The 57,671-nt window shown below is 31.3% G+C and carries 58 protein-coding genes and 1 riboswitch (1 of these 59 only partly in view); of the genes, 25 read left to right on the forward strand and 33 right to left on the reverse strand.

The features are described from left to right. Positions 1 to 52: 52 nt before the first annotated feature. The 4 genes from D1817_00200 to D1817_00215 form a co-directional block, all read right to left on the reverse strand. On the reverse strand, positions 53 to 982 hold the full coding sequence (locus D1817_00200; protein ID AXT18338.1) for a DUF58 domain-containing protein: 930 nt from the start codon (positions 980 to 982) through the stop codon (positions 53 to 55). Continuing rightward, positions 982 to 3,570 (reverse strand): peptidase M1, encoded by a 2,589-nt coding sequence (locus tag D1817_00205; protein ID AXT18339.1) that lies wholly within the window; start codon positions 3,568 to 3,570, stop codon positions 982 to 984. Before D1817_00205 ends, D1817_00200 begins: the two co-directional genes overlap by 1 nt. An 89-nt stretch (positions 3,571 to 3,659) precedes the next feature. Continuing rightward, on the reverse strand, positions 3,660 to 3,980 hold the full coding sequence (trxA, locus tag D1817_00210; GenBank protein AXT18340.1) for a thioredoxin: 321 nt from the start codon (positions 3,978 to 3,980) through the stop codon (positions 3,660 to 3,662). A gap of 174 nt (positions 3,981 to 4,154) precedes the next feature. Then, positions 4,155 to 8,543: a DNA polymerase III subunit alpha gene (locus D1817_00215; protein ID AXT18341.1), complete on the reverse strand. Its 4,389-nt coding sequence runs from the start codon at positions 8,541 to 8,543 to the stop codon at positions 4,155 to 4,157. A 219-nt stretch (positions 8,544 to 8,762) separates the two neighbouring features. On the opposite strand from D1817_00215, the gene D1817_00220 reads away from it, so the two are divergent. The 6 genes from D1817_00220 (at position 8,763) to D1817_00245 (ending at position 13,608) form a co-directional block, all read left to right on the forward strand. After that, positions 8,763 to 9,278: a 30S ribosomal protein S16 gene (locus tag D1817_00220; GenBank protein AXT18342.1), complete on the forward strand. Its 516-nt coding sequence runs from the start codon at positions 8,763 to 8,765 to the stop codon at positions 9,276 to 9,278. Positions 9,279 to 9,422: 144 nt separating this feature from the next. Then, positions 9,423 to 9,947 (forward strand): 16S rRNA processing protein RimM, encoded by a 525-nt coding sequence (gene rimM / locus D1817_00225; protein ID AXT18343.1) that lies wholly within the window; start codon positions 9,423 to 9,425, stop codon positions 9,945 to 9,947. Positions 9,948 to 10,016: 69 nt separating this feature from the next. Continuing rightward, the gene (locus D1817_00230; GenBank protein ID AXT18344.1) at positions 10,017 to 10,676 is read left to right on the forward strand and encodes a methyltransferase domain-containing protein; all 660 of its coding nucleotides are present in this window, start codon (positions 10,017 to 10,019) and stop codon (positions 10,674 to 10,676) included. A 39-nt stretch (positions 10,677 to 10,715) separates the two neighbouring features. Beyond that, positions 10,716 to 11,894 carry an acyl-CoA dehydrogenase gene (locus tag D1817_00235; protein AXT18345.1) on the forward strand — a complete coding sequence of 393 codons (1,179 nt, stop codon included), beginning with the start codon at positions 10,716 to 10,718 and terminating at the stop codon, positions 11,892 to 11,894. Positions 11,895 to 12,155: 261 nt separating this feature from the next. Next, positions 12,156 to 12,512, forward strand: coding sequence for a hypothetical protein (locus tag D1817_00240; GenBank protein AXT18346.1), 357 nt, complete (start codon positions 12,156 to 12,158; stop codon positions 12,510 to 12,512). A 199-nt stretch (positions 12,513 to 12,711) separates the two neighbouring features. After that, positions 12,712 to 13,608, forward strand: coding sequence for a serine/threonine protein phosphatase (locus D1817_00245; GenBank protein AXT18347.1), 897 nt, complete (start codon positions 12,712 to 12,714; stop codon positions 13,606 to 13,608). A gap of 7 nt (positions 13,609 to 13,615) precedes the next feature. Here D1817_00245 and D1817_00250 read toward each other — a convergent pair whose 3' ends face one another. The 6 genes from D1817_00250 to trmB all read right to left on the reverse strand — a co-directional run bounded on the left by D1817_00250 (position 13,616) and on the right by trmB (position 19,222). Continuing rightward, the gene (locus D1817_00250; protein ID AXT18348.1) at positions 13,616 to 15,859 is read right to left on the reverse strand and encodes a response regulator; all 2,244 of its coding nucleotides are present in this window, start codon (positions 15,857 to 15,859) and stop codon (positions 13,616 to 13,618) included. A gap of 146 nt (positions 15,860 to 16,005) precedes the next feature. Then, positions 16,006 to 16,245, reverse strand: coding sequence for a NifU family protein (locus tag D1817_00255; GenBank protein AXT18349.1), 240 nt, complete (start codon positions 16,243 to 16,245; stop codon positions 16,006 to 16,008). Positions 16,246 to 16,251: 6 nt separating this feature from the next. Beyond that, a complete protein-coding gene (locus D1817_00260; GenBank protein AXT18350.1) occupies positions 16,252 to 17,388 on the reverse strand; it encodes an MRP family ATP-binding protein in 1,137 nt (378 codons plus the stop codon). Between the two features lie 194 nt (positions 17,389 to 17,582). Beyond that, the gene (locus D1817_00265; GenBank protein ID AXT18351.1) at positions 17,583 to 17,915 is read right to left on the reverse strand and encodes an MGMT family protein; all 333 of its coding nucleotides are present in this window, start codon (positions 17,913 to 17,915) and stop codon (positions 17,583 to 17,585) included. Then, the gene (locus tag D1817_00270; GenBank protein ID AXT18352.1) at positions 17,916 to 18,545 is read right to left on the reverse strand and encodes a lysine transporter LysE; all 630 of its coding nucleotides are present in this window, start codon (positions 18,543 to 18,545) and stop codon (positions 17,916 to 17,918) included. Next, a complete protein-coding gene (gene trmB, locus D1817_00275; GenBank protein ID AXT18353.1) occupies positions 18,542 to 19,222 on the reverse strand; it encodes a tRNA (guanosine(46)-N7)-methyltransferase TrmB in 681 nt (226 codons plus the stop codon). The genes D1817_00270 and trmB overlap by 4 nt, the downstream gene beginning before the upstream one ends. Before the next feature lie 63 nt (positions 19,223 to 19,285). Here trmB and D1817_00280 point away from each other — a divergent pair, with 63 nt between their 5' ends. Next, a complete protein-coding gene (locus tag D1817_00280) occupies positions 19,286 to 20,350 on the forward strand; it encodes a glycosyltransferase (GenBank protein ID AXT18354.1) in 1,065 nt (354 codons plus the stop codon). Here D1817_00280 and D1817_00285 read toward each other — a convergent pair. Then, a complete protein-coding gene (locus D1817_00285) occupies positions 20,324 to 21,376 on the reverse strand; it encodes a sensor histidine kinase (protein ID AXT18355.1) in 1,053 nt (350 codons plus the stop codon). The genes D1817_00280 and D1817_00285 overlap by 27 nt on opposite strands. Next, complete coding sequence (locus D1817_00290) at positions 21,376 to 22,059, reverse strand: DNA-binding response regulator (protein ID AXT18356.1); 684 nt, start codon at positions 22,057 to 22,059, stop codon at positions 21,376 to 21,378. The genes D1817_00285 and D1817_00290 overlap by 1 nt, the downstream gene beginning before the upstream one ends. A 214-nt stretch (positions 22,060 to 22,273) precedes the next feature. On the opposite strand from D1817_00290, the gene D1817_00295 reads away from it, so the two are divergent. The 3 genes from D1817_00295 (at position 22,274) to D1817_00305 (ending at position 24,156) form a co-directional block, all read left to right on the forward strand. Next, positions 22,274 to 22,615, forward strand: a complete 342-nt coding sequence (locus D1817_00295; GenBank protein AXT18357.1) for a T9SS C-terminal target domain-containing protein — start codon at positions 22,274 to 22,276, stop codon at positions 22,613 to 22,615. Positions 22,616 to 22,667: 52 nt separating this feature from the next. Then, complete coding sequence (locus tag D1817_00300) at positions 22,668 to 23,648, forward strand: acyl transferase (GenBank protein ID AXT18358.1); 981 nt, start codon at positions 22,668 to 22,670, stop codon at positions 23,646 to 23,648. 67 nt (positions 23,649 to 23,715) lie between these two features. After that, complete coding sequence (locus tag D1817_00305; GenBank protein ID AXT18359.1) at positions 23,716 to 24,156, forward strand: YHS domain-containing protein; 441 nt, start codon at positions 23,716 to 23,718, stop codon at positions 24,154 to 24,156. 101 nt (positions 24,157 to 24,257) lie between these two features. Here D1817_00305 and D1817_00310 read toward each other — a convergent pair whose 3' ends face one another. Continuing rightward, positions 24,258 to 25,553 carry a tyrosine--tRNA ligase gene (locus tag D1817_00310; GenBank protein ID AXT18360.1) on the reverse strand — a complete coding sequence of 432 codons (1,296 nt, stop codon included), beginning with the start codon at positions 25,551 to 25,553 and terminating at the stop codon, positions 24,258 to 24,260. Positions 25,554 to 25,624: 71 nt separating this feature from the next. Here D1817_00310 and D1817_00315 point away from each other — a divergent pair, with 71 nt between their 5' ends. Then, positions 25,625 to 26,638 carry an NAD-dependent epimerase/dehydratase family protein gene (locus D1817_00315; protein ID AXT18361.1) on the forward strand — a complete coding sequence of 338 codons (1,014 nt, stop codon included), beginning with the start codon at positions 25,625 to 25,627 and terminating at the stop codon, positions 26,636 to 26,638. Here D1817_00315 and D1817_00320 read toward each other — a convergent pair. The 3 genes from D1817_00320 to D1817_00330 are packed head-to-tail and all read right to left on the reverse strand — an operon-like array spanning position 26,633 to position 29,212. After that, positions 26,633 to 27,139, reverse strand: coding sequence for a DUF4296 domain-containing protein (locus D1817_00320; protein AXT18362.1), 507 nt, complete (start codon positions 27,137 to 27,139; stop codon positions 26,633 to 26,635). The two genes, D1817_00315 and D1817_00320, sit on opposite strands and share 6 nt — an antisense overlap. After that, positions 27,139 to 28,485, reverse strand: coding sequence for a dihydroorotase (locus tag D1817_00325; protein AXT18363.1), 1,347 nt, complete (start codon positions 28,483 to 28,485; stop codon positions 27,139 to 27,141). Before D1817_00325 ends, D1817_00320 begins: the two co-directional genes overlap by 1 nt. A 1-nt stretch (position 28,486) precedes the next feature. Then, positions 28,487 to 29,212, reverse strand: coding sequence for a polyprenol monophosphomannose synthase (locus tag D1817_00330; GenBank protein ID AXT18364.1), 726 nt, complete (start codon positions 29,210 to 29,212; stop codon positions 28,487 to 28,489). Between the two features lie 75 nt (positions 29,213 to 29,287). Here D1817_00330 and D1817_00335 point away from each other — a divergent pair, with 75 nt between their 5' ends. Both D1817_00335 and D1817_00340 read left to right on the forward strand, forming a co-directional pair. Next, a complete protein-coding gene (locus D1817_00335) occupies positions 29,288 to 29,932 on the forward strand; it encodes a DUF4271 domain-containing protein (GenBank protein ID AXT18365.1) in 645 nt (214 codons plus the stop codon). Between the two features lie 19 nt (positions 29,933 to 29,951). Continuing rightward, entirely contained in the window at positions 29,952 to 30,701 is a 750-nt protein-coding gene (locus tag D1817_00340; GenBank protein AXT21190.1) for a uroporphyrinogen-III synthase, read from the forward strand. Positions 30,702 to 30,792: 91 nt separating this feature from the next. Here D1817_00340 and pckA read toward each other — a convergent pair whose 3' ends face one another. Together pckA and D1817_00350 are read right to left on the reverse strand one after the other, a co-directional pair. Then, the gene (gene pckA, locus D1817_00345) at positions 30,793 to 32,403 is read right to left on the reverse strand and encodes a phosphoenolpyruvate carboxykinase (ATP) (GenBank protein ID AXT18366.1); all 1,611 of its coding nucleotides are present in this window, start codon (positions 32,401 to 32,403) and stop codon (positions 30,793 to 30,795) included. A gap of 67 nt (positions 32,404 to 32,470) precedes the next feature. Continuing rightward, entirely contained in the window at positions 32,471 to 32,860 is a 390-nt protein-coding gene (locus tag D1817_00350; protein AXT18367.1) for a DUF423 domain-containing protein, read from the reverse strand. Between the two features lie 89 nt (positions 32,861 to 32,949). Between D1817_00350 and D1817_00355 the strand changes: the two genes are divergently transcribed. Continuing rightward, on the forward strand, positions 32,950 to 34,314 hold the full coding sequence (locus D1817_00355) for a saccharopine dehydrogenase (protein AXT18368.1): 1,365 nt from the start codon (positions 32,950 to 32,952) through the stop codon (positions 34,312 to 34,314). Positions 34,315 to 34,404: 90 nt separating this feature from the next. After that, positions 34,405 to 34,875: an AsnC family transcriptional regulator gene (locus D1817_00360; protein ID AXT18369.1), complete on the forward strand. Its 471-nt coding sequence runs from the start codon at positions 34,405 to 34,407 to the stop codon at positions 34,873 to 34,875. Between the two features lie 58 nt (positions 34,876 to 34,933). On the opposite strand, the gene D1817_00365 is transcribed toward D1817_00360, so the two are convergent. After that, on the reverse strand, positions 34,934 to 35,632 hold the full coding sequence (locus D1817_00365; protein AXT18370.1) for a zinc metallopeptidase: 699 nt from the start codon (positions 35,630 to 35,632) through the stop codon (positions 34,934 to 34,936). 164 nt (positions 35,633 to 35,796) lie between these two features. Further along, the gene (locus D1817_00370; GenBank protein ID AXT18371.1) at positions 35,797 to 38,856 is read right to left on the reverse strand and encodes a leucine--tRNA ligase; all 3,060 of its coding nucleotides are present in this window, start codon (positions 38,854 to 38,856) and stop codon (positions 35,797 to 35,799) included. A 202-nt stretch (positions 38,857 to 39,058) separates the two neighbouring features. Between D1817_00370 and D1817_00375 the strand changes: the two genes are divergently transcribed. The 7 genes from D1817_00375 (at position 39,059) to D1817_00405 (ending at position 44,469) form a co-directional block, all read left to right on the forward strand. Next, entirely contained in the window at positions 39,059 to 40,024 is a 966-nt protein-coding gene (locus D1817_00375; protein AXT18372.1) for a DMT family transporter, read from the forward strand. Between the two features lie 166 nt (positions 40,025 to 40,190). Next, positions 40,191 to 41,069 carry an ABC transporter permease gene (locus D1817_00380; GenBank protein AXT18373.1) on the forward strand — a complete coding sequence of 293 codons (879 nt, stop codon included), beginning with the start codon at positions 40,191 to 40,193 and terminating at the stop codon, positions 41,067 to 41,069. A 160-nt stretch (positions 41,070 to 41,229) separates the two neighbouring features. Continuing rightward, a complete protein-coding gene (locus D1817_00385; GenBank protein ID AXT18374.1) occupies positions 41,230 to 41,496 on the forward strand; it encodes a DUF3098 domain-containing protein in 267 nt (88 codons plus the stop codon). 57 nt (positions 41,497 to 41,553) lie between these two features. Next, complete coding sequence (locus tag D1817_00390) at positions 41,554 to 42,348, forward strand: undecaprenyl-diphosphate phosphatase (protein ID AXT18375.1); 795 nt, start codon at positions 41,554 to 41,556, stop codon at positions 42,346 to 42,348. A gap of 45 nt (positions 42,349 to 42,393) precedes the next feature. After that, positions 42,394 to 43,098: a tRNA pseudouridine(55) synthase TruB gene (truB, locus tag D1817_00395; GenBank protein AXT21191.1), complete on the forward strand. Its 705-nt coding sequence runs from the start codon at positions 42,394 to 42,396 to the stop codon at positions 43,096 to 43,098. A 39-nt stretch (positions 43,099 to 43,137) separates the two neighbouring features. Next, complete coding sequence (locus tag D1817_00400; GenBank protein AXT18376.1) at positions 43,138 to 43,683, forward strand: hypothetical protein; 546 nt, start codon at positions 43,138 to 43,140, stop codon at positions 43,681 to 43,683. Between the two features lie 51 nt (positions 43,684 to 43,734). Continuing rightward, positions 43,735 to 44,469 carry a hypothetical protein gene (locus D1817_00405; GenBank protein ID AXT18377.1) on the forward strand — a complete coding sequence of 245 codons (735 nt, stop codon included), beginning with the start codon at positions 43,735 to 43,737 and terminating at the stop codon, positions 44,467 to 44,469. Here D1817_00405 and D1817_00410 read toward each other — a convergent pair. Next, complete coding sequence (locus D1817_00410; GenBank protein ID AXT18378.1) at positions 44,456 to 45,073, reverse strand: thioredoxin family protein; 618 nt, start codon at positions 45,071 to 45,073, stop codon at positions 44,456 to 44,458. The genes D1817_00405 and D1817_00410 overlap by 14 nt on opposite strands. Positions 45,074 to 45,175: 102 nt before the next feature. Here D1817_00410 and D1817_00415 point away from each other — a divergent pair, with 102 nt between their 5' ends. Continuing rightward, a complete protein-coding gene (locus tag D1817_00415; GenBank protein ID AXT18379.1) occupies positions 45,176 to 45,742 on the forward strand; it encodes a DNA-3-methyladenine glycosylase I in 567 nt (188 codons plus the stop codon). A gap of 13 nt (positions 45,743 to 45,755) precedes the next feature. Here D1817_00415 and D1817_00420 read toward each other — a convergent pair whose 3' ends face one another. The 4 genes from D1817_00420 to D1817_00435 all read right to left on the reverse strand — a co-directional run bounded on the left by D1817_00420 (position 45,756) and on the right by D1817_00435 (position 49,128). Continuing rightward, positions 45,756 to 46,379 (reverse strand): leucyl/phenylalanyl-tRNA--protein transferase, encoded by a 624-nt coding sequence (locus D1817_00420; protein ID AXT18380.1) that lies wholly within the window; start codon positions 46,377 to 46,379, stop codon positions 45,756 to 45,758. Further along, complete coding sequence (locus D1817_00425) at positions 46,380 to 47,756, reverse strand: short-chain fatty acid transporter (GenBank protein AXT18381.1); 1,377 nt, start codon at positions 47,754 to 47,756, stop codon at positions 46,380 to 46,382. A gap of 87 nt (positions 47,757 to 47,843) precedes the next feature. Continuing rightward, on the reverse strand, positions 47,844 to 48,221 hold the full coding sequence (locus tag D1817_00430; protein ID AXT18382.1) for a DUF3127 domain-containing protein: 378 nt from the start codon (positions 48,219 to 48,221) through the stop codon (positions 47,844 to 47,846). A 37-nt stretch (positions 48,222 to 48,258) separates the two neighbouring features. Further along, positions 48,259 to 49,128, reverse strand: coding sequence for a flavin reductase family protein (locus D1817_00435; protein AXT18383.1), 870 nt, complete (start codon positions 49,126 to 49,128; stop codon positions 48,259 to 48,261). Between the two features lie 118 nt (positions 49,129 to 49,246). Between D1817_00435 and D1817_00440 the strand changes: the two genes are divergently transcribed. Next, the gene (locus D1817_00440; protein AXT18384.1) at positions 49,247 to 50,398 is read left to right on the forward strand and encodes a sensor histidine kinase; all 1,152 of its coding nucleotides are present in this window, start codon (positions 49,247 to 49,249) and stop codon (positions 50,396 to 50,398) included. On the opposite strand, the gene D1817_00445 is transcribed toward D1817_00440, so the two are convergent. Both D1817_00445 and greA read right to left on the reverse strand, forming a co-directional pair. Beyond that, positions 50,393 to 50,782 carry an HIT family protein gene (locus tag D1817_00445; protein AXT18385.1) on the reverse strand — a complete coding sequence of 130 codons (390 nt, stop codon included), beginning with the start codon at positions 50,780 to 50,782 and terminating at the stop codon, positions 50,393 to 50,395. The genes D1817_00440 and D1817_00445 overlap by 6 nt on opposite strands. A 19-nt stretch (positions 50,783 to 50,801) precedes the next feature. Then, positions 50,802 to 51,275: a transcription elongation factor GreA gene (greA, locus tag D1817_00450; protein AXT18386.1), complete on the reverse strand. Its 474-nt coding sequence runs from the start codon at positions 51,273 to 51,275 to the stop codon at positions 50,802 to 50,804. A 234-nt stretch (positions 51,276 to 51,509) separates the two neighbouring features. Between greA and D1817_00455 the strand changes: the two genes are divergently transcribed. Continuing rightward, positions 51,510 to 51,938 carry a hypothetical protein gene (locus D1817_00455; protein AXT18387.1) on the forward strand — a complete coding sequence of 143 codons (429 nt, stop codon included), beginning with the start codon at positions 51,510 to 51,512 and terminating at the stop codon, positions 51,936 to 51,938. 42 nt (positions 51,939 to 51,980) lie between these two features. On the opposite strand, the gene D1817_00460 is transcribed toward D1817_00455, so the two are convergent. The 6 genes from D1817_00460 to D1817_00485 all read right to left on the reverse strand — a co-directional run. Beyond that, on the reverse strand, positions 51,981 to 54,161 hold the full coding sequence (locus D1817_00460) for a TonB-dependent receptor (GenBank protein AXT18388.1): 2,181 nt from the start codon (positions 54,159 to 54,161) through the stop codon (positions 51,981 to 51,983). A 53-nt stretch (positions 54,162 to 54,214) separates the two neighbouring features. Beyond that, positions 54,215 to 54,308, reverse strand: a riboswitch (TPP riboswitch). A gap of 58 nt (positions 54,309 to 54,366) precedes the next feature. Continuing rightward, positions 54,367 to 54,771, reverse strand: a complete 405-nt coding sequence (locus D1817_00465) for an aminoacyl-tRNA hydrolase (GenBank protein ID AXT18389.1) — start codon at positions 54,769 to 54,771, stop codon at positions 54,367 to 54,369. A 1-nt stretch (position 54,772) separates the two neighbouring features. Beyond that, on the reverse strand, positions 54,773 to 56,323 hold the full coding sequence (locus tag D1817_00470; GenBank protein AXT18390.1) for a DUF4301 family protein: 1,551 nt from the start codon (positions 56,321 to 56,323) through the stop codon (positions 54,773 to 54,775). Then, positions 56,320 to 56,889, reverse strand: a complete 570-nt coding sequence (locus D1817_00475) for a nicotinate-nucleotide adenylyltransferase (protein AXT18391.1) — start codon at positions 56,887 to 56,889, stop codon at positions 56,320 to 56,322. The genes D1817_00470 and D1817_00475 overlap by 4 nt, the downstream gene beginning before the upstream one ends. Further along, on the reverse strand, positions 56,850 to 57,482 hold the full coding sequence (locus tag D1817_00480) for a nicotinamide riboside transporter PnuC (protein ID AXT18392.1): 633 nt from the start codon (positions 57,480 to 57,482) through the stop codon (positions 56,850 to 56,852). Before D1817_00480 ends, D1817_00475 begins: the two co-directional genes overlap by 40 nt. Continuing rightward, positions 57,466 to 57,671, reverse strand: the 3' portion of a protein-coding gene (locus tag D1817_00485; GenBank protein AXT18393.1) for a hypothetical protein. Its footprint extends 55 nt past the window's final position; 206 of the gene's 261 nt are visible here — the last part of the coding sequence; its start codon lies off the right edge, out of view; it ends in the stop codon at positions 57,466 to 57,468. Before D1817_00485 ends, D1817_00480 begins: the two co-directional genes overlap by 17 nt.

A 57,671-nucleotide genomic window follows, 5' to 3' on the forward strand; every position in this document is an offset into this window, starting at 1 on the left:
TGCATTTTTTATAACACAAATCTTTTTTCGTGTTTTTTAATCTAAAAAAAAATTAAATAAATTTTTGACGCTCTACCATATAGGTAGTCAGTATTTTATTAAAATTTTCGTTAACATTTGCTTCCACGTATTTTATCTGATACTGTCCGCATTTTAAGCGAATATTATTAAAATAAGCATCTACCGCCGTTTTGTAATTGGCTTTAATATTTTCTGCATACAAATCGATATGTTCACCTGTCTCTACATCTACAAAACGCTTAGGTTTATTATCAAAATCGAAACTTAATTCTTTTTCTTTATCAAACACATGAAATAAAATCACATCGTGTTTATTGTATTTCAAATGACGTAGGGCTTCAAAAAGTTTATTCTCATTAACACCAGTTTGAAACATGTCTGTAAATAAGAAAATCATCGAGCGGCGATGTATCTTTTCTGCAATTTGATGTAGATATTCGTAAGTTTCTGTCTGCTTATTCTGAGGTTTAGAAATTGCCATTTCACTCAGTTGATTCAATAGCATTCTGTGATGTCTCTCACTTCCTTTCTCTGGAGCATAATAATCGTAGGCATTACTATATACACTTAGACCAACAGCATCACGTTGTTTTTTTAAAATATGCATTAGTGATGCTGATGCCAATGCCGAAAACCCTATTTTGTTTAGTGAATCTATCGACAAACTATCTACTAAAGGGTAATGCATCGAGCTACTATTATCTATAATAATATGACAACGTAAATTGGTTTCTTCGTCATAGCGTTTGGTATATAATTTATCTGTTTTAGCAAATAATTTCCAATCGATATGTCTTGTGCTTTCTCCTTGATTGTAAATTTTATGTTCAGCAAATTCGGCAGAAAATCCATGAAAAGGACTCTTATGCATTCCTGCTATAAACCCTTCTACTACTTGTTTGGCAAGTAACTCAAGGTTTTTAAAACCTGAAGCTTTATGTAATTCGTTTTGTAAATCCATTACTGAACTGGGGTTATATTTTGTGCACGATACAAGCCATCTGCAGATTGGAGTAATTTATTTTTAAGTACTGGATTAAAGTCTGGGTTTTCAGCCAAAAATGTTTCCAATACGTCATACGCATACTTAGAAGAATAATTACCAATGGTATTGTTTAACCAGCCTTTTGGAAAAAAGATATCTCCTGTTAATTGTATTTCTTCTAATAATTCTAAGCTTGTTTTTAAATGCTGCTGAGCTGACACTTGTCGTAATGGGTGATGAATATTTCCTAAAGCAGCTAATACCCAAGATTCTTTTTCTCTATTATTGGCATCAGATAAGCTTTGCATAAATGTATTACGTTCACTTTCGTCTGATGATAATGAAGGTAATAAAAACTCAAATCGTAGCTTGCGATCTGGGTTAGAAATAGCGTCTTTAGCCTTTGTTAAAATAGTTTCACTGTCTTTATGTTCATAAATAGCTAAAGTACTAGCTATACTTGTATAATCATCTTCGTTAAGAATTAATTCGGGGATTGTTATCTTTTTAGTCCACAACTGATATAAAAAATCTTTACCAGAATCAGAATAAGCCAATCCTCGATAAAAATTAAACACAGTTTTTTTCATTCCAAAAGAAATATCTGTATACAAACGATTTTTTAATCGAGATTCTAAAGTCGATAAATTTGCAAAACGCTCTTCATTAGTTAAAAACTTCCAGAATATATTTTGTGCATACCCAGAGATCATACGTGCAATAAGCTCTTCGTTTTCAACAACAAACCCTTCTGCTAATACCTTAAAAGCATCATTAGGTTTAATAGTACCTTTAAGTGTATTCTCGTATAAATTAATATAGCTATAGCCACGTGCAACCTCATCAGAAACAGTGTGTATCGCTTCAATTTTATGATCATCTATCGGGAATACCCCGTATCCAAATCCATTATAATTATAAATAACTGTTTCAGGTTTAGGTAAGCCTTCAGCAGTTTTTAATATTATATTTTTACTATCTAATTGCACTGGAATCACTTTTATTTCATTTGGATATACTAATCCGATATCAAAAGATTGTGTCCATAAGTTAGTGCTTCCGTCTTCGGCAGATTGACTAATTTTAAAACGACTTATCTTGTCATCAACATATTCGATTTTGCTATCGATAATTGGACGCCCAGATTGATTTACCCAAACATCACTCCATCGTTTCATGTCAACTTCCGTTTTACTGTCTAAAATAGCTACTAACTCATTCCAATCTGCATTACTATTTGCAAATGCTTTAATATAATCTCGAATACCAGCTTTAAAATTAGTCTCACCCATGACCGCTTCTAACTGGCGCATCATTATTGGAGCTTTATTATAGATTATACGTCCGTAAAGTGTACCTGCATTTTTTAAGTTATCTAATTTCTGGCGTATCGGGTTTGCGCCTTTTGTTCTATCTTCACTATAAGCACTTGGGTAGTGCGTCGTCATAAACTGTAGTGAATGATTAATTTCAGGAAACGCTGGATTAGCAATCTTATCGGCCATAAAATTAGCGAAGACCTCTTTCATCCATACATCGTTAAACCATTTCATCGTTACTAAATCTCCAAACCACATATGTGCTGTTTCGTGAGCAATAAGTTTGCAACGTCCTAATTTTCTGCTATCGGTAGCACTTTTATCTAAAAACAGTGAAGATGAGCGGTATTGTATTGCACCTACATGCTCCATTCCTCCATATTGAAATCCTGGAATGCATGCAAAATCTAACTTTTTAAAAGGAAACTCTTGCTGCGTATAATCTTCTAAAAAATTAACAGCTTGATCATGTAATTTAAAAATCTCATCGGTACTTGTTGCTATCTTTTCTTCGTTAGTTTCACGGTGAATCAGTTTCATATCTAACGCACCTAAACGCTGTGTCGTTTCTTGAAACTCACCCGCTACAAACGAAAATAGATAGGTACTCATTTTATCAGTCTCTTCATATTGATAGGTCGCTATTCCATCAGTTTCTGTTTTACTTTCTAAAGGCGCACCGCAAAGTACTTCCCAACCAATAGGTGCAGAGATATTTAACTTATAAACACCTTTTAAATCTGGTTGATCAAAACACGGAAACACTGTACTTGCACGATCTGGCACAAAAAGAGTATATAAAAAGTCATCGTTTCTGTTTAAGGATAACTCTCCTGCAGTAAACACTATTTCGACTGTGTTATTTCCTATCTTTAAATGATCTTGTGGTATAATAACATGTTCTTTATCATGCATTACTTCTGTAGATACTCCATTTACAGTAACGCTATGTATGTTTTCTTTACTTTCATTAAAATCTAAAAATAACGGATGTTCTAAATCGTTAATATCTACATTTAAATTTAAAATTGAAGCTATTGGCGTTTGTTTTTCTTTAGGGATTTTAAAATTTAAATTATAAACAATATTTTCAACCTGCTGTTTTCTATAAGTTGCTAATTCCAAAGAAATACCTTTCTCTAAAACCAACTCTGTCTTTTTCTCTGTAGTATCACAAGAAATCAAACAAGAAATTAAAAGAACAAAACTTATTTTTTGTGTAAAACGTGTTAATTTAAGATGCATTAACTTGAAGTATTTTTATGAGTTTTCTAAAATAAAAAAGGTTTGGCATTACGCCAAACCTTTATCTCTATTTGTATAAACTTTAGTATTTATACAAGTAACCCGTCTATTGCTTCTGTATAAACATTTTTTGGTGCAACACCAACTTGACGTCCTACAACTTCACCATTTTGAAATACTAAAACAGTAGGAATGTTACGCACACCATATTTTGCTGCGAATTCTTGATTAGCATCAACATCTACCTTACCAACAACAGCTTTTCCTTCGTATTCTTCACTTATTTGTTCGATTACCGGTCCAACCATTCTGCAAGGCCCACACCATGCAGCCCAAAAATCAACCAATACTGGTTTATCACTTTTCAATACCGTTTCTTCAAACGTTGCATCTGTTATTTCTAATGCCATAATATCTAATTTAATTTTCTATTTAATACTTTAATCTGCAATATTAGTCAAAAAATAAGTCAAAGCTTACAATACCTTTATTAATTTTAACTATTCGTATATTATTTTAATTTATAACCTATATTATTGTTTTATAATGCTTTGAATGCATTAATATAATGCTGTTACACAGCATTAGTTCAACTTATAATATACCTTCTGTGCTTCTAATTCTTCTAACAGTTCTTGAGAAATCTTTACTTTTTGTTTTCTGCTAGGCATTTGCAATTTAATACTTTCTTCATTATCGTAGATCAAAAAGTTTAACATATGATTTCCAGGGTGCATATTCATCAATTCTTTTAATTTCTTAATACGCTCACCTTGTATATCTTTTATATTTAATTGTATGGATAGTTTTTTAGCATACACATCCATCACATCATGTAATAATTGAAAGTTACTAAACTGAATTCGAGGATCACTCTTTTTACCTGTCTCTCTATTTACCCAACCTTCTTTTACATAGGAACGGACATACACAAAGCTGTTACGCAATAAAAAATGCCTGTATTTAAGATACTCTTCACCAAAAATCCTGAACTCAAATGTATCTGTATAATCTTCTACAGTAAATAATGCCCAGCCTTTTCCTTGTTTGCTTACACGATGCTGTACATCGGTTACGACGCCTCCAAAAGTAAGTTCACGATTTACATAAGGTTCTAAATTATTGAACATTGCTAAAGTTGCATTGCAAAAAGTTTTCATTTCAGTTTTAAAGTCATCTAACGGATGTCCAGAAATATAAATCCCTACTACTTCACGCTCGCGTGCTAATTTTTCCATCGTTCCCCATTCTTCACATGGCGGCACTTCAGGTTCGGGAATTTGTACATCGCTAGCTTCACCAAATAAACTTACTTGCGCAGAATTCTCATTCTCCTGATATTTATTTGCATAACGAATTGTTTTTTCTAAAAAGGTAATTCCATCACCTGTATCGTGAAAATACTGTGCACGATGGGCATCAAAACTATCAAATGCACCTGCATTGGCTAGATTTTCAAATGCTTTTTTATTAGCGGCACGTAAATCAATACGCTTTGCCATATCAAAAATAGATTTGTAAGGTCCAGCATCTGTTTTACGATGTTCTACTATAGTAGCTACAGCACCACTCCCTACTCCTTTTATTGCGCCCATTCCAAAGCGCACAGCATTATCTTGATTTACTGAGAATTTATAATAGGATTCATTTACATCTGGCCCAAGCACATTCAGTTTCATACGCTTGCACTCTTCCATAAAAAAGGTTACCGATTTAATATCATTCATATTATTAGACAGTACTGCTGCCATATACTCTGCTGGATAATGTGCTTTTAAATATGCGGTTTGGTAAGCAATCCAAGCATAACATGTAGAGTGCGATTTATTAAACGCATAGCTCGCAAAAGCTTCCCAGTCTTTCCATATTTTCTCAAGCTTTTTCTCATCCATTCCTTTGGCAGCTGCTTGAGAAATAAACTTAGGTTTCATTTTATCCAGAACAGCTTTTTGCTTTTTCCCCATGGCTTTTCGTAACACATCTGCCTCACCTCTTGTAAAATCAGCTAATTTCTGTGAAAGCAACATTACCTGCTCTTGATATACTGTAATTCCATAGGTTTGCTTTAGGTATTCTTCCATTTCTGGAAGATCATACTCAATCGTTTCGGTACCGTGTTTACGATTAATAAAACTAGGAATATACTCCATAGGCCCTGGTCTATAGAGTGCATTCATTGCAATTAAATCATCAAAAACTGTTGGCTTTAAATCTTTTAAATGCTTTTGCATTCCTGGAGATTCGTATTGAAATATCCCTACAGTTTCTCCACGTTGGAATAAGGCATAAGTTTCTTCATCATCCAAAGAAAAATTATCAGGATCTAAAAGGATATTGTGCTTTGCTTTTACAATTTTAACCGTGTCTTTAATTAAGGTTAGGGTTTTTAATCCTAAAAAATCCATTTTTAATAGACCTGCATCCTCTACAACAGAGTTATCAAATTGTGTAACATATAAGTCGGAATCTTTTGCAACAGCTACGGGTACGAAATTGGTAATGTCATCTGGAGTGATAATTACACCACAAGCATGAATCCCCGTATTACGCACTGAACCCTCTAAGATACGTGCTTGATTTACAGTTTCAGCTTCCAGATCATTTCCTTCAGAAATATTTAAAAGCTCATTTACTTTTTCTAGATCTTCAGCTCTAAACTTACTTCGTAATTCCTTTTCAGGAACTCCAAATATTTTTCCCAACTTAGACATTGTCGGAATTAGTTTCGAAATCCTATCAGCATCTCCCAATGGTAAATCTAATACTCGAGCCGTATCTCGAATAGATGATTTTGCCGCCATCGTACCATAAGTAATAATTTGTGCTACCTGATTAGATCCATACTTATCAATTACATAATCCATCACGCGACCACGACCTTCATCATCAAAATCAATATCAATATCTGGCATACTTATACGATCTGGATTTAAGAAACGCTCAAAAAGCAAATCGTATTTAAGAGGATCTATATTGGTAATCCAAAGGCAGTATGCTACTACAGATCCAGCTGCCGATCCACGTCCTGGACCTACAGACACATCCATGTTTCTCGCTTCACGAATAAAATCTTCAACAATTAAAAAGTATCCTGGATATCCTGTATTCTCTATTACGCTTAACTCAAAATCAAGACGTTCTTTTATCTCTTCTGTAATTTCGCCATATCTTATTTTTGCACCTTCAAAAGTTAAGTGTTTTAAGAATGCATTCTCACCACGTTTCCCACCATCTACTTCATCTTCTTCAGATTTAAATTTCTCTGGAATATCAAACTTAGGAAGCAAGACATCTCTCGCCAATTCAAAAGCTTCAATTTTATCTACAACTTCTTGAATATTTATAATTGCTTCAGGTGTATGTTTAAACAAGTCTTTCATTTCGTCTGAAGACTTGAAATAATATTCTTGATTTGGTAACCCATAACGATATCCTCGACCTCGACCTATAGGGGTTGCCTGCTTCTCACCATCTTTTACACATAATAAAATATCGTGTGCATTAGCATCTTCTTGCTCACAGTAATAAGTGTTATTAGTAGCTACTACTTTTACATCATGTTTTTTGGCAAGCTGTTTTAATACTTGGTTTGCACGCTTTTCGTCTTCTTGCCCATGCTCCATCAACTCTAAATACAAGTCTCCACCAAACTGTTCTTTCCACCAAACCAAGGCTTCTTCAGCCTGTTTTTCACCAACATTAAGCACTTTACTAGGTACTTCTCCATAGAGGTTTCCCGTAAGTACTAAAATATCTTCCTTGTATTGTTCAATAACTTTTTTATCTATTCGAGGGACATAATAAAATCCATCTGTATAAGCGATAGATGACATTTTTGCTAAGTTCTGATAGCCATTCTTATTTTTTGCGATCAGTACGATTTGGTATCCATAATCTTTTTGTGATTTATTGGTGTGATCGTCACAAACAAAAAACTCACATCCTAAAATAGGTTTTATCTCTTTTGCAACGGGTGCTTCCCCTTTTGCTTCAGCTTCTGCATTTTTCTCTTTTACAGCTCTGTTGTGATTTTTTACTTCTTTCACAAAGTGAAAAGCTCCCATCATATTAGCATGATCGGTTAACGCTACAGCAGGCATATGATGTTTTGCTGCCGAAGCCACTAAATCTTTAATACTAATAGTAGATTGTAATACTGAAAATTGTGAGTGGTTATGTAAATGCACAAAATCTAAAGCGTTTAGAGAAGCAATATCTACAGCGCTATCCTCTTGAAATTTATCTTGTTGTGCTTGTTCTTTAGCAATACGCTCATTAATCTTTGCCGAAGCTTGTTTAAGATTAATATGCTTTAATCCAATAAGTTGAATTTGTTTTGGATTTGCTTGAGAAAACCTCTCAAAATAATCTGGTGCTACATCTAACTGCTCTTTAGTGTATTTTTTTAACCGAATAAGTTCGAAAAAACAACGTGTTGTTGCTTCAACATCGGCAGTTGCATTATGTGCTTCCCCAAATGGAGTATCAAATAAAAATTGATGTAACTCTGTAAGTGTTGGTAATTTAAATTTTCCGCCGCGCCCTCCAGGAATCTTACATAATTCTGCTGTGTATTCTGTACAGGTATCTAAAACTGGTAATTCTTGTAATGGATTAGTGATATCTTCTCTAAAAAATTCACACCCCATGATATTAAGATCGAACTTTACATTCTGCCCAACTACAAATTTCGCTTTCCCTAAAGCTTCATTAAATTTCTCTAGCATTTCGACTAAAGGAATTCCCTGCTCTTGGGCTAATTCTGTAGAAATTCCGTGAATTTTCTCTGCATCATAAGGAATATTAAACCCATCTGGTTGCACCAAATAATCTTGACTTTCAATACAGTTTCCCATTTCATCATGCAATTGCCATGCAATTTGTATACAACGTGGCCAATTATCTGTATCAGTAATCGGAGCGTTAAATCGCTTTGGTAACCCTGTGGTTTCTGTATCAAAAATTAAGTACATAGATGCTGTTTTATCTCAATAAACAAGAGCATTAAAAATACATATAAATCCTTCTTATTACAGCTAAAAGTTATGAACATTTGTAAACAAAAATCATTTTGTTTTTAACTTAATTTCAGCACTTTAAAAAAAGTAATCTAATTAATTAACAATTAGAAAAATGTATTATATTTGCACCCTCATTAATAACAGAGGTCGAGAACCTCATAAATTAATTATATGCCAGTAAAAGTAAGATTACAAAGACACGGTAAAAAAGGAAAACCTTTTTACTGGATCGTAGCAGCAGATGCAAGATCAAAAAGAGATGGTAAATTTCTTGAAAAATTAGGAACTTACAATCCAAACGTTAACCCAGCAATTATAGATTTAGATGTTGATGGTGCAGTAAAATGGCTTCAAAATGGAGCACAACCTACTGATACCGCAAGAGCAATTTTATCTTATAAAGGTGCTTTATTAAAAAATCACTTAGCAGGAGGCGTTAGAAAAGGTGCTTTAACAGAAGAAGAAGCTGAGAAGAAATTCCAAGCTTGGTTAGATGAAAAAGCAGCTAAAGTTGAATCTAAAGAAGGTGATTTAGCAAAAGCACAAGCAGATGCTAAAGCAAAAGCTTTAGAAGCAGAAAAAGCAGTAAATGAAGCAAGAATTGCTGCCGCTGCTCCTGTTGTTGAAGAAGAAGTTGCAGAAGAAGCTCCGGCTGCTGAAGCAGATGCTTCTAACGAAGAAGAATAAAACAAAAAATGTTTTTATACTTTTAAACTCCGATAGACTCTATCGGAGTTTTTTATTTTCAATAGTGACTCTTAACAATAGAGTAAAATATACTCCCATAAAAAGATTCTCGCCTACGCGAGAATAACAAATAAATGATTTGCTATGACAATTGACGATTGTTTTTATTTAGGAAAAATTGTAAAAAAATACAGCTTTAAAGGAGAACTCCTTATAAAATTAGATACAGATCAACCAGAATTATACGAGAATTTAGGTGCTGTTTTTATTTCTGTACGCAATACGTTCTTACCCTTTTTTATTGAAAGTTCTCAGCTTCATAAATCCGATTTACTACGTGTACAGTTTGAAGATGTAGATACTGAAGCTGATGCAGATGCTTTATTAAAAAGTGATGTATACCTACCTTTAGAGCTACTTCCTAAATTAGAAGGTGACAAATTTTACTATCACGAAGTCATTGGTTTTACTATTAAAGACATTAATTTCGGAATTGTTGGTATTATTAAAGGAATTAATGATAGTACTGCTCAAGCTTTATTTGAAATTGATAGAGATGGAATTGAAATTTTAATTCCGATGAACGATGAGTTCATCTCAAAAGTAGATCGTAAAGCAAAAACTATAGTGGTCGAAACTCCAGAAGGACTTATTGATTTATATCTTTAAAAATTGGTACTTGTGAAAAATGAAATTTTTCGATTCAAAGAATTTGAAGTGACCCAAAATCGCTGCGCAATGAAAATTGGCACTGATGGTGTTTTACTGGGTGCTTGGGCTAATCTAGAGCATCAACCTTTTGCGATATTAGATATTGGAAGTGGCACTGGAGTGATTGCTTTAATGCTGGCACAACGTAGTAATGCAGAAGTCGTGGACGCTTTAGAAATTGATGAAGATGCCTATGAGCAATCTGTTGAAAATTTTGAAAACTCCCCTTGGGGAGATCGCTTGTTTTGCTATCACGCATCGCTTGAAGAATTTGCTGATGAGATTGATGACACCTACGATCTCATTGTTTCCAATCCACCATTTTATTCTGAAAATTATAAAACCGATAACTCTAAACGTGATCTCGCACGTTTTGAAGATGCCATGCCTTTTACTCATCTATTAGAAAGTGCTTCAAAATTGTTATCTGAAACAGGAAAATTTATAGTCATTATTCCGTTTAAAGAAGAAGAGAATTTTATTAAACTTGCATCAAATTTTAATTTATTCTCAAATCGTATCTTACATATTAAAGGAAATCCTAATTCTGAAATTAAACGCAGTCTTTTAGAATTCTCATTCAGTAACAGTGAAATCAATATTGATGAACTTATTATCGAAACCGAACGCCATCAATACACCCAAGACTATGTTAATCTTACTCAAGATTTTTATTTAAAAATGTAACAATTCGTTACATTTGCTTTCCAAACAATATTCTATACAATGAAGCCAGATTTATTTGAAGCTCCAGATTATTACAATCTTGACGAACTATTAACAGACGAACATAAATTAGTACGTGATGCAGCGCGTGAATGGGTAAAGCGTGATGTCTCTCCAATTATAGAAGATTATGCACAGCGTGCAGAGTTTCCAACACAAATTGTTAACGGATTAGCAGAAATTGGTGCTTTCGGACCTTATATTCCTGAGCAATATGGTGGCGCTGGACTAGATCAAATTTCTTATGGATTGATTATGCAAGAGATCGAACGTGGTGATTCTGGAGTTCGCTCAACCGCATCAGTACAATCATCATTAGTGATGTATCCTATTTGGAAGTACGGTAACGAAGAACAACGCAATAAATACTTGCCAAAATTAGCCAGTGGTGAATGGATGGGCTGTTTTGGATTAACAGAACCTGATCATGGCTCTAATCCTGGTGGTATGGTTACTAATTTTAAAGATATGGGTGATCATTATCTTTTAAATGGTGCTAAAATGTGGATCTCAAATGCCCCTTTTGCACAAGTGGCTGTAGTTTGGGCAAAAAATGAAGAAGGGCGTATACACGGACTTATTGTAGAACGTGGCATGGAGGGTTTCTCTACTCCAGAAACACATAACAAATGGTCATTACGTGCCAGTGCCACTGGTGAACTTATTTTTGATAATGTAAAAGTCCCTAAAGAAAATTTATTACCTAACAAATCAGGGTTAGGGGCACCATTAGGTTGCTTAGATTCTGCTCGTTTTGGTATTGCTTGGGGTGCAATAGGCGCAGCTATGGATTGTTACGATACCGCTCTAAGATATAGTAAAGAACGGTTACAATTTGGGAAACCAATCGGTGGATTTCAATTACAACAAAAAAAATTGGCCGAGATGATTACCGAAATTACCAAAGCGCAGTTATTAGCCTGGAAGCTTGGTGTGATGCGTAATAACGGTACAGCGACCTCTGCGCAGATCTCTATGGCAAAACGTAATAATGTAGATATGGCAATAAATATTGCACGTGAAGCACGTCAAATGTTAGGTGGTATGGGAATCTCTGGAGAATATTCGATCATGCGTCATTCTATGAATTTAGAAAGTGTAATTACTTACGAAGGAACACATGATATCCATTTATTGATTACAGGATTGGATGTTACTGGTTTAAATGCATTTAAATAACAGGCATCGTTGTTTCTACATCTTATTTATTCAGGTGTGAAGACTATATTAAATAAAAAAAGCATCAACGTTTAGTTGGTGCTTTTTTTATTCTCCTTTTCTAAAAAAGAAGTTAATTCGTATTAAGTTCTCTGTTAATTAAAGTTAATTCGTACAAATACCTGTAAGCGAAACTCAAAACTGCGACTTTACCTAGAGTCATATCATTAGAATTTGACTGTTTAACATTATTATTTTAATAACTTTTTAATACATAACACTATGGGTTTTGTCACAAAAAAAATACACGCTTTTTTAGATTATCCAGTTGCTATTGCTTTAATAGTTCTTCCATTTTTATTAGGATTAGGTAGCACCAATCCTTTAGCTTTACAAATCTCTGTTGCTACTGGAATTGCAGCATTTATTTTAACATTATTAACAGATCATCAATTAGGAGCAATTCGGGTTATTCCTTATCGATTTCATTTAATTGTTGACTTTTTAGTAGCTGTAGTCTTCATCTTAGTTCCTTTTGTTTTCTCTTTCAAAGGGTTAGATGCTTATTTTTATTGGATTAATGGCGCTGCAGTACTACTTGTAGTAAGTATGCATAAATCGGAACTAAAAGCAGCTTAACAATATAAATTATTCTATTAAAGAGAGAGTTGAGAATCTTAGTATCAAATAGCAACCTATAATGGGTTGCTATTTTTGTATATAATTGAAATTATACTAAATATTTTATTTATACAATATGCAAGATTACATATCATACAATCAAAACACTAATAGTCAATTGTTTAATCATTAAAAGAATTTTAGCTTATTTTTAGCTATGTTTTCTTCCAAACTTAAATTAGATCGAGCATATACTAATGCTAAAGTGGTGCCATTTAATGATACTGATAAGTTTATCTTGTTTAGTGATTGCCACCGTGGGGATAATAGTTTTGCAGACGATTTTGCGAATAACCGTAATATTTACTTGTATGCCTTAAAACATTATCTGGATGAAGGTTTTACTTATTGCGAACTGGGTGATGGTGATGAGCTTTGGGAAAACTTAAAATTCGAATCTATTTTTTATGCACATAAAGATGCATATATGCTTATTAAAGAATTTTACACACAGCAACGTCTGCATATGATCTGGGGAAACCACGATATGGTATATCGCAATCCCAATTACATTAAAAAACATCTGTCTACTTATTTTGATACACGTACCGGAAAAGACATCCCACTTTTTAAAGGAATTACATATCATGAAGCACTTATTTTAAAACATAGCGATACAGGGCAAAAACTCTTTTTAACACATGGCCATCAAGCAGATTGGTGGAATTATGATTTTTGGAAATGGAGCAGAGCAATGGTACGTATCCTTTGGAAACCTTTACAAATTATGGGTATTGCAGATCCTACGAGTCCTGCAAAAAATTATAAAGAAATGATTCGTATTGAACGACGTATAAAAAAATGGATCGTAAACAATAATAACCAACTTACCATTGTTGGACATACCCATCGCCCACGTTTTCCATCACCTGATGAATTACCTTTTTTTAATGACGGGAGTTGTGTACACCCGCGTAGTATTACGGGTATAGAAGTTGAAAACGGTGAAATTTCACTCATTAAATGGCATATCGCTACCGAAGAAGATGGTACGCTACAGATTGATAGAGTACTCCTTGAAGGTCCTCAAAAATTAGTAGATTATATACAATAACTTGACTTTAAACCGCAGCACTTTTAAACTCGTCGCTCATATGTTTAAAAATTGTTTCCTGTAATTTATTAAAAATAACAGGTTTTGCAATAAAATCATGCATCCCATGTGCTAGGGACTTTGCTTTATCTTCATCAAAAGCACTAGCCGTTACTGCAATAATAGGTATTGGATTTTCGCTGTATTTTGACAGTCTTTTTATTTCTGTAACCGAAGTATATCCATCCATCACTGGCATATGCAAATCCATAAATATCATATCGTATTCATGTCTTTTAAAAAAAGATAATGCTTCCAATCCGTTTTTAGCAACATCTGCCTCTATATTTAGTTTTTTAAGGAAATTAACAATCACTTTTTGATTGATAAGATTATCTTCAGCTATAAGTACCTTACTACGATTATAATCTGTAGGCACTTTTAAATAATTAAGTTCTTTTTCTGATAATAATACTTTGCTCTTATCGATACTTAATGGAATCTCAAAATAAAAACAAGAACCTTGTTTAGGGTTGTTCATTATATTTAAACGTCCATCCATTAATTTTATAATCTGATGTGCTATAGTTAACCCAAGACCTGTACCGCCATATTTACGTGTATTGGTAGGGTCTACTTGCTCAAAAGCACTTAGGATATTTTTTGCTTTATCTGTATCTATACCAATCCCCGAATCGGTTACTTTAAATCTAACATTTTGTATGTCGTCTTTTCTACTAACCAACTCTGCTTCTAACAGTATATTACCTTCATCTGTAAATTTAATAGCATTGTCTAAAAGATTAATTAATACTTGTTGAATACGTAAGTTATCTCCTAGTATATTATTCTCAATGGCTGGGTCAAAAGAAAACTTGAGTTGAACATTTTTATCGAGTGCTCGATACTCAAAAAGACGCACTAATTTATTAAGTTCTCTTTTTAAGTTTAGTGAGTATTTGTTTAGCTCAAACATTCCTGTTTGCAGTTTTGAATGATCCAAGATCATATCTACCAATTCCATAAGATGATCCGCACTATTCTCTGCAATCTCCATATATTCTAATTGCTGTGCACTTAAATCTTGAGATTTTACCAAATTAAGCATCCCAATAACACCATTAAGTGGCGAACGAATTTCATGGCTCATATTTGCCAGAAATTGTGTTTTGAGTTCTGAAGTTTTTTTAGCCTTTTCTGTAGTTTCTTCTAACTGTTTTATGTTTATTTCAAACTTTTCTTTTAACGAATTATAGTTATTATTTAAAGCTACTATCTCTTTAATATTCGATTTTTTACGAATAGTAGGAGTATGATTTTTAAAGTTTGATTTAATGTAGTGTGTTATATCTAAAGAGAGGTTTTTTAAGTCCTTTTTTGAATATCTAGACACCAAGAAACTTAGAGTGATCATTAGCAACGCTATTAAAAACGTTTGAATGAGTTGCCATAAAAACAATCTGTCTTGCAATAACAAAATTCTATTTTTAGACAATTCAATAATATTAAGAAATGTCTTTTCGATCTCGGCATGAGCGTTCTCAACATCAGCATAAAAACCTGTGGTTTTGGTTAAACCTAATTGCAAATTTAAATTGACTAGTTTATTGAAATTAAGGTTATAATTTTCGAGTAGTCCTTTTGTGTTTTTATCAACTTTATCATCCTTAATTAAAGTATTTATTAGCATTACAAATTGTTGCTTATAAATAGTTTCTCCACGCATTAGGTAATCTTTTTCGTGACGACGCAACTCCAACAACGTTGATTTATCTAACGTTGAGTGATTTTCTAATTGATGGGTTATAATATGCATTTCTCCTTCTACACCATAATCGTTAAATCCACGGATTAAGATAATATCTTTAAATTTTAAACTTAAGTTTTGTAAAGAATTTAATTTTAAAGACAAGGTATCTATAGGTTCACTTATATCCATGTTATATTGATTAGATGTATCTTGAATATCATCTATTCTTGTTTTTATAACATTTAGTCTTCTAAAATATTTTTCAATATGCTCTTCGGTTCCTTGCTCATACAACGCACGATTTTTATAACCCATATGGGCAAAAGCTTGGAAATTTTGAACATTCTTACTAAAGCTATTTGATACTTTTTGTAGCTGATAGTTAAGTGTATTCAAAGTTTGAGTTTTATCCCCCACGTATAGATAATGGCTTATCCATATACCAAATAGGAGGATTACTGCAAATGCAGTTAAGATGATTTGAACTCTAAAAGAGGCAAATCTTAAAAGTAGGTTTTTCATTTTTGGGCAATCTGGGTTATGTCAAAACTACTTTATTGAGGTTATGTATTTAGTTAACAATTCGTTAATATAAAAATTTTAACATTTCAGACCCTACTCAAAAATTAAGTATTTAGAAGATAAGTTTATAGGAGTATTCTTTAGATTTAAGCAATATTGATAACTTCTTCTATTTGAGGAGCATACTTTTTAATGGTCATTTCAACTCCAGATTTTAGGGTCATTTGGTTAACCGTACAACTGATACAAGCACCTTCTAGTTGCACTTTTACGAGTTTATCGTTTTCAATACTCACAAGAGAAATATCACCTCCATCACTTTGTAAAAAAGGTCTGATTTCCTCTAAAGCTTTCTCTACATTGGTTCTAATCTCTTTTGAAGTCATATTATATTATTTTACTGCTGAGCATCCAGCCATTGTTGTGATCTTTATAGCTTCTGTTGGTGGTAAATTATCGTTACGTTTTACTACTTCCTGCACAACATTTTGTGTAATTATCTCAAAAGCACTTTCTATAGGTCCAGATTCTTGTAATGCTGCAGGACGACCAACATCTCCTGCTTCACGAATACTTTGTATTAATGGCAACTCTCCTAAAAATGGAACATCTAAATCTTCAGATAAATGCTTAGCTCCTTCTTTACCAAATAAATAGTATTTATTATCTGGTAATTCTTCTGGTGTAAAATAGGCCATATTTTCGATAATACCTAATACTGGCACGTTAATACTATCTTGTTGGAACATTGCTACTCCTTTCTTAGCATCAGCTAAAGCTACATTTTGAGGTGTACTTACTACCACAGCACCAGTTATTGGAAGTGATTGCATAATACTTAAATGAATATCTCCTGTTCCTGGAGGTAAATCCAACAGCATAAAATCGAGCTCCCCCCAATGGGCATCAAAAATCATTTGATTTAATGCTTTAGCGGCCATAGGTCCTCTCCATACTACAGCTTGATCCGGTTTGGTAAAAAATCCAATAGATAATACTTTTACACCATAATTTTCAACAGGTTTCATTTTAGATTTTCCATCTACAGTTACTGCCAATGGGCGTTCTAATTCAACATCAAACATAATAGGAACTGATGGTCCGTAAATATCAGCATCTAAAATCCCAACTTTAAAGCCCATTTTAGCTAGAGTTACTGCTAAATTAGCTGTTACTGTAGATTTACCAACGCCTCCTTTACCTGATGCTACTGCTATTATATTTTGAATTCCAGGAATACTTTTTCCTTTAATAACATTTGGTGCCGGTGCTGCTGGAGGTGCTTCTACTTTTATATTTACTTTTACCTGCGCTTTCTCAAACACATTTTCCTGAATAACCTTTACAATATCTGCTTCAGTACGTCTTTTGGCTTGTAAGCTTGCATTTGTAATAGTAATATCTACAATTACTTCATCTCCAAAAGTAATTACATTTTTTATAGCTCCGCTTTCTATCATATTCTGTCCTTCACCAGGTACAGTAATCGCTTCAAGAGCTTTTAATATATCTTCTTTATTAAGTTTCATGTTCTATTCCCTATAAAAAACATCTGTTTTTTGTTATTAAATAAATCTGAAATCCATTAATTTAGATTCATTCTAATATGCAAAGATACAGCGAAATGTTTAAACCGTGAAGCGTCAAATACAAATGATTTGTTAAGAATTAGCTATTAATTATTTTGTGTTTTGAAGCTAAATAGTGATATGGAATTTAAAAACTAAAGCAGTTCTTTAGAAGGGTCCCAATAATGTTTTTCCATATTTTGAATCTGATTGTCTATAACTTCTATCCCTTCACTTTCTAATAGTTGTTGCATTAAATTAGTACCATCAAAATGATGTTTTCCTGTAAGCAATCCTTTTCTATTAACCACACGATGTGCTGGCACATCTTTTCCTCCAGAACCATTCATGGCATAGCCTACCATTCTTGCACTACGAGCTGCGCCTAAATATGTAGCAATAGCTCCGTAGCTTGTAATTCTACCATAAGGAATTAATTTAGCAACTTCGTAAACGCGATCAAAAAAGTTAGTGGTTTCTACTTTCATTTATAAATTCATTATAATACTAATTAGTGTCACTATAGAAATTGCTCCTGTAATTCCACCAATGAGATAATTCATATTTTTTTGAGTTGTAAATTTTTTATTCTTAATTCTTTCGAAAAAGAAAATATAAATATAAAGCATTACAAAAGTTCCTGACATCGCTCCAGCGACATACGAAATAATACTTATCTGTTCAAAATTTAATAATCCAAACGTTGCCAATGTAATCCCCATATAAGCTTGATATGGAATTGGAAATACATTAATCGCAGACATAAAAATACCTAAAAATAAACGGCTCTTTTTACTTCTCCCATTTGTATTTACATCTGCTTTTGTATCTTTTTTTGCAAAAAAGAAATAGTAAATGGTAATCAAGATAAAAATAACTAAAGCAACTTGCTTTAACACCTCAACAATATCCGGATGATTACTCAAATATCTCGCAAAAATTATAGCAATATAAGTCTGAAAAGCAACTGTAATACAAACTCCTATCGAAAATACAATTCCTCGACTATATCCTTCTTTTAAACTTATCTTAGCCGCCGATACATTAAGCAATCCTGGAGGAATAACACCTACTAATGCTATAATTAGCCCAAGAAAAAATATTAGAGTGATATTCAATAGTCTTTAATTTTAAATCTAATATACGTAATTGGTTTATTATGCTCTAAATATTGCTTTTCATAAAATGTTTGAATATTCGTTACTTCTTCAGGACTTCCTTCTTGACGGTACACATCATGGTTTGCATATAGTACTTCATGCCCTTCGCCATGTAGTAATCCAAGAGTATAACCATGCATAAACTCACTATCCGTTTTTAAATTCACAACACCTTCTGGTTTTAAAATAGATTTATAGCGTTTTAAAAATGTAGTATTTGTCATTCGGTGTTTAGTTCTCTTATATTTTATTTGTGGATCAGGAAATGTGATCCAGATTTCGTCTACTTCTTGAGCGGCAAAAATATATTCTACCAATTCAATTTGTGTTCGTATAAAAGCAACATTAGGCATTTTATCTTCTATAGCTGTTTTAGCTCCTCGCCAAAAACGTGCTCCTTTAATATCAATACCAATAAAATTTTTATCTGGGTATTTTTGAGCTAATCCAATAGTATATTCTCCTTTACCACAACCCAATTCTAACACCAAAGGGTTATTATTTTTAAAAAATGTAGTATTCCAATTTCCTTTAAGTGAATAATTCGCATCTACTAATTCGGAACGGGTTGGTTGAAAAACGTTATCAAATGTATCGTTCTCTCTAAATCGCTTAAGTTTATTTTTACTTCCCACTTTATGCTTTAAGATAACTAAGCGGTAAAATTAAAAAAACTAATTCGCTTATCTTTGTTTTTTATGGGTTTTAAAAAACGTATTTTAATTGCTCCTTTAAATTGGGGGTTAGGACACGCCACAAGATGTATTCCTATTATAAATGAATTGATAGCACATCACTTTGAGCCCATCATAGCTAGTGATGGTAAAGCTTTACTTTTATTAAAAAAAGAGTTTCCCAACTTAACGACTATTGAACTCCCTTCATATCATATAAAATACCCTAAGAATGGAAGCTTATTCAGAATTAAACTACTCTTTAGAAGTTTAAAAATACTAAAAGCCGTTTATAAAGAACAAAAAAAAACAGATACAATCATTGCATCATATCGTATTGATGGAATTATTTCTGATAACAGATTAGGAGTGTTTTCTAAAGTTATCCCCTCTGTATATATCACACATCAATTACATGTATTAAGTGGTTTTACAACTTTTTTAAGTTCGAAATTACATCATTTTTTTATTAAAAAGTTTGATCAATGTTGGATCCCAGATAATAATGAGAAACTCAGTTTAAGTGGCAAACTAGGGCATTTAAACTACCCTAAATTTAATTTAAAATATATAGGAGTTTTAAGCAGGTTTAAAGAAATTCAAACTTCTAATAAATATAATCTCTTTGTAATGCTTTCTGGGCCTGAGCCACAACGTTCTATTTTTGAAAAATTATTACTAAATAAACTAAAAGATTATAAAGGAAAAGTACTTTTTGTTAAAGGAAAAATAGAAAACGAACAAAAAACAACGATTAAAAATAACATTACTATTGTTAATTTTATGCAAAGTGATGCTTTACAACTTGCGATAAATCAAAGTGATTTAATTTTATGCCGTTCTGGTTATACATCAGTAATGGATTTGGTTAAATTAGGAAAAAAAGCATTTTTTATACCTACTCCGGGGCAATTTGAACAAGAATATTTAGCAAAACGCCTTGAACAATTAAATTTTGCTCCCATGTGTAAGCAAAGTCATTTTAATTTAAAGCAACTCAATCGAATCTCAAATTACAAAGGGTTGTCTTTTTTTAATAAGAATACGGTAGATTTTAAATTATTATTCCGCCTTTTCGATAGTAAATGAGAACTCACTGCCAATACCCAGCTCGCTTTCTACATATATACGTTCATCATGTGCCTCAATAATATGCTTTACAATAGCTAAACCTAAGCCTGAGCCTCCTTCTTTTCTAGATCCACTTTTATCTACTCTATAAAAGCGTTCAAACAATCTAGGCATATGCTCACTTCCTATACCTTCTCCATTATCTGTTATACGTACAATTGCTTTATTTTTGATAAGGTTTTCTATACTAACTTCTGTTATACCATATGCATCTCCATACTTAATAGAATTAACTATAAGATTTGTTACTACCTGTTGTATGCGTTCCTTATCAGCATTAACCATTATAGGAAATGGATAATCCATATCAAAAGCTAAATTAATATTCTTTTTAGCAGCCTTCATTTCTAAAAGTTCAAATACGTTCTGAATAAGTTCTACAATATCAAAAGGTTCTATATTTAAACTCAAATCTCCAATTTCGAGTTTAGTAATCATATCCAAATCTTTGATTATATAAGTAAGGCGCTCAACGCCTTTATCTGCTCTTTCTAAATATTTTTTTCGAAGCTTCTCATCATCACTTGCACCATCCAATAATGTAGAAATATAGCCTTGTATTGTAAATAGCGGTGTTTTTAATTCGTGAGACACATTGCCTAAAAACTCTTTCCGGTATTGTTCTCTCACTTTAAGAGTTTCTATCTCTAATTTTTTGTCTTTGGCATACTTATCAATCTCTTTGGTAAGTGTTACCATATCCGTTGTTATTTTGTCTTTACTAAAAGAACTGGACTCTAAAAGCGTTAAATCGTCGTAAATTTTCTTTACTCGCCTATATATAAAACGTTCAACTCGAAATTGAATTACAAAAAATGATATTGCAAATACAAAAGCTGCAAAAATTAACAAATACATCCATATTAGCGTATATGACTCATATGAAATCAATAAAAAAACACTCAAAAAGAGTGTTGTAAAAATGGTAATGACTAGCGAAGATTTAAACGCAAACTTATAAGATCTTTTTATTTTTTTATACATTAAACTACAAACTTATATCCCACTCCTTTGACAGTTTTAAATGATTCGTCACCTAATTTTTCTCTTAATTTTCTAATGTGAACATCTATTGTTCTGCCTCCAACAATAACCTCATTGCCCCAAACCTTATCTAAAATTTCGTCTCTTTTAAATACTTTTCCAGGTTTAGAAGTTAGTAAAGATAATAATTCAAATTCTTTTCTTGGCAGTACAATTTCTTTTCCTTTAAGTAAGATTTTATATTCATCTCTGTCTATTGTTAAACTTCCTATTTTAAGCTTATTATCTCCTTTATCTTTATCAATAAATCGACGCAATAAGCCTTTTACTTTACTAACTAAAACTTTAGGTTTTATTGGTTTTGTTATATAATCGTCTGCTCCAGCATCAAATCCTGCGACTTGAGAATAATCTTCTCCTCTTGCTGTTAAAAAAGTAATTAAAACATCTTTAAGTTCTGGGATTTTTCGAATTTGTTCACAAGCTTCAATACCATCCATTTCTGGCATCATTACATCAAGAATTATTAACTGAGGTTTTTCTTTTTTCGCTTTCTTCACGCCTTCAATACCGTTTTCTGCAGTAATGACTTTATAACCTTCAGAAGATAAATTATAACCAACTATCTCCAAAATATCTGGCTCATCATCTACTAATAATATCTTTATGTTCTTTTTTTCCATTAGTTCAATATAGTGTAAAATTTTGTTAAAGTAAAGATAAACTTAATCGCAAAACTATTACTATTTACTTAAATTGATAACATAATCATAACTCTAGTATTACATATATTTAACCCTATAAACTGTTAAATTTGCATTTTAACAAAGTTTTGGTCTAATTTTTGGAGGATTTTACTTAAATTTACAAAACCATCAGAATTATTAATTAACGCTTATGAAGAAAACCTACTCTTTAAAGTTTTTCATTTGTATATTTTTGTTTCTCGCTGGTATAAATTATGCCCAGTCTCAAAACCAACGCCTCAAAGAAAAAGCTAATCAACAAATTACTGATTTAAGTATTTATCCTAATCCCGTTAGTACTGGAAAGATATTTATTACAACTAAATTAAATCTGGAAAAACAAATTGAGATTTATGATGTATTGGCTAAAAAAGTAATGGCTTTAACTCTTCGCGGTAAAGAATTATTAGTAGACGATCTAAAGCCTGGTATTTATATTTTAAAAATACGAGAAGGAGATTTTACAGCTACGCGTAAATTAGTGATTAAATAATTAATTTATTTAGAGTGATTCAATTTATATACTTTTGCATCAAGCATAAGTAATGATAGATACAGCAGATATATTTAGTATAAAAACTGAAAGTGATTTTAAAACTATTGCTTTATCTATTTTTAAACACCAGTTTCAAAATAATCCAGTTTATCGTTCTTATTGTGATTTAATTTATAAGCATCCTAGTGATGTAAAACTTATTCAAGATATTCCTTTTTTACCAATACAGTTCTTTAAATCGCATTCTATTTTAAGCTCTAAATCTATTCCTGAGATTTCGTTTTCTAGCTCAGGAACTACAAGTAGCACAACTAGCAAACATTATATTACAAACTTAGATATTTATAAAAAAAGTTTTAGAAAAGGGTTTCAACACTTTTATGGAGATATTGAAGATTATGTAATACTCGCTTTATTACCATCTTATTTAGAGCGTGAAGATTCTTCGTTAATTTATATGGTAGATGATATGATATCTCAATCTAATCATCCTAAAAGTGGTTTTTACTTAAATAATTTTGAAGAATTAAAAACCACCTTAATTTCTTTAGACAACTCTGGTGTTAAAGTATTGCTTTTAGGAGTTTCTTTTGCGCTATTAGATTTGATTGAATCACACCAATTCAAACTAAAAAACACAACGGTAATGGAAACTGGAGGAATGAAGGGTCGTAGAAAAGAATTGATTAGAGAAGAACTACATCATCAATTAAAAATGGGGTTTAAACTTAACCATATTCATAGTGAATACGGAATGACTGAATTACTCTCTCAAGCTTATTCAAAAGGCAATAGTGTTTTTGAATCACCGCCTTGGATGCGCGTACTAACAAGAGATACTGAAGATGCTCTCACGATTCAATCAACTGGTAAGACTGGAGGAATCAATATTATTGATCTAGCCAATATAAATTCTTGTTCTTTTATTGCTACTCAGGATTTAGGAAAAGTCTACGATAATAAAACTTTTGAAATCATCGGTAGATTTGATAACTCTGACATACGAGGTTGCAATCTGATGGTCTTATAATTTTTTTAAACCTTATTGTGTAATTGTATTTAATTGTTTTCGACTTAATGAAAAACAAGTTTATACTATGAAAACTTTTATCGCAATTTTTATTTTAGGAATAACAACTTCTTTCGCTCAACAAATTGATTACAATGTAAAAAAAGGATATGTAGTTGAAGGTTATGATGTTGTAGCTTATTTTAATAACGAAGCTGTTAAAGGAGATAAAAAATTCTCAACAACTTTTGATGGAGCAAAATACAAATTTTCTAGTCAAGAAAATTTAAATGCTTTTAAAGCAGATCCAAAAAAATATATCCCTCAATATGGTGGTTATTGTGCATACGCCGTAGCAGTAAACTCTAAAAAAGTTGATATTGATCCAGAAACTTATGAAATCAGAGATAATAAATTATATTTATTTTATAACTCTTGGGGCAATAACACTTTAAAATCATGGAAAAAAGAAGGCGCGAAAGTTTTACAACAAAAAGCCGACAAAAACTGGGAGGCTATAAAACATTAAAGCCAAGTGCTGTAAAAATATAAAAGAGAAAGAAAAATTTAGGTTGGTTAGTTTTTTAAGAAGTCCGATTATTATACTTATAATAGTTGGACTTCATCTTTTTATACCATTTTAATTATGTAGGTATTCTTCTTCCCTTTGTTTAAAATAATGTATTTATCGTTGATTAAGTCTTCAGAAGTAATTTTATAATCTTCTTTTATTTTTATTTTATTTACAGAAACTGAGTTTTCTTTTAATGCACGTCGAGCTTCTCCATTAGAGTTTAAAAAATTAGTTTTTGCAGACAAAGCAGCAATCATGTCCAAACCTTCTTCAATTTCGTTTTTTGAAATTTCTGCTTGAGGTACGCCTTCAAACACATCTAAAAAAGTAGTCTCATCTATAGTTTCAATATCGCCTTTAAAGGTTTTACTAAATAAAATCTCAGAAGCCTTTTTTGCTTTCTCAAACTCTCCATCAGAATGAACTATTCTTGTAATTTCTTCAGCTAATTTCTTCTGTAATTTTTTCAAACCCCTATCCTTATTATGCTCAACTATCAAAGCGTCTATGGTGTTTCTATCTAAAAACGTAAATATCTTAATATATTTTTCTGCATCGTCATCTCTAGAATTCAACCAATATTGATAAAACTTATATGGTGATGTTCTTTTGGCATCTAACCATACGTTACCTCCTTCAGATTTACCAAATTTAGAACCATCTGATTTGGTAATTAAAGGACAGGTTATTGCATACCCTTTACCACTTCCTATACGCCTAATTAATTCTGTACCAGTAGTAATATTTCCCCATTGATCACTTCCTCCCATCTGTATTGTACAATTATTAGTTTTATATAAATGAAGAAAATCATAGCCTTGCACTAATTGATAGGTAAACTCTGTAAAACTCATTCCTTCAGAAGTTTCTGATGTGATTCTGTTTTTCACAGAATCTTTTGCCATCATATAATTTACTGTAATATGTTTGCCTACATCTCTAATAAATTCTAGGAATGAAAAGTTTTTCATCCAATCATAATTATTAACTAAAACAGCAGCATTAGCGACATCACTTTCAAAATCTAAAAAATGAGCTAATTGCTTCTTTATTGCTTCTTGATTATGGCGAAGTGTTTCTTCATCTAACAAATTACGTTCGCTAGATTTTCCAGAAGGATCTCCGATCATCCCAGTTGCTCCACCAACAAGAGCTACCGGTTTATGCCCACATCGTTGGTAATGCGCTAATAGCATAATTGGCACTAAATTACCTATATGTAATGAATCGGCAGTAGGATCAAAACCAATATAAGCACTTCGCATTTGTTCAGCAAGGTGCTCTTCTGCTCCTGGCATAACATCATGTATCATTCCTCTCCACTGTAGTTCTTCAATAAAACTCTTGGTCATTTCTTAAAATTTTGAACAAAGATAATTGTTTCACTAATGATGAGAAAAGAAAAAAATAGTAATTTAGTCTTATGATTTTAGTTACTGGAGGCACTGGATTAGTAGGAAGTCATTTACTTTATACATTGACAAAAAAAGAAGAATCAATTCGGGCGATTTATAGAGATGAGCATACCTTAAAAGCTGTAAAACATGTTTTTTCTTACTATACTAATGACGTTGATTTACATTTTTCTAAAATTGAATGGACAAAAGCAGATATTACAGATGTTCCTTCATTAGTTTATGTATTCAAAAATATTACTAAAGTATATCACTGTGCTGCATTAATTTCTTTTGATCCTAAAGATTATATCAATCTAAAGTCCATAAATATTGAAGGCACTGCTAATATTGTAAATCTATGTATAAGTAATTCGATAGAAAAGTTATGCTATGTGAGTACTATTGCAGCTATAGGGAAGTCAAATATAGAGTCGAATTTTATCACGGAAGAGACACATTGGAATCCTGAAGAAGATCATTCTGTATATGCCATTACAAAGTACGGTGGCGAAATGGAAGTGTGGAGAGGTTCTCAAGAGGGTTTAGATGTAATAGTCATAAATCCTGGTATTATTTTAGGTTCTGGTTTCTGGAGATCAGGCAGTGGCAATTTGTTTAAACGTATTTATAAAGGTGTAAATTATTATACTAAGGGTATAACTGGTTATGTTGATGTACGCGATGTTGTAAAATCCATGACATTACTTATGGAAAGTACAATTAAAAATGAACGCTATATTTTGGTTTCAGAAAATGTTTCTTTTAATGAGTTTTTCTCAAAAACAGCTAAGGCTTTAAATACTAAGCCTCCTCAAAAAGAAGTCTCTAAATTACTTTTAAATTTTGCATGGCGCCTCGATTGGTTACGATCTCTTTTTAAGAATAAACGTCGTAAGGTTACTAAACAATTGGCAGAATCACTCTTAAGTACTTCTTATTATGATAATTCTAAAATTAAAGATGCAATACATTTAGAATTTATCAAAATAGATAATTCGATACTAGATAATTCAAAATATTTTTTAGAAGATCATTTATGAATCATCTGCTTCTGCATCTTCTTCATCAGCGTCAGCATCTTCTTCATTTATCTCTGTATTTGTTTCAATTCTTTCTTTTATTGGATTTAAAGATTTCGACCTTTCAGTATTCAAATCAATTTTGCCTGCATTTGCTGCTTTCTTTATACTATCAACAATAGCTTGATATATTTTTTTATCTGCTTTAAATCTAATATCTAATTCTATATAAATCTGTTGATAATCATCAATATTAAAAGTATAATATTCATTACTTTCAGTAAACTGCAAGCTATCAATATTATATTTTTCAAAAACATATCTTTCAGGTTGAAACCCTTTATTTTCTAATATTCGCTTTTGAGTTGATTTCGCATGAGTAATAATAGTCATATCATAAAGTATGTCTACCATTTTTTCTTTTGAAATAAGATTTTTTGGCTTCTTCGGTTTTTCAATAGTATTATTGTGACACGAAGTAATTAATATTAAAAAAAGTATATATTTAAATAATAATCGCATTATCTATTAAAAGTTAATCGTCTTGCTACTTTAACGTTATAAAATTCAGAATTCTTATATGCTAAACTACCATTTATAAGAGTATGGGTGACTTTAGATTTAAATGTTGTTCCTTCAAAAGGAGACCAGCCACACTTATAAAGAATATTATCTTTATTTACAGTCCAAGGATTATTAGTATCTATAATAACTAAATCTGCAAAATAACCTTCTTTTATAAATCCTCTTTTTTCAATTTGAAATAATATTGAAGGATTATGACACATTTTTTCTACAATTTTCTCAATAGAAATTTTTCCTCTATGGTATGCTTCTAAAATAGCTGGTAATGCATGCTGTACCAAAGGGCCTCCTGAAGGTGCATTGGTATACATATTATCTTTTTCTTCTATAGTATGTGGCGCATGATCTGTAGCGATAACATCTATACGATCATCTAATAAGGCTTCCCATAATTGTTCTCTATCTGCTTTTGTTTTAACAGCTGGATTCCATTTAATTAATGCGCCTTTATCTTCATAATCTTCGTCAGAGAACCAAAGGTGGTGCACACATACTTCAGCAGTAATTTTTTTATCTTCTAACTTTATTTTATTTGTTAGCAATTCTGTTTCTTTTCCTGTAGATAAATGAAATACATGCAATCGTGCTCCTGTTTTTTTAGCAAGCTCAATAGCTTTTGATGATGAAATGTAGCAAGCTTCTTCACTTCGAATTATTGGATGATACTTTATTGGAATATCATCTCCGTATTTTTCTTTATATTGTTTTAAATTTGCTTGAACTGTTGCCTCATCTTCACAATGAACAGCAATTAATAAATCTGTACTAGAAAATATCTTTTCTATAGTCTCTGGGTTATCTACAAGCATATTACCCGTTGATGAGCCTAAAAACAATTTTAAAGCTGCAACATTTTTTGCGTCTACTTTTAAAATTTCTTCAAGATTATCGTTTGTGCCACCAAACATAAACGAATAATTGGCGTATGATGTTCGTTCTGCAATATCAAACTTCTCTTCTAATTTTTCTATCGTTGTTGCTTGAGGATTAGTATTAGGCATTTCTATAAAAGAGGTGATTCCACCAGCTATAGCAGCTCTAGATTCTGTTTCTATATTACCTTTATGAGTCAGCCCTGGTTCTCTAAAATGTACTTGATCATCAATAATTCCTGGTAGCACATAATTATTTTGTGCATCAATAATTTGAATATTGTCAAACTCATCATTTATAGAAGGTGCGATTTTTTTTATATATTCATTTTCTATAAAAATATCTCCATTTGCAATAATACCTTCATTTACTATTCTAGCATTTTTTATAAGTACTCTACTATCTTTCATTTTATTTTTTTGTAAATAAACTTTTAATTTTCATTGTAATCACACCAAAAATAGCTTCAGAAATAATACCTCCACTTAATTTTGATTCTCCTCGTGTTCTATCAGTAAAAACTACTGGAATTTCTTTAATAGTAAAACGTTTTAAATATGTTTTAAATTTCATTTCAATTTGAAATGCATATCCCACAAATTTAATTTTGTCTAGATTTATAGTTTCTAAAACATGCTTTTTATAACATACAAACCCAGCTGTTGTATCGTGTATTTTCAATCCGGTTATTAATCGCACATATTTAGATGCCAAATACGATAGTAACACCCTACTCATAGGCCAATTAACTACATTTACACCTTTTACATATCTTGAACCAATAGACATATCTGCATTTTCTATAGCGCAAGCATTATATAAATTTATAAGATCTTTAGGATTATGAGAAAAATCAGCGTCCATTTCAAAAATATAATCATAATCACGTTGTAAACACCATTTAAAACCATGTATATATGCTGTTCCTAATCCTGATTTTTCTTGACGAGTTTCTAAAAATAACTGATTTTTAAATTCTTCCTGTAGAGATTTTACTTTCAACCCTGTATTATCTGGAGAATTATCGTCAATTACTAAAATGTCAAAACTTTTATTTAAACTAAATACTGCTCTAATAATAGCTTCAATATTTTCGATCTCATTAAATGTTGGTATGATGACAATCGCGTCTGTCATAAAAATTGTGATTTCAGCAAAAGTAAGTTTTTTACAGGACTATTTTTATAGAATATTCTTCATAATTTAGCAATTATGTTACGAGAAATTATCTCTACAGAATGGTATACTATTTTAATAGTGATTAGCTTACTTGTTTTAGCAATTGCTAAATATGTATATTCTAGTAGATTTAATGATTTTTTATTAGTTATTGGTAATTCTAAATACCTTAAAATCTATTCTCGGGATCAAAAATTTATTGATCACTTTGATTCATTATTATATATTAATCTAATCATTTCATTATCTTTATTTGGCTTTATTAGTTACAATACTATTGTAGGTACTATTACGCTCAATCTCATATTGTATACAAAAATAGTTGTTGGTATTGGTGCTTTAATTTTAATTAAAATCCTTTTAGAACGCTTAATAGGTAGTCTTTTCGAGATTGATAATTTAATTGACACTTATATTTTTCAAAAAACAAATTATAAAAATTACATTGGATTAGTTCTTTTACCTGTTAATATCATACTATGTTTTGCTATTCCCCCCTCTTCTCAGTTGATTTATATAATCATAGGGTTAATCTTTCTCATTAATTTTATTGGCTTTATAACTTCTTTTTTGGCAAATCAAAAGTTAATTATAAACAACTTGTTTTATTTTATTTTATATCTTTGCACACTTGAAATTGCACCATATATAATTTTATATAAGCTATTTATAAATTAGTTAGTAGATGAAAGATCCTATGAAAGTGAAAACAATTTTGGTTTCTCAACCAGAACCTAAGATAGAAAACTCTCCTTACTTCGAGTTACAGGAGAAGCAACGTGTAAAAATTGACTTTAGACCTTTTATACATGTTGAAGGAGTTACTGCTAAAGATATTAGATTACAAAAGGTAGATTTAAATAATTACACAGCTATTATACTTACCAGTAGAAATGCGGTAGATCATTTTTTTAGAGTAGCTGAAGAAATGCGTTTTAAAGTTCCAGATACGATGAAATATTTTTGTCAATCTGAAGCTGTTGCTTATTATTTACAAAAATATGTTGTTTATAGAAAACGTAAAATTTATGTTGGCAAGCGTACATTTCAAGAATTATCACCATTAATTAAGAAATATAAAGATGAAACATTCTTATTACCTAGCTCAGATAAATTAAAGCCAGAGATACCAACTATATTGGATGATTTAGGTATTAATTGGAAACAAGCTACGTTTTATAAAACTGTAATTAGTGATTTATCCGATTTAGAGAATGTATTTTATGATATTTTAGTATTCTTTAGTCCTTCTGGAATTGAATCTTTATTTCAAAATTTCCCTGATTTCAAACAGAATAATACGCGAATAGCTGTTTTTGGAAATACAACAATTAAAGCTGTTGAAAGTAAAGGACTAAGAGTTGATATTGCTGCTCCAACGCCAAAAACTCCTTCAATGACAATGGCTTTAGAGAAGTATATTGAAGAGATGAATTCAAAGAAATAATATCATATCACAAATAGTTATCTTGTGATTTATAAATAAAAAAGCGCGATATAAATACATCGCGCTTTTTTATTTATACTCTTTTTAATCTTTAACTCTCTTTTGGAGCTCCAGCTAAAATTTCATCATTAGCATTATCTTCAAACTGCTTAAAGTTTTCTTTAAATGATCTTGCTAACTTATTTGCTGTCTCGTAATATCCTTTATCATTATTCCAAGTAGTCCTTGGACTCAATACTTCTGTAGGAACGTCAGGGCAAACCCTTGGTTGTTGTACACCAAATATAGAATGAGTATGATAATTATCCTTATTCGCTGCTTCCAAACTACCATTCATAGCAGCAGTAATCATTGCTCTAGTATATTTTAGCTTCATTCTTGATCCCACACCATAAGGTCCTCCAGTCCAACCAGTATTTACCAACCAAACATTTACACCAGCTTCTTGCATTTTAGCACTTAACATCTCTGCATACTTTGTAGGATGTAATGGCATAAATGGCGCACCAAAACATGCCGAAAAAGAAGGCACAGGTTCTGTAATACCTGCTTCTGTTCCAGCTACTTTAGCAGTATATCCAGAAATAAAGTGGTACGCAGCTTGACCTGGTGTTAGCTTAGAAATTGGAGGTAATACTCCAAAAGCATCAGCTGTTAAGAAAAATATATTCTTAGGATTACGTCCTATTGAAGGCACTTGAATATTATCAATATGCTCTATTGGGTAACTTACTCGAGTATTTTGTGTAATGGTAGTATCTTCAAAATCCACAATACCACTATCGCCCATAATTACATTTTCGAGAATAGCACCACGTTTTATAGCTCTAAAAATATCTGGTTCTTTTTCTTCAGAAAGGTCAATTACTTTAGCATAACATCCTCCTTCAAAATTAAAAACTGTATTCTCATTAGTCCAACCGTGCTCATCATCTCCAATTAGTTTACGTTCAGGATCTGCAGATAACGTTGTTTTACCAGTTCCTGATAACCCAAAGAAAATAGCAGTATCTCCATCTTCACCAACATTAGCACTACAATGCATTGGCAACGTGTTTTTAAATACAGGAAGTATGAAATTTAAAGCTGAAAATATTCCTTTTTTAATTTCACCTGTATAGCCAGTTCCTCCAATAATGGCTGCTTTCCTTGTAAAGTCTAAAATTGCAAAATTATGCTGTCTTGTTCCATCTATTTCTGGGTTTGCCATAAATCCTGGAGCATTAATAATTGTCCACTCAGGATCAAATGTTTTTAGTTCTTCTTCAGAAGGGCGTAAAAACATATTATAAGCAAACATATTACTCCACGGTAATTCGTTTATCACACGAATAGTTGTTTTATAATTATGATCTGCACATGCATAACTATCTCTAACAAAAACTTCTTTGTTTGATAAATAATCGCCTAACTTATCGTATAGTTTTTCAAATTTATCACTATCAAAAGGGATATTAATATTTCCCCACCAAACTCTATCTTTAGTAACGTCATCTTTAACAATAAAACGATCCATAGGAGAGCGTCCTGTAAATTCGCCTGTATTAACTGCTAATGCTCCTGATGATGCTGCAACTCCTTGCCCACTAGACACTGAGATATCGTGAAGTTCGTCTGGTGATAGTTGATAATTTACTTTCGCGTTTTTAATTCCGTACTTTTCTAACGAAATCGTTTTCGTCGATTGGGTATTATCTACCATAATATTTTGTTGTGTTATTTAATGCACAAAAATATGAATTTTTGTAAAACCTAATTCAAAAACTGAATTAATCTTCTTTTAATTTCATAAATTTTAACACCATAAGCCCCCAAGCAATTATAAGAAATAAACCTCCTATTGGTGTTACAAAGCCTATACTCTTAAAATCAAAGCTTGTTAAATTATTTGTTGACAAGCCATAAATAGAGCCTGAAAATAAAATTACTCCCAGAATTAATAAAATTAATAGAATTTTCTTAGTCCTTAATACTAGTTTAGAAGTAGTTCCAATAAATAAAAGCAATATCGCATGATACATCTGGTAACGCACACCAGTCTGAAAAGTTTCAATAGCATCGTTATCAATTACTTTTTCCAGACTATGAGCTGCAAAAGCTCCCAATACTACAGCTAAGAGCCCTAAAACACTTCCCGCTACTAATAGTTTTTTATTCATATTAATTTTTATTTTAAGTTATTAATACCAATTTCATTTTACTACATTCGTAATAGCAATTATTACAAAGCTACTCAACTATTCTGACTATGCGAAAGATTTTAGTAATAGGTTCTGGTAAATCATCCTCTTACCTTATAAAATATTTTTTAGAAAAAGCTGAATCTGAAAAATTACAGCTTACCATTGGTGACATTTCTTTAGAAAATGCAAAAGAATTAATAGGGAATAACTCGAATGCAAAAGCTATTATTCTTGATGTTTTTAATGAAGTTTCTCGTACTTCTGCTATTAAAAATGCAGATATTGTAGTATCGATGCTCCCTGCACGTTTTCATATTGAAGTTGCAAAAGATTGTATTATTTATGAAAAACATATGGTTACTGCATCTTATATTAGTAAAGAGATGCAGGCTTTAAATGATACGGCAAAGTCTAAAAATCTGGTATTTATGAACGAGATTGGTGTAGATCCAGGTATTGATCATATGAGCGCTATGCGGGTAATAGATGACATTCGTAATAAAGGAGGCGATATTATATTATTTGAGTCGTTTACTGGTGGTTTAGTAGCTCCAGAAAGTGATAACAATCTATGGAATTATAAGTTTACCTGGAATCCGAGAAATGTGGTAGTTGCTGGCCAAGGTGGAGCAGCAAAATTTTTACAAGAAGGCACTTATAAATATATTCCTTATAATCGATTATTTAGACGTACAGAATTTTTAGAAATTGAGGGTTATGGTCGTTTCGAAGGTTATGCAAATCGTGATTCTTTAAAATATCAAAGTGTATATGGGTTAGATCACATTAAAACCTTATATCGTGGTACAATGCGTCGTATTGGTTTTAGTCGTGCGTGGAATATGTTTGTACAATTAGGAATGACAGATGATAGTTACACTATAGACGATAGTGAAAATATGAGTTATCGTGATTTTGTAAATGCATTTTTACCTTACAGTCCGAGCGATTCTGTAGAGCTAAAGTTTAGGCATGCTTTAAAAATTGATCAAGATGATATTATCTGGGAAAAACTAGAAGAATTAGATATTTTTAATTCTAAAAAAATGGTCATTCTCAAAAAAGCAACTCCTGCACAAATTCTTCAAAAAATATTAATGGATAGTTGGACACTTAGTGAAGATGATAAAGATATGATTGTGATGTATCACAAATTTGGTTATGAATTAAATGGAAAGCAACATCAAATAGATGCCACAATGGTTACTCTTGGCGAAGATCAAACTTATACTGCCATGGCAAAAACTGTAGGTCTACCTGTTGCTATTGCAACGTTGGCTATTTTAAATAAAAAAATAACAACTCCTGGTGTACAACGCCCTATAAAACCTGAAATTTATAATCCGATTCTAGATGAATTAGAAGATTTCGGTATTGTTTTTAAAGAAAAAGAAGTTCCTTATTTAGGCTACAATCCTTTAAACGTTTAGGTTAAAGTGTGTTTTCAATTTACGAAAACATAGGTTTCAATTAAAAATCATTTTAGTATTTTTATCTTTTAATTTAAAATCATAATTGCTTTGAAGGTTACAGATCAAAATATTCGTATTGATGGGATTGATAAAAAAATACTTCGTGCTTTAATGGATGATGCCCGAACTCCAGTATTAGAAATTGCACGACAGGTAGGTATTTCTGGCGCTGCCATACATCAACGCTTACGAAAACTCGAAAAATCTAAACTTATATCTGGTTCTAAATTTGTAATTAACCCTAGGGTTTTAGGGTACACTACAATGGCATTTGTTGGTATTTTTTTAGATAAAGCCATAAGTAACCCTGATGCAGTAAGGCAATTAAAAAAAATACCCGAAGTTTTAGAGTGCCACTATACAACAGGGAATTGGAGTATTCTTATTAAAGTACTCTCAAGAGATAACGAACATTTAATGCATTTACTAAATAAAGAAATTCAAACCATTACAGGGGTATCGCGTACAGAAACATTTATTTCTTTAGATCAGCAGATTGACAGGCAGATTAAAATATAAAGCAAAAAAGCCTCTTAAAGTATTATAAGAAGCTTTTGTATTATAAAATTGCTGTTATTTAATCTCTGCTGGCAAATATCTGAAATCCCCAGTATGCTAAGTTTGCTAAAGCACCAAGTGCAGCAACTAAATAGGTTCTCGCTGCCCATTTAAGTGCATCTTCAGCACCTTTATATTCTTCCTGAGAGACCATATGTTTGTTTTGTAACCATGCTAAAGCTCTATTACTCGCATCATACTCTACAGGTAATGTAATAAAGCTAAATAATGTTGCAAAACCCATCATTATAAATCCAGCTACAGCAATATAAAAGCCTCCACCACCAATTGCATTAGTAGCCATTAATACTACACCACCAATAACAATCCATTGCGACATCCCAGAAGTAATACTTACCATAGGTACTAATGTAGAACGCATTTGCAACCAACCATATGCTTGCGCATGTTGTACTGCATGCCCGCATTCGTGTGCTGCCACTGCTGCTGCTGCTGCATTACGTTGATTATATACCGATTCGCTTAGGTTAACTGTTTTATTTTTAGGGTTATAGTGATCTGTTAATCGTCCTGCGGTAGATACCACTTTCACATCTGTAATACCATGATCTGCTAACATTTTTTCAGCAATCTCTGCACCACTCATACCATTACGCAATTGCTTTTTAGAATAAAATGCAAACTTTCGTTTTAATTGATTACTTACCAACCAACTTATTAAAGCTACTGCTCCAATAATTATATAATAATTCATCATATCTCTTTATTTTTTAAGGTTCTTAATCTACACTAAAGATAACAAAAATAACGCCAGTTTAGTATTCAGAAATTTTGTCAGTAAGCCGTGTCATTGCGAATGCAGTAAAACAATCTCTAAAATAATAAAAAGATTACCACGTCGCTTCACTCCTCGTAATGACGTTAACCAACAACATTTACAATCTTACCAGGAACAACAATCACTTTTTTAGGAATTCGACCTTGTAATTGCGCTTGTGTTTTTTCGTGCGCCATAACTGTCGCTTCAATATCATCTTTACTCATATCCAGAGGTAACTCCAAAGTAAAACGCATTTTACCATTAAATGAGATTGGATAGTTTTTACTGTTTTCTACCAAATGACTTTCATCAAATATTGGAAAAGCAGCTATAGAAATAGATTCTGTATTTCCTAATTGCGCCCATAACTCTTCAGCAATATGTGGTGCATACGGAGAAATCAATACTAGTAATGGTTCTAAAATAGATTTACTTGTACATTTTTGAGTAGTTAACTCATTAACTGCAATCATAAAAGTAGATACCGAGGTATTAAACGAGAAACTCTCAATATCTTCTTCTACTTTTTTAATGGTTTTATGTAATGTTTTTAAATTGTCTTTTGTTGGTTCTGCATCATTAACATTCAATTCGCTTTCTCCAACATATAATTTCCATAATTTTTTAAGAAAACTATGTACACCTGTAATCCCCGCTGTATTCCAAGGTTTAGATTGTTCTAATGGACCTAAAAACATTTCGTAAAGACGTAAACTATCAGCGCCATATTGCTCACATATGTTATCTGGGTTGACGACATTGTATTTAGATTTAGACATTTTTTCGACATCTCTAAAAACTTTAAACAAATTTTCTTTAGAGATTAACTTAGCATTCTCGTATTCAACTCTCCAACTTCTAAAATCTTCAATCTTAAGTTCATCTGTATATTTATAACTCGATACATCTTTAATAACTTTCAAAAACTGTATATCTATATGATAAGGATTGATTGTTAAGGTTATATTTTCATTAAACCCTAATTCTTTAAACTTATTTTTTAAAGGTTCAATTTCATTGGCCTTAATAAATATTGGGAATTTTTTAAATTGCTTATTAAAAGCCTCTTCCAAATACTCAAAAGAAATAAATGTATTTGAAAATGTATTTTCCAAATTCTTAATTACTTCTTTTCTTTTATTTAAATCTTCTAAATCTAATACAATTGCATCAGAGTTTTGATTTTCATCTTCTCCATAAGTAAGAGCAAAATCTGTAATTTTACACACAAAAGCACTCGTCCCCAAGATCATCCCTTGATTAATGAGTTTTTTAAACGGCTCATCTACGCCTACAAAACCTCTGTCTTTCATAAACTTTACCCAAAAACGTGAGTATAATAGATGCCCCGTAGCATGCTCGCTTCCGCCAATATATAAATCTACATTTTTCCAATACTTTAATGCTTCTTCACTAGCAAAGATTTCATCTCGCATAGCATCTTCCATATAACGGAAGAAATACCACGAGCTTCCTGCCCATCCTGGCATGGTATTTAACTCTAATGGAAAAATTGTTTTACCATCAATTAAATCGTTTGAAACAACTTTATTTGTATTAGTATCCCAAGCCCAAGTAATTGCATTTCCTAATGGTGGTTCTCCTGTTTTTGTTGGTAAATACTTTTCTACTTCAGGTAATTTAATAGGTAGATGTGCTACATCTATCATTTGAGGCATTCCATTTACATAATATACCGGGAATGGTTCTCCCCAATAACGTTGACGAGAGAATACAGCGTCACGTAATCTGTAATTGGTTTTTCCTTTTCCGTGTCCAATTTTTTCTAATTCAAAAATGGCACGTTTTAGTGCTTTTTTATATGGTAATCCGTTTAAGAAATCACTATTAGCAATTACTGTATTGTCTTTATCTACATGTGCTGCTTCACTTATGTCAACTCCTTCAAAAACGTTAGGAATCTCTATTCCGAAATGATTAGCAAAATCATAATCTCTCTGATCCCCACAAGGTACCGCCATCACCGCTCCTGTTCCATAGCTTGCCAGTACATAATCGCCAATCCAGATTTGTATAGGTTGCTTTGTAAATGGATGTTCTGCATAGGCTCCTGTAAATACTCCCGAAATGGTTTTTACATCTGCCATACGATCACGCTCACTACGTTTTGTAGTCGCTTCTACATATTCTTTAATGGCGTCTTGTTGTTCTGGAGTTGTAATTTTAGTCACCAATTCATGTTCTGGAGCTAAGGTTAAAAAATTAGCTCCAAAAATGGTATCTGGACGTGTGGTGAATACTTCTATCTGTTCGTCATGATTATTCACATTAAATGTAACAGATGCGCCAACAGATTTTCCTATCCAATTTGTTTGAGAATCTTTTAAGGGTTGTGGCCAGTCAATCGTATCCAAACTTTTAAGTAATCGTTCAGCATAAGCAGAGATACGCATACTCCATTGTGTCATTTTTTTACGAACTACAGGATGACCACCACGTTCGGACACACCGTTTACAATCTCATCATTTGCTAAAACTGTTCCCAATGCAGGACACCAGTTCACTTCACTTTCAGCTAAATAAGTCAGTCTATATTTAAGCAATATTTCTTGCTGTGCTTCAGAAGACATTCCTCGCCAAGTTTCGGCAGAAAACAATTCTATATCGTCATCACATTCAGCATTAATATTAGCATTTCCTTTCGTAGAAAAAATATCTATCAAATCAGAAATTAATTCTGCTTTATTTGTGTTTTTATTATACCAAGAATTAAATAATTCTATAAAAATCCATTGGGTCCACTTATAATATTCTGGACTCGAAGTACGTACTTCTCTAGACCAATCGAATGAAAATCCGATCTGATCTAATTGACGACGATAGGTTTTTATATTTTCTTCTGTGGTTACAGCAGGATGTTGACCCGTTTGAATTGCATACTGCTCAGCAGGTAATCCAAAACTATCATATCCTTGTGGGTGTAATACATTAAATCCTTTGTGACGTTTGTAACGCGCATAAATATCTGAAGCAATATAGCCTAAAGGATGGCCTACGTGTAGGCCTGCGCCACTTGGATAAGGGAACATATCCATCACGTAGTATTTAGGTTTATCTGATTTATTACTAGCTTTAAATGTTTGATTGTCTAACCAAAATTTTTGCCATTTTTTTTCTATCGAATTGAAATCGTATTTCATTGTAATCTTATAGATATCTTCGTCATTATGAAAGTGTTAATCTTTTAATCTAAAACTTAAAGTTAAACAGACTCGCGCGCTTTACTAGGAATGACAAATTTTAAAGCTGCAAATTTACATTTTAAATAGTATACTATAAAACCTTTGGTTCTAATTTATAAATCCCATTAAAAGGTTAATAATTATCTTTTAGTAGAAAGTAATTTCTACTTTTGCGCTCATCATTAAATTTCAAGTATTGGGAATACAGAATTACAAAGCACATATTGCATTACTTGGCGCAAATATTATTTACGGTGCCAATTACCTTATTGCTAAAGGAGTGATGCCTAATAAAATTGGACCTGCTGCTTTTGTATTTCTTAGAATTTTAGGAGCTAGTATTTTATTCTGGCTGATAAAATCATTTATAAAAGAACGTGTTGAGAAAAAAGATCTTTGGCGTTTGGTAATATGTGGTCTTTTAGGAGTTGCTACCAATCAGCTATTATTTTTTCATGGATTAAACCTGACGTCTCCAATTGATGCTTCTATAATTATTACATTTATCCCTGTGATGGTACTTATTTTTAGTGCTCTTATTCTTAAAGAACGAGTTACTACTAATAAGGTATTAGGAATTACTATAGGAGGTATTGGTGCTATATTTTTAGTTTGGTATGGTAAAAGCTCGGGAGGCACAAGTTCTCTTTTAGGGAATTTACTGGTATTTATTAATGCAAGTTCTTACGCTATGTACTTAGTACTTGTAAAACCTTTAATGAAAAAATATAATAGCCTTACAGTAATTTCCTGGGTGTTTTTGTTTGGGTTTGTATTTATGTTCCCTTTTGGAATAAGTGATATGTTATCTACCGATTTTTCAACCTTTACATTAAACACATATCTCGCTGTAGCATTTGTAGTAGTTGGCACTACATTTTTAGCTTATTTGTTTAATATTTATGCCTTAAAACAAGTATCTCCATCTGTTACCGGAAGCTATACTTATGTGCAGCCTGCCGTGAGTTTTATTATGGTAAGTATTTATGCTTATGCATTTAATAACACTGAATATGCTCAGGATATTAATTTAGTGAAAATATTAAGCTGCGCTCTTGTAGTTTCTGGGGTATATTTAATAAGCTTGAAACCGAAAAAAGAAAAGCTAAACCAAAAATTCAAGTGATTGAAAACCATAATCCAGAGCAAGAGATTTTAAAATCGTGAAATAAATAATTATCTATTTACACTACAAAAAGACACATCTCATAACAATGTTAATAGTTTAAACGTTCTAATCCTTTAAGAATTAGATTTCTTTTATATTTTTACCTGCATATCCAATTCATCATATGAGTTCATCTTTTGAAAAACATCAAAAACGACGCTTAATCTCATCATACTTTTCGGTAATTATTAGTATTGCTTTAGTGTTGTTTTTATTAGGTTTATTAGGGATGTTAGTATTGAATGCCAATACAATTTCAAATAATTTTAAAGAACGTGTTCAACTCAATATTTACTTTAATGATTCTGCTAAAGATGTTGAAATAAAGCAGCTTGAAAGAAGTTTAGCACTATCTCCTTATGCTAAAGAAGCTAAATATATCTCTAAAGAAGATGCTGCTGAATTTTTAAAAACAGAATATGGAGAAGATTTTTTAGATGATGTGGGATATAATCCGTTACAAAACTCTATAGACGTTAATTTTAAAGCCGAATATGTTACAGAAACATATTTAGATAGTATTTCGCAAGTTATCCTTACCAAAAAATATGTAAACGATGTGCAGTATGACAAAGATTTGGTCTCTGTTATGAATAGTAATGTAAAGCGTATTAGTTTTTGGATACTGGTAATTAGTGCTTTGTTTACTTTAATTGCCGTATTACTTATTAATAGCTCGATACGCTTAGCCGTGTACTCTAAGCGTTTTATTATTAAAACCATGCAAATGGTTGGAGCTACCAAGCAATTTATCAGGCGTCCGTTTATATTAAAAAGTGTACGATTAGGTATTATTGGTGCTCTTTTAGCACTCATAGGAATGGCAATTGTTTTATATTATATTAATAAAACATTTCCAGAATTAGAGCTATTAGGGAATCCTGTATTAACTTCGGCTTTGTTTGTTATTGTTTTCCTTTTAGGTATTATAATTACTTGGATTAGCACTTATTTTGCAACACAGCGATTTTTGAATTTAAAAACAGATCAGTTATATTATTAATAGTAAGATTAGAAGTGCTCTATAAATTTAGAAGCTCTTAACGTAAAAGTTTTAAATAAAACAGTTACTTTGCATTTATTAAAGTTTTGGATTAGTATTTAAAACATATTGCTCAATTAACAATAAGAGGCAACATTATATTTACTGAATTTAAATAATTATGGGAGAGCAAAAACGAAAGCAAGACTCAAAAAGTAGTTTTATATTTGGCAAAAAGAACTATAAATTTATGTTTATAGGATTAGCTTGTATTGCTCTTGGTTTTATTTTAATGTCTGGTGGTGGAAGTGATGACCCCAATGTTTTTAATCCAGAAATTTTTAATTTTAGACGTATTCGATTAGCGCCAACATTAGTGTTAATTGGCTTTGGAATTCAGGTGTATGCAATTCTTTTAAATCCTGATAATTCTAATTCAAAAAAATAATTTCAAATTCTAAATCTTTTCTAAAGTATCCTATCTCTATTTTGATATTTTTGTGAAATGGAAATTATCGATTCTATTATTTTAGGAATTATACAAGGATTAACTGAGTTTCTTCCTGTATCGTCTAGCGGACATTTAGAACTTGGAAAAGCCATCCTTGGTGACGAATCTATTCCTGAAGAAAGTCTTTTGTTTACAGTTGTACTCCATTTTGCAACAGCATTTAGTACCATTGTAGTGTTTAGAAAAGATATTCTAGAAATTATAAAAGGAGTATTTTCATTTAAATGGAACGAAGACACTCAGTTTATCACAAAGATTATCATCTCTATGCTTCCTGCAATTTTTGTAGGCCTTTTTTTTGAAGAACAGCTTGAACAGCTTTTTGGAAATAGTGTATTATTAGTTGGATTCATGCTTATAATTACAGCAGCTTTATTATTTCTTGCTGATAAAGCAAAAAATACTGATAAAAAAGTATCTTTTAAAAATGCATTTGTTATTGGTATTTCACAAGCTATAGCTATTTTACCAGGTATTTCACGTTCTGGGGCCACAATTTCTACTTCTGTATTATTAGGAAACGATAAAACAAAAGCTGCTCGTTTTTCTTTTTTAATGGTCGTTCCTTTAATTTTTGGAAAAATTGCGAAAGATGTTTTTAGTGGAGATCTAACTTACAGCAGTGATAATTTCACAGCACTTTCTGTTGGGTTTATAGCAGCATTTATAGCAGGTTTATTTGCTTGCACTTGGATGATTGCACTTGTAAAAAAGAGTAAGCTCTCATATTTTGCCATTTACTGTGTTATTGTAGGGGTCATCGCTATTATGATTTCATTATTAAATTAAAATGAAATCTAAAAGATCCCATAAGATCATTAAAAAATAATGCAAATGAATCGAATTAAAACAGGAGAAGATTATAAATCTGGTCAAGTTTTACTCATTGACAAACCTTTGCATTGGACATCTTTTCAAGTTGTAAATAAATTACGATGGGAAATACGTCAAGCTTTTAATATTAAAAAAATAAAAGTAGGGCACGCTGGAACTTTAGATCCGTTAGCCAGTGGATTATTAGTGATATGCACAGGTAAAATGACCAAACAAATTGATCGTTTTCAAGGACAAATAAAAGAGTACACAGGGACATTTACTTTAGGAAGTACAACACCATCTTACGATCTTGAAACAGAGATTGACAATACTTTTTCTACAGAACATCTCACAAGAGATTTAATTATAAATACTACCACCAAATTTATTGGAGATATTGAGCAAGTGCCCCCTGTGTTTTCAGCTTTAAAAAAAGATGGAAAGCGTTTATATGAATTTGCCAGAGCAGGAGAGTCTATAGAAATTAAATCTCGAACAGTTCATGTTTCTGAATTTGAAATAACCAATATTGAAGGGTTTAAAATTGATTTTAGAGTAGTTTGTAGCAAAGGTACTTACATACGTTCATTAGCAAACGATTTTGGAAAAGCATTAAACTCTGGAGCTCATTTATCTGCTTTACGCAGAACAAAGATTGGTGATTTTAATGTTGATAATGCTATCTCTATTGAACAATTTATAACTAATTTATCTTCGGAATAATTTTTGATATTCTAATTGCTTCAATCAACAAAACACAAAATGAAGCAGTCAATCATAATTGTATTTCTAACTATCCCCTATTTTTTATTTTCTCAAGAACCAGATGACATCAAAACTCATGGTTTATTTTACAAAGGTTCTTTTGCAGCAACGTTAACTATTAATGAGGATTTTGAAATTGGTAATGAAGATGATGAAGTTCTCATAAACCCTAGTGCTTTTTTTATAAATAATACTGTAGGCTATCAGTTTGACGAACGTACTTCTATTGGATTAAATGCTGAACTCGATTGGCATTCTAAACAAGGGCTTCTGTTTTTTCCAACATACTTAAGTTTGAGATATAATATTTTTGTAGATGATGATAATATATTTATTAGAGGTGGTTATGGTCGTTTATTAAATTTAGGTAGCGATTTTGAAAAAGGAACACTTTATAAAGCTGGGGTTGGTGTTCAAGTTTTTGATGGAGATTATAAAAATTCCATTTTATTTGGTATTGATTTTAGTAGAAAACGATTTGGGTTTCGACAAACCGAAAAACTATCTAGTGTTTCCGTATTTTTGGAATTCATAGTTTTCTAAACTTTTTTAGATAAATGAACGTATATTATATAAATTTACGTTTAATATTAAATGCCTATAGCAACAAGCACATATAAAGCATTGATTATCACAACTTTTTTATCTACAGTTGTGGTGATTTTGGGTTTTACACTTCAAGTAAAAAAACAACCTCATTTGGTTGCAGAAACTTTTTATGAAGTAGAATCTGAGCCTATAGTAGAAGAATCTAAAGAAGAGTTAGAAGATATTATTAAAAGCTTAGATAACTTGCTAAATACTACTAGTACTAATCAAGCATATAATGAAACAAAACAATATGAAGCTCCAGATGAAAAAGCATTTAATGAACGCTTAGAAGAAATTAGAAATAGAAATACCATTGAAAATTCTCAAGAAAGCTCCAAAAACAATAATTCATCTAATAGCAAAAGTGAATTTAGTGCTGAAGATGATTCGGCATTTAATGAGATTAAGGATCTTATTTCTGAAAAGAAACGAACTGCTTCAGGGGGTTCTAGTAATGTTAATAAAAACAGTTCGATTAGTTACTCTTTGGTTGATCGTACAAAAATAGAAATCCCTCCACCTGTTTATTTATGTGAAAAAAGCGGGAAAATTGTTATAAATATTACAGTAGATGCCAGTGGTAATGTTATTGACACCTATTTTAATAATGCTTCAACATCTAAAGATGGATGTATGGTAGATCATGCTCTAGAATATGCAAAAGCTGCGAAATTTAATGCAGATGCATCAAAACCTTCGCAGCTTGGTTCTATTACATTTTATTTTAAAGGCAAGTAGCAGGTTGTAATTCACAAATCATTTTCGACAAATCGTCAATAATATTTTGCCCCTTATTTTTGTTATACCACATTTGTAAATCTTCCTTAAATTCTGGAGTTAATTTACCATGTGCTTCTTTATAATCATTTACCATTTGAGTTGCTTCTGATGGGCGAGGTCCAAATGTATTTACAACATCTTCAGATTCATTATCAATCATAATCAATTTTGGAATTGACTTCCCTCCATTAGTTAAAAATTGATTCATTAGCTCGTCATTCTCATCTCGAAGTACTACTTTAAACTCAATATTTGCATTTAATTCAGCAACTTTATTCATTACTGGCATAATATGCGCTGCATCACCACACCAGCTTTCTGTAAGGATTAACCAAGTTACCTTCCCTTCAAAAGCAGCTATTTGATTTTGAATTTCTTCAGATACTTTTACTGTTTTATCCCAACGTTTCATACGTTTATCGTTGAGCTTAGTATATTCTGCTAGGGCTTCAGTCTTTTCTGCACCCGTAGTAGAGTTTTGTTCTGCCATTTGTTTTACCAAATCTTTATACTCTTGGTAAGACATACTATTTTCGAGGCTATTTTTTATTGTACTATTCATAAATTTTGTTTTCTAATCTGTAAAACTAAGTGTCATACATGTTAAAAAATATGACTATTATCATAACTATGTCTATATTTAAGGCAGAAACTTACATAGGTAATGACTACAAAACATAGATGTGGCTGGTGTATAGGTGATGACCTATATGAAGCTTATCACGATTTAGAATGGGGAGTCCCCGTTCGTGATGATGATACTCTTTTTGAGTTTTTAATTTTAGAAACTTTTCAAGCTGGATTAAGCTGGATTACGATCTTACGAAAACGCGACAATTTTAGAAATGCATTTGATAATTTTAACTATAAAAAGATCGCTAATTACAATCAAGATAAAATTGATACGCTTCTTGAAGATGCAGGAATCATTAGAAATAAATTAAAAATAAATGCTACCATTACTAATGCACAAGCTTTTATGAAAATTCAAGAGGAATTTGGAAGTTTCAGTAAATACATATGGAATTTTGTTGATGGTAAACCTATAAAAAATGCTTTTGCAACTTATAAAGATGCACCAGCAAATACTGCTTTAAGTGATATAATTAGTAAAGATTTAAAAAAGCGTGGTTTCAAATTTGTAGGCTCTACAGTAGTTTATGCACATATGCAAGCCACTGGTATGGTGAATGATCATGAAGTAAATTGTTTTAGATATAATGAAGTTTAATCTGATTATTATTTCATTTTAAATATTTCAAAAATTCTGCTCTAGAAATATCTTTAGCGCCTAAGCTTTCGAGATGACTCGTATATACCTGACAATCTATTAACTTATAATTACTGTTTTTAATAAAAGTAACAAAACCAACTTTACTTGCATTACTCACTTTAGAAAACATACTTTCACCACAAAACACATTCCCTAAATCAATACCATACAATCCTCCAACTAGTTCTTTATTCTGCCATACTTCAACAGATTTTGCATAGCCTAAATGATGTAATTTCAAATAAGCTTCAATCATAGATTCTGTGATCCAAGTTCCAGATTCTCCATTGCGTTTTATTTGAGAACATGTTCTTATAACATCTTTAAAAGCAGTATTAACTGTGACTACAAAATCACTATTTTTCAGTATTTGCTTCATACTTTTTGAAACTTTTAGCTCTGTCGGGAATAGTACAAATCGCGGATCTGGAGACCACCATAAAATAGGTTGATCATTTTCAAACCAAGGGAAAATCCCGCTTTTATAAGCTAATAGTAATCGTTGTACTGACAAATCCCCTCCAATGGCAAGTAATCCCTCTTCATTAGCATTCTCAACATTTGGGAATTCTATATTTTCATCTAAAATTATCATTTAAAAGAGTAATAAACCTAAAATATAAATCACTATTCCTACCAACATTAAAATTAAAGTATAAGGCAAAATTTCTTTTGCTTTTAACTTAGTAATTCCTAATAATGGCAAAGCCCAAAATGGTTGTAACATGTTTGTAATTTGATCTCCATAAGCTAATGCCATAATAGCTTTAGGTAGTGGCACTCCTAATTTTAAGGCAGATTCTACTACAATTGGACCTTGTATAGCCCATTGGCCTCCTCCACTCGGCACAAAAATATTTACTAATCCAGCACTAAAAAACGTCACAATAGGCAATGTTGTTTCTGAAGCTATCGATACAAAAAAATCAGAGATCATTACTACCATTCCTGTGCTTTTCATAATTCCCATGATTCCAAAATACAAAGGAAATTGAATTAAAATTCCTGAAGTACCTTTAATCGCTTCTTCTATTGCATTTAAAAAATTATTAAAGTTTTTATGTAGAATAATAGCTAATCCTAGCATAAAGAAGTTTACCATATTAGGTGTAATCTGTAAGTTAATAAGGTTACCCCAATATTGGTGTCCAAAAGCAATTAATAATACTATCCCAAAACCAATGGCTATTGGTGTTGAATCATCTAATTTTTCTGCACCTTTTAAATTTTGAGCATTTTTATTTTTAAACTTATAGATTTCTAAATTGAGCTTAGTTGGATTAGTTCGCTTAGCAATTCTATATAATACTAATGGCATAACTATAAGAAGTACTGCAAAAATCACCAAATTCCACCAGCTAAATACAGTACTATCAAAATTAATACTTGTAGGTAATTGTGAAATAATTTCAGGAGAAGAAATATCTTTCATTAATTCCTGTAAATGATTATTCTCTGTTACTTTTATTGGAGCAGAACCACTAATCCCTCCATGCCAAATCATAAGCCCTACATATCCTGAAGCACCTACTAATGGGTAATTAATAGCTATATTATTACGTTGGGCTTGCTCACCAATTTTCCGTGCTAAAATAGCTCCAAAAATAAGACCAAGCCCCCAATTAAAAAATGCAACGCACATTGTTGTAATACTAACTAAAACAACTGCATTAGCTGTATTTGTAGCAAATTTTGTAAGCCCAAGAATAAGGTTATTCATTGGTTTACTTAAAACTAACACATGTCCTAACACCAAAATAAGCATCATTTGGTATGCAAATTCTAATAAAGCTGTATTCCAAATACCATTTTCCCAAAACGATAAAATACTTAGTAATTGATTTTCATCAGTAATTGGTTCTGTAAACACCAATGCCAATATTATAGTTAACAATGTTAGTAAAATAGCTATTGTAAAAGGTGATGGTAAATACTTATTAAAAAGTGTTTCTATAGATCTCGTAATATTCATTACACGAAAATTAAGGTATTATATCAAAATAAAAAAACCTTAACGTTATACGTTAAGGTTTTTTTCAGAATATTATTATTGTTTGTATTAAAACGGTAGATCATCATGATCTTCTTCATTAAGATCACTTACAGGTTCAAAAGCATCTGCTGGTGGTACAGGAGGCATTTCTCCACTAGGAGTAGCTTCTTGTAAACTTTCTATTCTCCAACCTTGTATTGAATTAAAGTACTTTGTTTCTCCTTGTGGATTTACCCATTCTCTTCCTCTTAAATTAATACTGATTTTTACCTGTTGTCCAACTTGGTAATTATTTAATAAGTCTGTTTTATCTTGAACAAATTCTATCATTATATGCTGTGGGTATTGTTCTTCTGTAGTTACAACCACTTCTCTTTTTCTAAAACCATTTGTTCCAAATGTTTGTGTTTCTCCAATCAACTTAATCTTTCCTTGTACTTCCATTATTAATTATTTATACTGTGTTCTTATTTTTCTTATTTTATGATAAAAGCAGTTTCCATGCACTTTCTACATCACCATAACTCAAATAGTTTTGAGCTACTTTATGTTTTTTTCTGTGAGTCGCTTCTTTTATATTTGGGTAGCGCTCACTTACGTCTGCAATAAACGCTTCAATCTCGGTTTTATTAGGTAACACTTCAACATTAGCTAACATTCCTAAATCATTTCCTGTTAAAATCATACTGTTTTTAACAAAATCTGGCATATTATCTACACCTATCCCTAAACGAGTTAATGGTTTTGGGATTTCAAAAAATCCTTCCTTTGCTCTGTTATAATAATTACCTCCAGCACGAGATACTAAATCTAATTTTTCTTGATTTATAGAATCATCTTTATTCAAAACTTCAGTATCAACATGAAGTTGTAAAATTTCACATATTACTAAGTTTCCTGCTCCTCCTTCTGTACCTAAAGGTTTTATCTCATTTACTTTGCATTCAAACTGTACAGGTGATTCTGCTACACGAAACGGTTTTACAACATCTGATTTTAACATTGTTAACCCTGCTTTTTCAAATTCATTTATACCTTTAGCATAAGCCGTGCTACTTAACGACATTTGATGTACAATATCAAAATTCACCACATTAATCACTACTTCTTTTGTTGCCTCTATATTATCCAAAGTATGCTTTCTAGTAGCATCCCGCCCGCGAAGTGCCGGTGAAAAAATAAGAATAGGAGGGTTTGCACTAAACACATTAAAAAAACTAAATGGTGATAAATTAGGTTTTCCATCTGTGTCAACTGTACTTGCAAACGCAATTGGCCTAGGTGCTACAGCACTTATTAGTAAGCCATGTAATTGGGCAACAGTTAAATCTTTTGGTTTAAAGGACTTCATAGCGCATATCGATTTGAGCAAAGTTAACAATCTAATTATTAACACAAAAACGATTTACTAACATCCAGAACAATAATATCAACATAATTGCATTATATTTAGAATTGTAATTAATCCTATAATTCTATTGAATACTAAAAGCTATTTACGTTGGATACTTATCTTGGCTTCTTTTGCTATTATCTCCTTAATTCTTTGGAATACCTATTCGTTTTTTCAATATTTTAAAGCTGAAGAACGAACAAAAATGGAAGTTTGGTCTTCAGCTCAAAGTGAACTTTCTAGAAACCTAGATTTAGATGCTGAACTTGAGTTACCATTAAAAATACTCTCAAGTAACAGCAATACCCCCATGATCTATATACTTGAACAAGATGGAAGTATTGATTATAACAATATAGATCCCGAAAAAGCTAAAGATTCATTATACTTACAAAAATTAATTTCTAGATTTAAAAAAGAAAACCCTCCACTTAAGGTAGAATTTGAAAATGATTTTGTTGGAACAATTTATTACGGCAATTCTCCGCTATTAGTTAAATTAAAATATTATCCATTAGCTTTATTACTCATTATTATTTTATTTGGAGCCGTTGTATTTTTCTTTTATAGAAGTTCTAAAGTAGCTACTCAAAATAAATTATGGTCAGGAATGGCAAAAGAAACAGCTCATCAAATTGGCACACCATTGTCTTCTTTAGTAGGCTGGACAGAACTTTTAAGGACCGAAAATGTTAATCCTAATTATATTCTAGAAATTGAAAAAGATATTGATAGATTACTCATTATAACTGAGCGTTTTAGTAAAATTGGATCTGTCCCTACTCTAGAGAAAAGTGATATTATAATAGAGACTATTGAATCTTATGAGTATTTAAAGGCACGTTTTTCTAAACTTATTGAATTTAAAATGAACACACCTCAACCACCTTTATATGCAAACTTAAATAGGCAGCTATACAGTTGGACTATTGAAAATTTGGTTAAAAACGCTATAGATGCTATGAAAGGTAAAGGGGTTTTAACACTTGATATTTCTCAAATAAAAGATGAAGTATTTATTAGTATTTCTGATACTGGAAAAGGATTAGAAAAAAATAAATTTAAAAAGATATTTGAACCTGGTTATACTAGTAAAAAAAGAGGTTGGGGGTTAGGCTTATCTCTTGCTAAACGAATAATAGAAGATTATCACCAAGGAAAAATCAAGGTAACCTCATCACAAATAAACAAAGGAACTACCATACAAATTGCGCTAAAAACACTATAGGTAAGATTGAATTTCTGTGGCAGTCTTTTGAAATTCTTCAGGAGTTAATGCTGTTTTATTTATGAATCTAGCATCTTCCATTGAGTGTAATGGGATTAAATGCACATGAACATGGGGTACTTCTAATCCAATTACAGAAATTCCTATACGTTTGCAAGGAATGGCTTTTTCAATAGCTAGAGCTACTTTTCTTGAAAAACGCATCAACTCAATATATATTTCTTCATCTAGGTCAAAAATCTTATTCACTTCTTTTTTAGGTATACAAAGTGTATGTCCTTTTGCATTAGGATTGACATCCAAAAAAGCTAAAAAGTCATCCGTTTCTGCAATTTTATAACAAGGAATCTCTCCATTAACAATTTTTGTGAAAATTGAAGCCATATATTATTTTATAATAGTTCTATCTAGAAATCTCAATAATATCGAATTTCATTATTCCTGTTGGCACTTTTATCTCTGCTACTTCTCCAACAGATTTCCCTAATAAACCTTTCCCAATAGGAGAATTAACAGATATTTTCCCCGCTGCTAAATTAGCTTCTCCATCAGCTACCAAAGTGTATATCATTTCCATTCCGTTGGTCTGGTTTTTTATTTTCACTTTTGATAATACCAATACTTTAGAATCATCTAATTGAGATTCATCAATCAATCGAGCTCCTGCTAAAGCGTCTTCTAATTTAGATATCCTCATCTCAAGCATACCTTGAGCTTCTTTAGCAGCGTCATATTCGGCATTCTCACTTAAATCTCCTTTATCTCTTGCTTCTGCTATAGCCTTAGATGCTTTTACTCGCTCTATATCTTTTAATTGCTTTAACTCGTCTCTTAATTTTTTTAATCCCTCAGGTGTATAGTAAGATACTTTACTCATAACTTCATCGTTTAATTTAAATAAAAGATTCCGAAACTAGTTCGGAATAAAAAAATCCCGTTCGCACGAGATTGTATAGCAAATATACAAAATTATTAGCTTAAAGTGCTTTTTGTTGTAAATTGTGATCGGAAACAAATCATATAAAATAAACTATAATATATAGATTATCAAAAATTTAAAATAACAAAAAGCTAAAATTATTAAACTCCATAAAAATCAAATTATACATAAATGAAACACTTTTTTTTAACTGCTCTTATTAGTTTATTAATTTTTTCTTGTAGTGGTAGCGATGATGTAGATCCAAATTGCAATTTTCTTATTAACGCAGGCTTTAGTACTAGTATAAATTTAAATTTACCACAGTTTAGTCAACTTCAATTTGCCAGTAATTCTGTATTTATTCCTAATGTTGGAAATCAAGGTGTTATTGTTACCAATATTGGAAGTGGTTTTTTTGCATGGGACGCTAGCGACCCTAATCATGAATTGAGATCATGTTCGAGGTTATCTATTTCTGGTTTAGAGGGTACTTGTGGTTGTGAAGAAGCTAATACTTATAGTTTAGTAAACGGGCAACCTCTTGATGCAGATCTACCTTGTGGTTTATTAAATTACAGAGTACAGCAAGAAGGAAGTACTTTATTTATTTCAAACTAAAAATAATAAACATTTTATAGCATTTTATTTTAATGTCCATTTTTAAAACTTAATTGTAGCTCCTAACAAGAAATTTATTCCTGCTTGAGGATAAAACCCTGTTCCGTCAATAGTAGTTTGCCCACCAGATTGATTAGGTACATCAAAACTGAAGAAAAAACCATTGTTTTCATAAGTTTCGTCAAAGATATTATTCACCTGCCCAGTTAAAATAATTGATTTAAATATAGAAAATCCACTAAAGACATATTGCACATTTAAATCATTAGTAAAATAACTATCTAATTTAGAGCTTTCAGCATCAATGTTTGCTAAATATTGTTCGCTTACAAATTTTGAAAAGAATGTAAAATTTAAATTGTCTGTTGGCTCATAGGTCAACGCATTACCAGCAACAAAATCTGGAGAGAATGAAATATTTGTTGTTCCTAAATTAACTAATTGCCCATCTCTTTGTGCCACAAAGTCTTTATTTTTATTTGTACTTAATGCTGCATTGGGTCTTATAGTAAATTTATCATTAACTCGAATTATTGCATCAACCTCTATACCTAACCTATAACTATTTCCACTGTTTTGACGAATAGGGAATCCTACTTGATCGAGTTCACCTGTTAGTACTAATTGATTAGTAAAATCTAAATAATATATGTTTGTATTTAATTTAAAGCGTCTCTTATTTAAACGCCATCCTAATTCAAAATCATTTAAACTTTCTGGTTCTGGATTTCCATTTTCAAAATCTACTCTTGCAGGCTCACGATTAGAACGCGCATACGAAAAATATAAACTATTATTATCGTTTGCTTTAAATGTAATCCCAGCTTTAGGGTTGAAAAATGTATAATTTTCATTTACATCCAGTGGAACACTTCCAAATAATAATCCATCTGCTTTATAATCTATATTTCTAATTTGTGCATCTGCATAAAATGAAAATTGATTGTCGATCTTGTAAGTTGCTTTAGCGTATAAATTAAAATCTTTTTTATCACTATTATTATCAAAAAATCGAGTAGGAAGTGTTGGTAATGGCGCAAGATCTGAGAATATAATTTCTCCAAATTGTTCACCATCATAGCGATTCCAGCCACCTCCAAAAATTGCGTTTAATCTATTCTTTTTGTAATTTATATTAAAAATTGTACCATAAAAATCACTATTTAAGTGTGATCGAGTCACTAAATCAGAGACTTCAATTGTTTGTCCTCCTGATTGAAATGAAGGTAATCTGTAAAATGCTAATGATGCTTCATCTATATATTGTTCAAAAAAACCTCTCCCATAAGTATAATGAAAAGATATATTTCCTGTCCAATTTGGATTAAATCTATGTGTAAGGTGTAGTTGATAATGATCTTGCTTATAGTTATCTGTTTGATCTTCATAAAACTGTTGGTTTCCATTACGATCAAAAAATAATCCTTCTGCATTGAAACGTCTGTCTGTAGTCAAAGTTGCAGCATCAACACCCGCAAATGATAAACCTGTAATCTCTTCTCCACCAAAAATTAAAGCTTTAATAAGTGTTTTATCATTTTTATAAACACCACTTAAAAAATAAGAGCTTAAATCTGAAAACGCTCTATCTATATATCCATCTGACTCTATTCTTGATAAGCGCCCAGAAAATGCAAAATGATCATTTAAAAGGCCAGTTCCTAACTTAACTGTATGTTTCCTAGTATTAAAACTCCCAAAAGAGTTTGCAATTTCAGCAAATGGTTTTTCAGAAAGATTATCGGTTAAAACATTAATACTAGCTCCAAAAGCTCCGGCTCCATTTGTAGATGTTCCTACCCCACGCTGCACTTGAATATTCTCTACAGAAGATGCAAAATCTTGAAGGTTTACCCAGAATACAGTTTGACTATCTGCATCGTTATAAGGAATTCCGTTAAGTGTGACATTGATTCTAGAATTATCGGCTCCACGAATACGGATATCAGTATACCCAATTCCTGTTCCATCAAATGTAGTAGATACAACAGATGGTAAAGAATTTAATAACACAGGTATGTCCTGCCCTAAATTTATTTTTTCTATTTGTTTTTTACCGATTTCTGAATAGGTAATCGGAGAATTTGTATTCACTCGAGATGACTTTACAATAACTTCTTCTAATTTCTCTACTTTGGTTGAGTCTTTCTGTGTTTTTTGTTGTTGTGCTCCAACACTCATTGATAATATTAAGAATGGTATAAAAAGAAATAAATTTTTCATCGCGATTAATAATTTAATCGAATAAAAAGAGGTAATTATTCTTTTAGTATTTTAAGCTTTTATTTTTTGTTTCCTAAACAGCATTATCTGTTCTAGGTTCAATGGGTGTGATCTCAGCCATTATTAATAGCACCCCTTTTGAGAACGCTGCAAAGATAGTTTAGATTTTTATTTAAAAATATGTTAACTCATTTTTAAATTATATTTATTCCAAATTCGGTTTCTTTCTATTTGCTTTTTTATCTGATTGGAATCGTTTATTTTTTATACGCTTTTTTATAATTGCTCTTGGTATTTTGGTAGGGAATCTTTTTTTTTGAATAATTAACCCTTGTCTTATAATTTCTAAAAAACGTTTTTTTACAAGTTCTTTATTTTTATGTTGACTACGAGATTCATCGCACTGTAAAATAAGTATATGTTCTTTTGTTAATCTTGTTTTTAAAGTTTTTAGTAATTGTTGTTTTTCTTCTTTAGAAAAGGCTAATGACTCAGATAAATTAAACTGTAGTTCTATTTTTGAAGATACTTTATTTACGTGCTGACCTCCGCTTCCTGAACTCCGAATAGCCTTAAATTTTAATTCTGATATTAATAATTCAGCATCCACATTAAGAGATTTGATGAGCAGGTTTTAATAAATCGTTTACTGTTTTTACAGGGTTAAAAGTAAGTAATGGTACTTCTACAAAAACAGTATTCCAATTTGCCATAGCTCCATTCCACAACCCGGGAAGTTCGAGAGCTTTTATATTCTTTCCTGTTTTTGTTTTCATCGTAATGAAAGCTGTTTTAGAATCTACAAATTTTGTTAAATCAAATGTTTTTCCTTTACAGTCTTTAATCCCACAAACAAGGTCTACTGGGTTAAAATGTGTTGCATTCTTAAAAATATTTTTTTGAAGTTTATTTTTTTTATCAACTTGAGCAGATTCTACAATCTGAAGCGAAGCTGTACCCATTTCGTCTTTTACCCAAAAAGGACCACCACCAGGTTCTCCTTCATTTTTAACCATTCCGCAAACACGTATAGGTCGATTCAGTTTTTCTTTTAAATACTCTACTTGATATTTAGCAGAATATTTTTCGAACTCTGAACTAATTGATACATTTAACTGATTTGATAAAAATTCTGCAATCTCTATAAGTTCACTTTCTGATACATCACTTTCCAATTGATTTAAAAACTGAAATGCTTTTGCTTGTATATCTAATAAAATTCCACCAAGTATCTTTTTATACCTAGCCACTTTATTTTTATATTTAGAAACTACTACATTATCTATATTTTTAATAAAAATAATGTCTGCATCTAAATCGTTTAAATTCTCTATTAAAGCGCCATGACCAGAAGGTCTAAATAACAATTTACCATTACTATCTCTAAAAAACTTATTATCTGATGTAACTGCTATAGTTTCTGTCACTTCTTTTTGATAAGAAAATGACACATCATACTCAGTGTTTGTGCGTTCTTCTACATCTTCCTCTATGTGTCTAAATTCTTCATCAAATTTATGTTTATATTTTTCAGAAATTGTAAAATGTAAGCTAGCTTTATTATTTGGAGATGCATATAATGCCGCTTCAAATAAATGCTCTTCAAACGCTGTACAAACTGTGTTTTTATATTTATGAAATGGTAATAATCCTTTAGGAGAAAAGCTATAATTTAACCGATCTTCTTTAAGTATTGTTCTTACAAATTCTAAACGACGTTGATCTTCTGATAAATCATTAAAATTATCTATTACTCTGTGTAATTTAAAAACTACTTCTTCAAAAAATGGCAATTTCTCTAATCCTACAAAGAACACAGATAACTCATTAGCTCTATGTTTATTTATATAAGAGTTTATGCTTTCTTTTTTAGAATCATAGCTTTCTAAGAATTCAAATAAAAATTTGAACATTCTTGTAGCTGCACCCGAAGCAGGAACAAATTTTACAACCTTTTTTTCTGAGCACTTACCATCAAATAAAGCTCTATAATATTCTTTTTCAGTTTCTTTTAAGCTTATAATACCATTATCAATAGTAGCAGCTTCTTTTAAGTTTATATATGGGACTCCTGTTCTGAAAAGTTCTATTTGAGATTCAACTTTTTTAACTGTTAACCCTTTACTTTCTATTTGTTGTATATCTTCTTTTGTAAACTTCAAGTCTTAAGTTTTATTAGGTCATTAATATGTTTTATAGCTTTTTTAAATCGCTCTTCTTTATTTCCTTTAAGTAAAATATATGGTTTATTATATTTTATAAGTGTAGATTCAAAAGCTTTAAACATTTGATCTCTTTCATTTGGTTTATCACGTAAATCGTCTACTTCCCAAGGCGTATCAATATAGGTTAAAAAATATAAATTGTAAGTATTTTCTATAGCATATTTGCTCAAGATTTTATCACATTTTTCAGTATAATATACTTCAGAATAAACTTTGGTTTCTAATAAGTTGGTATCACATATAAGTATTTTATTTGCATCTTGAACTAGTTTATTCTCTAATTTCATCTGACCAATAGCAATAGGCAGTAAATCTTTTGGTTCACAAATTTTTTGTTCTAAATTCCATTTATTTTGGAGGTATTCTCGTGCATATTCAGGTACCCAATTTGTATTGTAGTATTCTGCTAATTGTTTAGAAAGTGTTGTTTTACCAGTAGATTCTGGTCCAAACAATACAATTTTTAGGCAATTTGAAGGCTGCTGTTTAAGTTTTTCTTCCACGCTAAATATCCCATTATTGAAATAACAATAAATATAAGGTATAACAAACTACTTAATGTATAGCCTTTAATGAAATATAAGGGTACACTAATAATGTTTCCTACCAATAAATACAGCCAATTTTCGACTTTACGTTTAGCTAACATCCACATACCTCCAAAAAAGATCATAGTAGTTAAAGTATCAACATAAGCCGTCCAACTTGTCCATTTCTCAAAAAAGTTATAAATCATAACTACTCCTACTAAAGATATTAATCCTATTAATACTGCAATACTATGATCTTTTTTAGAAGCTTTTGAAATAGGTGTGTAACTTTCTGGCGATATTTTACGTGTCCATATATACCATCCATAAATACTCATTATAAAATAATAGCTTTGAATAATCATGTCTCCTAACAATGTCCATTGCCAAAGTAAATACACGAAAATCATGGTGCTAATAATACCTGTTGGATATACCCAAATACTATTCCGCCAAGAGCATAATGCTGAGGTTATTCCAAATAAAACAGCAATAGTTTCCATAACAATTTGATAAGTCTCATATTCTGCGTATTGACTAAAAAGAAAATCAAAAACTTGGTTCATAATTGCTACGATCGCTTTTAACAATTTTTAAATTTACGATCACATTATCCTGAGCATCAAATGCTATTTTAATCTCTTCTGTTAAAAATTGCATTAATGCATCATAATCTCCATAAATTTGAGTGCTCAACGGGTTTTCTATAACTGTAAATTCTGATAATCTCAACTTTTTTATAAATGTTTTGATAT

The organism is Flavobacteriaceae bacterium, from assembly GCA_003443635.1.
In the GTDB taxonomy this organism is placed as follows: Bacteria; Bacteroidota; Bacteroidia; order Flavobacteriales; family Flavobacteriaceae; genus AU392.

Excerpts from the sequence above, each read along its gene's own strand:
- D1817_00200 (AXT18338.1), bottom strand. The coding sequence starts at position 982 with ATGGATTTACAAAACGAATTACATAAAGCTTCAGGTTTTAAAAACCTT.
- D1817_00205 (AXT18339.1), bottom strand. The coding sequence starts at position 3,570 with ATGCATCTTAAATTAACACGTTTTACACAAAAAATAAGTTTTGTTCTT.
- trxA (AXT18340.1), bottom strand. The coding sequence starts at position 3,980 with ATGGCATTAGAAATAACAGATGCAACGTTTGAAGAAACGGTATTGAAA.
- D1817_00215 (AXT18341.1), bottom strand. The coding sequence starts at position 8,543 with ATGTACTTAATTTTTGATACAGAAACCACAGGGTTACCAAAGCGATTT.
- D1817_00220 (AXT18342.1), top strand. The coding sequence starts at position 8,763 with ATGCCAGTAAAAGTAAGATTACAAAGACACGGTAAAAAAGGAAAACCT.
- rimM (AXT18343.1), top strand. The coding sequence starts at position 9,423 with ATGACAATTGACGATTGTTTTTATTTAGGAAAAATTGTAAAAAAATAC.
- D1817_00230 (AXT18344.1), top strand. The coding sequence starts at position 10,017 with ATGAAAATTGGCACTGATGGTGTTTTACTGGGTGCTTGGGCTAATCTA.
- D1817_00235 (AXT18345.1), top strand. The coding sequence starts at position 10,716 with ATGAAGCCAGATTTATTTGAAGCTCCAGATTATTACAATCTTGACGAA.
- D1817_00240 (AXT18346.1), top strand. The coding sequence starts at position 12,156 with ATGGGTTTTGTCACAAAAAAAATACACGCTTTTTTAGATTATCCAGTT.
- D1817_00245 (AXT18347.1), top strand. The coding sequence starts at position 12,712 with ATGTTTTCTTCCAAACTTAAATTAGATCGAGCATATACTAATGCTAAA.
- D1817_00250 (AXT18348.1), bottom strand. The coding sequence starts at position 15,859 with ATGAAAAACCTACTTTTAAGATTTGCCTCTTTTAGAGTTCAAATCATC.
- D1817_00255 (AXT18349.1), bottom strand. The coding sequence starts at position 16,245 with ATGACTTCAAAAGAGATTAGAACCAATGTAGAGAAAGCTTTAGAGGAA.
- D1817_00260 (AXT18350.1), bottom strand. The coding sequence starts at position 17,388 with ATGAAACTTAATAAAGAAGATATATTAAAAGCTCTTGAAGCGATTACT.
- D1817_00265 (AXT18351.1), bottom strand. The coding sequence starts at position 17,915 with ATGAAAGTAGAAACCACTAACTTTTTTGATCGCGTTTACGAAGTTGCT.
- D1817_00280 (AXT18354.1), top strand. The coding sequence starts at position 19,286 with ATGGGTTTTAAAAAACGTATTTTAATTGCTCCTTTAAATTGGGGGTTA.
- D1817_00285 (AXT18355.1), bottom strand. The coding sequence starts at position 21,376 with ATGTATAAAAAAATAAAAAGATCTTATAAGTTTGCGTTTAAATCTTCG.
- D1817_00290 (AXT18356.1), bottom strand. The coding sequence starts at position 22,059 with ATGGAAAAAAAGAACATAAAGATATTATTAGTAGATGATGAGCCAGAT.
- D1817_00295 (AXT18357.1), top strand. The coding sequence starts at position 22,274 with ATGAAGAAAACCTACTCTTTAAAGTTTTTCATTTGTATATTTTTGTTT.
- D1817_00300 (AXT18358.1), top strand. The coding sequence starts at position 22,668 with ATGATAGATACAGCAGATATATTTAGTATAAAAACTGAAAGTGATTTT.
- D1817_00305 (AXT18359.1), top strand. The coding sequence starts at position 23,716 with ATGAAAACTTTTATCGCAATTTTTATTTTAGGAATAACAACTTCTTTC.
- D1817_00310 (AXT18360.1), bottom strand. The coding sequence starts at position 25,553 with ATGACCAAGAGTTTTATTGAAGAACTACAGTGGAGAGGAATGATACAT.
- D1817_00315 (AXT18361.1), top strand. The coding sequence starts at position 25,625 with ATGATTTTAGTTACTGGAGGCACTGGATTAGTAGGAAGTCATTTACTT.
- D1817_00320 (AXT18362.1), bottom strand. The coding sequence starts at position 27,139 with ATGCGATTATTATTTAAATATATACTTTTTTTAATATTAATTACTTCG.
- D1817_00325 (AXT18363.1), bottom strand. The coding sequence starts at position 28,485 with ATGAAAGATAGTAGAGTACTTATAAAAAATGCTAGAATAGTAAATGAA.
- D1817_00330 (AXT18364.1), bottom strand. The coding sequence starts at position 29,212 with ATGACAGACGCGATTGTCATCATACCAACATTTAATGAGATCGAAAAT.
- D1817_00335 (AXT18365.1), top strand. The coding sequence starts at position 29,288 with ATGTTACGAGAAATTATCTCTACAGAATGGTATACTATTTTAATAGTG.
- D1817_00340 (AXT21190.1), top strand. The coding sequence starts at position 29,952 with ATGAAAGTGAAAACAATTTTGGTTTCTCAACCAGAACCTAAGATAGAA.
- pckA (AXT18366.1), bottom strand. The coding sequence starts at position 32,403 with ATGGTAGATAATACCCAATCGACGAAAACGATTTCGTTAGAAAAGTAC.
- D1817_00350 (AXT18367.1), bottom strand. The coding sequence starts at position 32,860 with ATGAATAAAAAACTATTAGTAGCGGGAAGTGTTTTAGGGCTCTTAGCT.
- D1817_00355 (AXT18368.1), top strand. The coding sequence starts at position 32,950 with ATGCGAAAGATTTTAGTAATAGGTTCTGGTAAATCATCCTCTTACCTT.
- D1817_00365 (AXT18370.1), bottom strand. The coding sequence starts at position 35,632 with ATGATGAATTATTATATAATTATTGGAGCAGTAGCTTTAATAAGTTGG.
- D1817_00370 (AXT18371.1), bottom strand. The coding sequence starts at position 38,856 with ATGAAATACGATTTCAATTCGATAGAAAAAAAATGGCAAAAATTTTGG.
- D1817_00380 (AXT18373.1), top strand. The coding sequence starts at position 40,191 with ATGAGTTCATCTTTTGAAAAACATCAAAAACGACGCTTAATCTCATCA.
- D1817_00385 (AXT18374.1), top strand. The coding sequence starts at position 41,230 with ATGGGAGAGCAAAAACGAAAGCAAGACTCAAAAAGTAGTTTTATATTT.
- D1817_00390 (AXT18375.1), top strand. The coding sequence starts at position 41,554 with ATGGAAATTATCGATTCTATTATTTTAGGAATTATACAAGGATTAACT.
- truB (AXT21191.1), top strand. The coding sequence starts at position 42,394 with ATGAATCGAATTAAAACAGGAGAAGATTATAAATCTGGTCAAGTTTTA.
- D1817_00400 (AXT18376.1), top strand. The coding sequence starts at position 43,138 with ATGAAGCAGTCAATCATAATTGTATTTCTAACTATCCCCTATTTTTTA.
- D1817_00405 (AXT18377.1), top strand. The coding sequence starts at position 43,735 with ATGCCTATAGCAACAAGCACATATAAAGCATTGATTATCACAACTTTT.
- D1817_00410 (AXT18378.1), bottom strand. The coding sequence starts at position 45,073 with ATGAATAGTACAATAAAAAATAGCCTCGAAAATAGTATGTCTTACCAA.
- D1817_00415 (AXT18379.1), top strand. The coding sequence starts at position 45,176 with ATGACTACAAAACATAGATGTGGCTGGTGTATAGGTGATGACCTATAT.
- D1817_00420 (AXT18380.1), bottom strand. The coding sequence starts at position 46,379 with ATGATAATTTTAGATGAAAATATAGAATTCCCAAATGTTGAGAATGCT.
- D1817_00425 (AXT18381.1), bottom strand. The coding sequence starts at position 47,756 with ATGAATATTACGAGATCTATAGAAACACTTTTTAATAAGTATTTACCA.
- D1817_00430 (AXT18382.1), bottom strand. The coding sequence starts at position 48,221 with ATGGAAGTACAAGGAAAGATTAAGTTGATTGGAGAAACACAAACATTT.
- D1817_00435 (AXT18383.1), bottom strand. The coding sequence starts at position 49,128 with ATGAAGTCCTTTAAACCAAAAGATTTAACTGTTGCCCAATTACATGGC.
- D1817_00445 (AXT18385.1), bottom strand. The coding sequence starts at position 50,782 with ATGGCTTCAATTTTCACAAAAATTGTTAATGGAGAGATTCCTTGTTAT.
- greA (AXT18386.1), bottom strand. The coding sequence starts at position 51,275 with ATGAGTAAAGTATCTTACTATACACCTGAGGGATTAAAAAAATTAAGA.
- D1817_00455 (AXT18387.1), top strand. The coding sequence starts at position 51,510 with ATGAAACACTTTTTTTTAACTGCTCTTATTAGTTTATTAATTTTTTCT.
- D1817_00460 (AXT18388.1), bottom strand. The coding sequence starts at position 54,161 with ATGAAAAATTTATTTCTTTTTATACCATTCTTAATATTATCAATGAGT.
- D1817_00480 (AXT18392.1), bottom strand. The coding sequence starts at position 57,482 with ATGAACCAAGTTTTTGATTTTCTTTTTAGTCAATACGCAGAATATGAG.